Raw genomic sequence first — 57,048 nt, 5'->3', positions numbered from 1 at the left:
GAAGAAAAACGCCTGATCGAACGCCTGGAAAACCTGCAGAGCCTGAACGACCTCGAACACCTGCAACGGCGCATGCTCGAACAGTTGGGCATTCGCGTGGACATTGCTCCTGGCTTCAACGAAGTGCGCACCATGCGCGGCATCGGCATCCAGGTTGGCGAACTGCCGGGCCTGTGCCGCAAGACCCGCGCCAACATCCCCGCCGCCATACGCCGTGCCCTGGAAAAGCGCCCGGAGATCGCCTACGCGCTGCTCAACGCCAACGACCTGCTGCGCGACGCCTGAAACACAACTTTCTGACTAGTCATTACTGGATAAATCGTGATTCAAACCTACGCTCTTCGCGGGGGTGATGAAATTCAACGACGGTTGGGGGCTCGTCTCGATGTACTCACGCAGTACGCTGGAGCTCGAAATGAACCGCACAACCTTATCCGCGATCTTCGCTGCACCCCTTTTGCTGTCTGCAATGATGCTCCCCGGCCTGAGTCTGGCCGCCGACAAGGCCCCCAATATCCTGGTGATCATGGGTGACGATGTGGGCTGGTCGAATATCGGCGTCTATAACCAGGGCATGATGGCCGGCAAGACACCCAACCTGGACCAACTGGCGAACGAAGGCATGCGTTTCACCGATTACTACGCTGAAGCCAGCTGCACCGCCGGGCGCGCCAACTTCATCACCGGCGAGCTGCCGATTCGAACGGGCATGACCACCGTGGGCCAGGCCGGCTCGCCCGTGGGCATTCCTGACGAAGCCGTGACCATCGCCACCGCCCTCAAAGCCATGGGCTATGCCACTGGCCAGTTCGGCAAGAACCACTTGGGCGACCTTAACCAGTTCCTGCCCACCGTGCATGGCTTCGATGAATTCTTCGGCTACCTCTACCACCTTGATGCCATGGAAGACCCGTCGCACCCCAACTATCCGAAGGAACTGCTGGACAGCGTCGGCCCGCGCAACATGGTCCACAGCTGGGCCGCCGCCACCGATGACCCGACCGTGATGCCGCGCTGGGGCAAGGTCGGCAAGCAGAAAATCGAAGACGCCGGAACGCTCTACCCGGATCGGATGAAAACCGTCGACGACGAAATTCGCGACAAGGCCTTCTCGTTCATCGACAAGGCCAAGCAAGACAACAAACCGTTCTTCGTCTGGCTCAACCCGACGCGCATGCACATCGTCACGCACCTGTCCGACAAATATGAAGCCATGCGCAATGCGGAAAACGGCTGGTCGGAACAGGAAGCCGGCATGGCGCAACTCGATGACATCGTCGGTGAGGTCCTGACCAAGCTGAAGAAAGACGGCATGGACGACAACACCATCGTGATCTTCACTACCGACAACGGTGCGGAAAACTTCACCTGGCCCGATGGCGGTACCACGCCGTTTGCCATGGGCAAAGGCACGGTCATGGAAGGCGGCTTCCGGGTGCCGGCAATCATCCGCTGGCCTGGCAAGGTACCCGCCAACCACATCGCCAACGGCATCATGTCCGGCATGGACTGGTTCCCGACCCTGGTGGCGGCGGCGGGCAACCCGAATATCACGGCCGAACTGCTCAAAGGCAAACAATTGGGCGATACAACCTACAAAGTTCATCTGGACGGCTATGATCAAACACCAATGATTACTGGAAAAGGTCCGTCGAACCGGCATGAAATCTTCTACTTTGGAGAGAGCGCCCTGGGGGCGATCCGCATCGATGACTTCAAATATCGCTTCATTGACCAGCCTGGGGGCTGGCTGGGGGCCAAGGTCACGCTGGACATGCCGATCCTGACCAACCTGCGGCTTGATCCGTTCGAGCGTGCCGGATGGCCGGAAAACATGTCGGCCAGTGGTTCGCTGGAATACTTCGAATGGTTCAAGTTCCAGTTCTGGCGTTTTGTTTTTGTGCAACAACAAGTTGTAAAACTGGCCGAGTCAGCCGTTGAATTTCCGCCGATGCAAAAAGGCGCGAGCTTCAACCTGGAAGCGGTCAAGGCCAAGATCGAAGCCGCCCGGGCGGCCATGGCCAAGTAAACAGCCGAATCCAAGGGTGGCCCGCACCGGCCACCGGCGGATTTGAAATGGACATTTGCTGAGGTGGATACATGCCGACAAAAAAACTTGCCCTGCCCGCTTGCGCGCTACTGGCCCTGAGCTGTCAACAAGCCTGGGCCGGCGGCATCATGCTCTACGAAATCGGCACCGACAATGCCGGCCTGGCCAACGCCGGCGCCGCTGCCCGCGCCCAGGGCCCATCGACCATCGCCAGCAACCCGGCGGGCATGAGTTACTTGCCCGGCACGCAAATCACCGGTGGCCTGCAAGTGCTCTATGGCGACCTGACCTTCGATCGCGACTCCGGCACCAACGTTTCAGGCAGCGGCAGTGGCAATGCCCTCGACCCGATACCCGGCGCCAGCTTCTTCATCAGCCATGAACTGGACGATCACTGGAGCGTCGGTTTCGGCTCCTACGGTGACTTCGGCCTGGCAGTCAAATACGACAACGGCTGGTCCGGCCGCTACTTCTCACAAGACTCCAGCCTGCTCGGTCTGTCACTGGTGCCGAGCGTGGCGTATCGCTTCAACGAGCAATGGTCGGTGGGCCTGGGCATCAAGGCCATGTACGGCATGCTGCAAGCGCAAACGGCCATCGACCGCTCACCGTTCGGTCTCACCGACCGTTCGGATGGCCAGTACAAATACAAGGACAATGCCTGGGGTTACGGCGCCAACGTCGGCGTGATCTACGCCCCGCAACCCGGTACGCGCATCGGTCTTGCCTACACCAGCCAGGTCGACCTGGACTTCAAGGACCGACTCGACGTGAAGGGTGATGGTCCGGTGCTGCGAAATATCGACAACACCAAAACCGAAATCGACACCAAGGTGCCGCAAACCGTGACCCTGAGCCTGTTCCAGCAACTGGACCGGCAATGGGCGCTGCTGGCCTCGGCCAACTGGCAGGACTGGTCCGAGTTCGGCGATATCGGGCTTGAGGTCGACACCACGGCGTTTGGTTCGCAATCGAAAAACGTCGACGCCGGCTTCAAGGACACCTGGCACCTCTCGCTCGGCGCGCAGTACCAGGCCACCGAGCAGTTGTTGTGGAACGTCGGCGTGGCCTACGACAGCAGCGCCGTCTCGGACGGCAACCGCAGCGTGCTCGTCCCGATGAACGAATCCTGGCGCATTGCGACAGGAGCCACCTATGCTCTGAACAAAGACACCGATGTCAACGTCAGCTGGGCTATGGTCTGGCTCGGTGACATGCCGGTCGACCAGACCAAGTCCACCTCAGGTGGTCGAATTTCCGGTCAATTCGACAACGCCTGGATTCAAGCGCTGACCGGTAACATGACCTGGCGATTCTGATGTCTTGTAAACAAAAGAACGACGATTTCATCCAAGGAGTAAACACCACTATGAATCTATCCCGAAAACTGCTCGTCGGCGCCGCGCTGGCCAGTCTGATGCTGGGCGGTTGCACTTCGAAAGTGACTGAGAAGGAGCAGTACTCAGGCTACCTGTCCAACTACAACAACCTGCAGGAAGTCGAAACGCCGAGCGGCGGAACCGCGATGCGCTGGGTCAGCCCTTCGTGGAACCCGAATGCCTATGACACCGTGGTGTTTAACAAACTGGAGCTCTACCCTGCCCCCAAACCCAATGAGCGCGTCAACCAGCAAACGCTGGCCGACATTCAGAACTACATGACGTCCAAGGCCAAGGCCACACTGGGTCAGAAATACCGTGTAGTGGCCAACAGCTCTGCCGCACCGGCGGGTTCACGGCCCCTGATCATGCGCGCGGCGATTACCGGTGTTAACGCCGAAAACGAAGGCATGAAGTGGTATGAAGTGGTCCCCATCGCTGCGGTAGTGGGCGCAACCCAGGCCGCCACCGGTCACCGTGACCAGGAAACCACCCTGTTCATCGAAGCCGAGTTCATCGACGCCAAGACCAACCAGACCGTGGCCAAAGTGGTGCGCAAAGTGTTCGGCACCGCCCTGGATAACGAAAGCCAGAAGATCACCGCCAAAGACTTCAAGGCAGCAATCGACAAACTGGGCAGTGACTTCCAGGCCTTCCTGAAGTAACACCCACCCTCTGTGGCGAGCGAACTTGCCACAGAGGGTTACTTTGCGGACCCTCCCGATGACTGCTTCATGCCGATCCGCCGACGCATTTGGGCGGTGATCGCTTGCCGTGTCTTGGACATGTCCGCCCACGGTTCATCCCCCACCTCAGCCAGCCGCTCAAGTACGTTGTGCACGCTCCATTGATTGCCGCCCTTGAGTTCGGCAACCTCCTCGCGAAAGATCGGCACCGACACCGGCAACCCTTCGCGGGTACGCACGGCATACGCGCAAATGGTGGTCGCGCCGAGACCGTTGCGCAGGTAATCGATGAAGATCCGCCCGACCCGATTCTTCGGCCCCGACACCGCGGAAAATCGTTCCGGCAGCAGCTTGGCCATGTGGCTGACAATGGCATGGCTGAAGTCCTTGACCTCATCCCAACCGAGCTTGCGGGTCAACGGCACGACCACGTGAATACCCTTGCCGCCGCTGGTTTTCAGAAACGCCTTGAGCCCCAACTCATCGAGGACCGACAGCGTCAGTTGCGTGGCCTCGACCATGCGTTTCCACGGCAGCGCCGGGTCCGGGTCGAGGTCGAGGACAAAGCGGTCAGGCTTGTCGAGATTGTCCGAGGTGGCGTTCCAGGTGTGCAGTTCCACGGTGCTCATCTGCACCGCGCCAATCAGCGCTTCTGCGTTGTTGATGAGCATGACCGGCTGGCCGGTCAACTGCTTGTCCAGCGTGGTGATGCCGGGAATAGCCAGGTGCTCGGCGTTTTTCTGGAAGAACAGTTCGCCGCCGATACCGTCCGGCGCACGCACCAACGCCACCGGGCGGTCCTTGAGCTCGGGCAGGATCCACTCGGCGACGCTCGCGTAATACTGCGCCAATTGCAGTTTGGTGGTGCCGCTGGCGGGGTCGATGACCCGGTCCGGGTGAGTGATGCGCACCTTGCCGTTCTCAAGGCCGATCTGTGAGGGGGCCGGCGCGGTTTTCTTGGGCATGCTTTTCTTGGGTATGGTTTTCTTGGGTGTAGTTTTTTTCGCAGTGGAGGTCTTCACGGTTTTCGCGCGCTCCTCGGTGATGGCTTTTGCCGGTTTGTCGTTGCGCAGGCCATGGAACACGGCATGGCGTACTGAGCCGTCCTTGGTCATTTCGGCGAAGGCCACTTCGCCCAGCAATTGGGGTTTGAGCCAGTGCACATCCCGCACCTCGGAACCGCTGGGTGGGTTGACCACGGATGGTTTTTTCGTCTGCAACGGCTTGAGCTGTTCGTGAATGCTGCGCAGGGTCGCTTCGGTGAACCCGGTGCCGACCTTGCCGGCATAGCGCAACTCGCCGCTGTCACGATCATGCAGGCCCAGCAGCAATGCACCGAAGGCATGCCGCGAGCCTTTAGGATCGGTGAAGCCAACGATCACAAACTCTTGCCGATGCTGGCACTTGAGCTTGATCCAGTCGCTGCTGCGCCGGGAAACATAAGGTGACCCGAGGCGCTTGCCGATCAGGCCTTCCATACGCATCTGGCAAGCGCTGTTAAGCAAGGCGTGAGGCTCTTCGCCAAACGATTCGGAGAAGCGCAGCAGCGGCTGCTCGTGGGCCCTGAGCACGGTCGCCAACGCGGTCCGGCGCTCTTCGACCGGGACTTCGCGCAAGTCCACGCCGTTGAGGTACGGCAGGTCGAACAGGTAGTAGAGAATGCCCTCGCTGCGCTCCGCCTCGAAGGCGTTTTGCAGTGCCTGGAAGTCCGGCACGCCTTGTTCATCGGCCACCACCATTTCACCGTCCAGCCAAGCCGACTCAAGGCCCAGTGCGGCCAGGGCCTTGGCCTGGCCTGGCAACTTGTGGGTCCAGTCATGGCCGTTGCGTGTGATGAGCTTGACGTCGTCGTGGTCGATGCGGGCCATGATCCGGTAGCCGTCGAACTTGATTTCGTAGCTCCAGGGGCCGTCAGGGACTTTCTCCACCAGCGTCGCCAACTCGGGCTTGAGCACGTCCGGCAATTTGGCCTTGCGTGCGCCGGTCAGTGGTGAGGATTTTTGCTGGGCGCAGGGTTTCCTGACCGGTTTGGACTTGCGGGTCGATTTGGCAGGTTTGTCGAGAATGCTACGGTCGCTGAGGACGCTGTCGGGCTCGGCGCTGAGCACGTCGTAGTCGCTCTGCGCACGGGCGGCGCCGTCCTGGTGCTTGATCAAGAACCATTGTTCCTGCTTGCCCGGCATGTGCGTGCGCACCAGGTTCCACAGGCCACCGAGTTTCTCCCCTTGCAACTCGAACTTCAGCCGCCCTTTGGCATAGGCCTTGTGCGGGTCATCCTGGGGAATCCAGATGCCGCGATCCCAGACGATCACCTCGCCCGCACCATAGTGCCCCTCGGGAATGCTGCCTTCGAAGGTGGCGTAGGTCAGCGGGTGATCTTCGACATGCACGGCCAAGCGCTTGACGGTTGGGTCCAGCGAGGGGCCCTTGGGCACGGCCCAGCTCTTCAGCGCGCCGTCGAGTTCCAGGCGAAAGTCATAATGCAGGTGCGAGGCGTCATGCTTTTGAATGCAAAACTGCAGGGCATGGGCCTTGGCTGCTTTTTTGCGCGGGGACTTGTCGGCGGCGGGCTCGGAAGTCGCCGAGAAATCACGCATACGGTTGTAGTCATCGAGATTGCGGGTCATGGCTCACCTGCCTAGCGCCAGGACGTTGAATGCAAACGTCTCCTAACTCAGCAGAGCCGGCAAGCGGCGCAATAATTCAATTGGCCTTGAAAATGCCCGGACAGACGGGCTTGTGACGCGGGTTGATCCACACATCCAACATCGATGTCACCTGACGCGCCGCCTTCGCTGGCAAGCCAGCTCCTACAATGGGTTTTCCGTACATCAATTGCGCGTACACCCAAAACCCTGTAGGCGCTGGCTTGCCAGCGAAGGGGCCAGCAAACCCACCAGCAATACCGCCTGGCAACCCCTCAGGCAGTGCCCTTGGCCTGCTGTTCCAGGTGCACTTGCAACTGCGGGTCGATCTTCAATGCCGCGGCCAGCTCATCCAGATAATTACGCTCGGCGTCCTGCTGATCGTCCACCAGCATCACGCTCGCCAGGTACATCTCCGAGGCCATGGCCGGGTCGGTGGCCGACTGTGCCACGTCTTTAGCGTCCAAAGGCTTCGCGACTTCGTCGTCCAGCCATTGCTGCAATTGCGGATCATCGGTGTGACGGCCGATTTCCGTACTGATCATCTGCTGCTCGGCGGCATCGATCCGCCCATCGGCCTTGGCGGCGGCAATCAATGCCCGCAGGATCGCATGGCTGTGCTCTTCAGCTTCCGGGCCGGCCAGCAAATCGACGGTGCGCGGTGCCTGCTGTGGCGCCGACGCCTGATTGCGTTGCCACGCCTGGTACGCCTGGAAAGCCATCATGCCCAGTGACGCCAGCGCCGCATAATTGGTGCCGCCACCGGAACGACTCTGCGGCGCGCCACCCATCGGCGAACCACCGCCCAGCAACCCACCGAGCAAGCCGCCCAACCCGCCAGCACCACCGACACCGGCACTCGCGCCCGCACCGGCGCCACCGCCCAACAACCCGCCGAGCAATCCACCCAGGTCGCCGAGCCCGCCCTGGGGCGCCGCGCCACCACCACCCTGTTGCGCCATCGAGCCCTGGCCGGCGCGCAATAATTGTTCGAGCAGATCGCTGGTGTTCATGACGCTGTCCTCTTTGCAAGCGTTTATGCGGTCAGGCAACGATAGTCCTCGCAGATGAATGTGCCAGCACCGTTGGGCCGACACCTGCGCGCCGGGATGGATTTGTGCGGGGTATTTCTTGCTGGCGCAGCTAAGATTCAAGGGGTGGTGAACCTTATTCGCCGATACCCGGTCGATACCTGCAAACCGACCCGGTTTGCCACCGCCCCCCGTGCGCGGGGTGATAACTGGCTGGCTTCATTCACTGGAGAACGCCCCTGTGATCTCAACCCTACACATCGCCAGGCTCAAAGCGTGGGGCGCCCATGGTTTTACGGCCACTGGCGTGGTCACCGCGTTTCTCGCCACGCTGTCCCTGCTGGATAACCAGCCGACCCATTGCCTGCTATGGCTGGGTGTCGCGCTGATCGTCGACGGCCTCGACGGTGCGCTGGCACGCAAGGTCAACGTGCAGTCGGTACTGCCGAGTTTCGATGGGTCGATCCTCGACCTGGTGATCGATTACCTGACCTATGTATTCATCCCGGCGCTGTTCATCTATCGCTACATTCCGCTGCCGGACTACACCCTGCTGCTGAGCGTGTCGCTGATTCTGGTGTCGTCGCTGTTCTGCTTCTGCAACGTCAACATGAAGAGCAAGGACAACTACTTCCAGGGTTTTCCCGCGGCCTGGAACGTGGTTGCCCTGTGCCTGTACATCATCGCCCCGTCGCCGTGGATCACCTTCCTGACCCTCATCGGCCTGGCGCTGCTGACGGTGACCCGAATGAAATTCCTCCACCCGTTCCGCGTGCGCCGGTTCATGCCGGTCAACATTGCGGTGACGGCCATCTGGTTGCTGTGCAGCTTGTCGCTGGTGCTCAATCATCCGGTGATCAACCCCCTGGTGATGGGTTTGTGGCTGTTGATGTCGGCCTACTTCCTGGGCATTTGCTTGTGGCGCACGGCACTGGAGTGGTTCGACACGTCGAGGCCCAAGTAACCATGCCGGTGCATATCGTCCAGCTCGGCTCGCCCCGCCGCCCGCACGAAGGACTGCGCCTGGGCACGGTTCGCCGCCCTCCCCGTGGCGTGCCGAAAGCGGAGTTCGCCCGTCGGGATTTTTACGATGCCTGGGTGCCGCTGTTGTCACCCAGCACGCAGCTCGTGGCCGAGGCCAGGGCGGTGCAGGATGCCCCCGCCTGGGAGGCTTTTCGGCGCAAGTTCAAGGCCGAGATGAATCAGCCCGCCGCCAGCCAGATGCTCGACCTGCTGGCCGCACTGTCCCATCACACGTCGCTGGCCGTAGGTTGTTATTGCGAGGAGGAAGCGCATTGTCACCGGTCGGTGTTGCGCGAATTGCTGGAGGCGCGTGGGGCAGACGTCATCTGACCGACAACTCCTATCCCCTGTAGGGGCGAGCCTGCTCGCGAAAGCGGTGGATCAGACACATTCACTGCAACTGGAAGACCGCTATCGCGAGCAAGCTCGCGCCTACAGGGGCGATGCATTGTTATGGATCAACGCCGCGTGATAACCACCTCCAGGTATTCACTGGGCACCACCAGCGATGCCTCCCCCGCCCGATTCGTCCGGTTGATCAATGCAGTCAGGTCCGTCTCCAGGGCCTGGGCGCCATCGGCGGGCAAGGCGGCGAAGGCCTTGTGCATCGGCCCGTACCAGTCGCGGAAAGTGTCGATGAAATGCGCCGCCGAGCGATAACGGAAATTGAACGTGCGACGGGTCACCTGCAACAGAAATTGCCGCTCGTCGAAATGCTCATGCAGCCACGCTTCGGTGCCCCAACGTGAGGGCGGGCTCGCCCCCGGCGGCGGTGGCAGGTGCTGGCCGAGGGCCCTGAACATCTGGCCGACGAAACCTTCCGGCGTCCAGTTGGCCAGGCCGATCCGCCCACCGGGGCGACATACTCGCGCCAGTTCCGTGGCGGCTTTGGACTGATCCGGGGTGAACATCACGCCGAAGGTTGAAAGTACGGCATCAAAGCTGCCGTCGGCGAAGGGCAAGGCTTCAGCATCGGCGACCTGGAAGTTGATGTTCAGGCGTTCGGCGCGGGCCCGTTCTTCGCCGCGTTCGAGCAAGGCGCCGACGTAGTCGGTGGACGTCACCTGGCAGCCACGGCGCGCGGCGGCAAGGCTGGCGTTACCGTTGCCGGCGGCCACGTCGAGCACGCGTTCATCGCACAACAGGTCGCAGGCTTCGGCCAGTTGCTCTCCGACGATTTGCAGGGTGGTGCCGATCACGGCGTAGTCGCCGCTGGCCCACGTGGCCATTTGGCGGTTTTTCAAGGCAGTCAGATCAATGGGTGTACTCATGGAGACGGTCTCTGGGTTGAAACACGAATCGGGGCCGGCCGCGATTACTCCGCGGTCGTCGGATCGATGACATTCATCACCTGGGAAATGCGGTTGGCGGGAAAGCCACTGATCCTGGCGTGTTCCTCGATTTGCGCCGCGCTCGGCGCGATGTACACGCAGTACAGCTTGTCACCGGTGACATAGCTGTGCAGCCACTGCACTTCTGGCAATTCACGCAACGCTTGGCAGGATTTTAGCGAAGCGGCTTTCAAATCCCTTTCCGACAGAGCTCCGGCGCCCTGGATCTCACGTTCAATGACGAACTTTGGCATGGCAACCTCTCTTTCTTGTTCTGGTCAGCAGGGCCGGCATTGACCCTGAGGACCCACTATCGCGCCGACCAGGGATGGCGTCCTGTCCGATCGTCGCCCAACCCTGCCCGATCGTCCGGAGATTCCACGTGGCGCGCCAAGGCGCTCACAATCAGCAATCCTCCCACGGAACCTCCCTATGGACGCTCTGTCACAGACCCTGCGCGTGGTGCACCTGGTCGGCGCGATCTTCATCAATGCCCGGTTCAGCGCGCCTTGGTGCTATCAGTCGCCCGGGGCTGACACCGCCGCGCCGTTCCTGGAGCCGGGTGCGGAACGGATCGTGATTTTTCACCTGATCACCGAGGGCGAGTGCTACGTCGAATTGGGCGATGACCCACCGCTGCTGCTGAGCGCCGGCGACGTGGTGATCTTCGCCCAGGGCGACGCCCATCGCATGTGCTCGCGCCCAGGACTGCCACCGGTCACGGGGGCGCGACTGGACGCCGTGCTGGCGCGTCGGCCGCGACAACTGAGCCATGGCGGCGGTGGCGCGGTCACGCGCCTGGTGTGCGGTTACCTGGCCTGCGACACGCGGCTGGCCGGTATGTTGCTCAAAGGCTTGCCGCCTGTAGTGCGGGTCAATGTCCGCGGTTCAAGCGCCGGGATCTGGCTGGAATCCTCGGTGCGCTACGCTCTCGCCGAAGCCCGCTCGCCCCGCCCCGGCGGCGAAGGAGTCTTGGCCAAACTGGCCGAAGTGTTGTTCATCGAAGTGTTGCGCCTGTACATGAACGAACAGGACGAAGGCCGCACCGGCTGGCTCGCCGGCGTGCGCGACCGCATCGTCGGCGCTGCCCTCAACGCCTTGCACAGCAAACCCTGCCACGCCTGGACCCTGGAAGAACTGGCGCGCACTGCCAACACTTCACGGTCGGTATTGGCCGAACGCTTCCAACAACTGGTGGGCATCTCGCCCATGCAATACCTGACGCAATGGCGCATGTTGCTCGCCGCCAACCTGCTGCGCAGCAGCAACAGCTCCCTGACGCGGATCGCCGAAGAGGTCGGCTACCAGACCGATACCGCCTTCAGCCGCGCCTTTCGCCGCGAGTACGGCGCGCCGCCAGCGACATGGCGGCGCGGGCAGGAGAAAAAAAATAAGGCCCACGAGGCGAGACCTATGAGCCATTGATCGAAAGGATTACGCCGCTGGCGTACTGGCCTTCACCTCCCCTAACAACTGCTGAATCATCTTCTCCTGCGCCTCATAACTCCCCTCGCCAAAGTGCGTATACCGCACCTGCCCCTTGGCATCGATCAGGTAGTGCGCCGGCCAGTACTGGTTGTCGAAGTTGCGCCAGATCGCGTAGTTGTTATCGATCGCCACCGGGTAGGTGATGCCGTACTCCTTCACCTTGGCCCTGACGTTGTCGATGATGCGTTCGAAGCCGTATTCAGGCGTGTGCACGCCGATCACCACCAGCCCGTCCTTTTCGTATTTCTTTGCCCAGTCCTTCACATACGGCAAGGTGTGCTTGCAGTTGATGCAGTCGAATGTCCAGAAGTCAACCAGCACCACTTTGCCTTTCAAGGCTTCGTTGCTCAGCGCGGGCGAATTGAGCCATTCCACGGCCCCGGCCAGCGACGGCATGGCGCCTTGGGCGTTGTCCATGCGGCTGTCGGCCTTGACCTTGCTGACCAGGTAATCGACGACTTTCGGTACGGTTTGCAGCACGCCTTTCTCGACGTTGCTGACGCCTTGCGATGAGCTGTTGGCCAACAGCAGATCGTTGGCTCCGGTGGCGATCACCGCAGCACCGGCCAGCACTGCCACCCCGGCGCCGCGACGCAGCCAGGCAGTGACCGGGATCGATGGTTTCAGGCGATTGACCAGACCGCGACCAGCAAAGATCAAGGTGCCGAGGGACAACGCACTGCCCGCGCCATAGGCCACCAGCAACAGGCTAGTACCGGCGTTGGCGCCTTGCAGCATGGCGCTGGTAAGGATCACCCCGAGGATCGGCCCGGCGCACGGAGCCCAGAGCAGCCCGGTGGCGACGCCGATCATGATCGCCGCCAACGGCCCGGACATCTTGCGCGAACCGGGGTCGATGCGATTGCCCAGCAGCACAAAAGGATAGGCCAGCCAGTCGCCAACCCGGGCGCAGATCAGCGACAGGGCGAACAACACCATCACTCCCAGCGCGACGTGGCGGCCGGTGTTGCTGGCCTGGGTCACCCACTCGCTGCTGACCACGGCCAGGCTGGAGACCAGGGCAAAGGTCAGGACCATGCCAGCGAGGGTCAACAGGATCGAGGCGCGTGTGCGGTTCGCCCCGGCAAACAGGAAGGGCACGACCGGCAGGATGCACGGGCTGAGGACGGTCAAGAGGCCGCCCAGGAAGGCGATAAGTAACATGGGATCACCTGATACACATGTAGAGAGCGACGCAAGACCCTGTAGGAGCTGGCTTGCCAGCGAAGACGTCGGCACGTTCAACACAGATGTCACCTGTTGGACCGCCTTCGCTGGCAAGCCAGCTCCTACAATGGGTTGGGATGTTTTCAAGCAGTCTGTTCGTCCAGCAACTGGCCCTGCGGTGTATGGCTGGCGCCGTCTTGGGCGAGAAAACCCTGGGCGTCCTTTTCTGCCACTGGCGTCAGTTGGAAGCAGGTGTTGCTGGCGCAGGCGCTTTGCTCGACCGAGGCGTTGGCATGGGCGGCCGCACCGGCGACGGAAAAGGCGATGGCGGTCAAGTAGCGGGAAACGTTGTTCATGATGTTCTTCCTGTTTCAATGGATTGGACGATGGTTAATCGCAACACTCAGTTTTCCGAGTTGCAGTGGTCGGCGAATTTGCGGTAATCCAGCACCTGGGTTTTCGACTGCGAGTCGAGGTAGGTCAGCCGCGCATTCACCACGCCGCAGGAAGGCGCAGCGTCTTCGCTCAGCGACACCACCTGCTTGATGTCCAGGTGAGTGCCGTAGGTGTAGGTTTGAGGCGTAACATCGGCTTCGGCACGGGCCGACAGGGTGCAGATGTTCAGGGCGGCAAACAGGCAAGCGGCGTAGACGGCTTTGGTGTTCATGGCGAGTTCCTCATGGTTTCAACAGGCTGATCGTTGGTGGGTCCGAGGCGGTTGGGCTTGCCTCGATGGAACCTATTAAAAGCCTGCGAGGTATCTCGTCTGTGTCGGGAATCGGCGCGAATCAATCGCTGCGTATCAGAACAGGGTCTGGATACACAGCCATACAATTGCTCCTTAAAACCGGCTTTTTTTGCCTTCCTGTGTATCCGCAGGCAGGCCGGATACACTGCAATACAAAGGGCGGCAGGCGACCCCGCTCCGGCTCGATAGACTGTGTGGAAACTCCCCTTTCTCAGAGGTTTGGCCCAATGGATCACGTTGATCACATCCTCATCGTCGACGACGACCGCGAAATCCGCGAGCTGGTCGGCAACTACCTGAAGAAGAACGGCTTGCGCACCACCGTCGTGGCGGATGGACGGCAGATGCGCGCGTTCCTTGAAACCACCCCGGTGGACCTGATCGTGCTGGACATCATGATGCCGGGGGACGATGGCCTGCTGCTCTGCCGCGAATTGCGTGCAGGCAAACACAAGGCCACGCCGGTGTTGATGCTCACCGCCCGCAACGATGAAACCGACCGCATCCTCGGCTTGGAAATGGGCGCCGACGATTACCTGGTCAAGCCGTTCGCTGCCCGTGAACTGCTGGCGCGGATCAATGCCGTGCTGCGGCGCACCCGCATGCTGCCGCCGAACCTGGTGGTGACCGAAGCCGGCCGCCTGCTAGCCTTCGGGCGCTGGCGCCTGGACACCTCGGCCCGGCACCTGCTCGATCAGGATGGCACCATGGTCGCCCTGAGCGGTGCCGAGTACCGGTTGCTGCGGGTGTTTCTCGACCATCCGCAACGGGTGCTCAACCGCGATCAACTGCTCAACCTGACCCAAGGCCGCGACGCCGACCTGTTCGACCGCTCCATCGACCTGCTGGTCAGTCGCCTGCGCCAGCGCTTGCTCGATGACGCCCGCGAACCGGCCTACATCAAGACCGTGCGCAGCGAAGGTTATGTGTTCTCGCTACCGGTGGAAATCCTGGGCGATCCATCATGAGGCGGGCGTTGCATTGGCCGCGGACCCTGGCCTCGCGGCTGTCGCTGATTTTCCTGATTGGCCTGATCCTCGCCCAGGCATTGTCCTTCGGCGTGCAGTACTACGAACGCTACGAGTCGTCGAAAAACACCATGCTCGGCAACCTGGAAACCGACGTTTCCACCTCGATTGCCATCCTCGACCGCCTGCCCGCCGAGGAGCGGGCCAGTTGGCTGCAACAACTGGAGCGGCACAACTACAGCTACCTGCTCAACGAGGGTTCGCCGGGCACGCCGATCCGCACCGACATGCCCGATGCGCCCATCGCCATCGCCTCGATCAAGGACGCCATTGGTCACGATTACCCGATGACCTTCACCGACATCCCGGGGCCGAAAAAGCATTTTCAGGTGCACCTGAAACTGGCCGATGGCAGCCCGCTGACTATCGACGTCCGCCCGGCGATGGTGCCGTTGTCGCCATGGCTGCCCATCGTGTTGCTCGGGCAACTGGCGCTGATGCTCGTTTGCTGCTGGCTGGCGGTGCGAATCGCCATTCGCCCCCTCACCCGCCTCGCCGGTGCCGTCGAAACCCTGGACCCGAACGCCCACCCCGTACTCCTGGACGAAAAAGGCCCGACCGAAGTCGCCCACGCGGCCAAGGCCTTCAACGCGATGCAGGCGCGCATCGCGGCTTATCTGAAGGAGCGCATGCAATTGCTCGCGGCAATCTCCCATGACCTGCAAACGCCGATCACCCGCATGAAACTGCGCGCCGAGTTCATGGACGACTCCACCGAAAAAGACAAACTGTGGAACGACCTCGGTGAGATGGAGCACCTGGTCCGCGAAGGCGTGGCTTACGCCCGCAGCGTCCACGGTGCCACCGAAGAGAGCCGCCGCACCGATCTCGACTCCTTCCTCGACAGCCTGGTGTTCGACTATCAGGACATGGGCAAGGACGTACAACTGAGCGGCAAGAGTGCAGCCGTCATCGACACCCGTCCCCATGCCCTGCGCCGGGTACTGGTAAACCTCACGGACAACGCCTTGAAGTTTGCCGGCGCGGCCGAGTTGCAGGTGCTAAAGCGCACCGATGGCAACCTGTCGATCAAGATTCTCGATCGCGGCCCGGGGATTGCCGAGGACGAACTAAAGCAAGTGATGGAACCGTTCTACCGCGTGGAAAACTCCCGCAACCGCAGCACCGGCGGCACCGGGCTCGGGTTGGCAATCGCCCAGCAATTGGCAATCGCGATTGGCGGCTCGTTGACCTTGAGCAATCGTGAGGGTGGCGGATTGTGCGCGGAGTTGAAGCTACCAGGGCAGAAGGTTTCGGCCTAACCGCTAAACCGTAGGAGCTGGCTTGCCAGCTCCTACAGGGGTTTGTGGGTGTTCATGGAGCGTGAGGTTGACACCCGAAATTGTAGGAGCTGGCTTGCCAGCGAAGAGGCCGGCACATTCAACATCGCTGTCGCCTGCAAGGCCGCCTTCGCTGGCAAGCCAGCTCCTACAGGGGGTTGTGGGGTCAGATCACTCCGATAACGCCTTCCTCTTGCATTTGCCGCAATAGCGCCGAACCGCCCTCCAGAAACGCAGTAGATCCCACTGTCCCCGCCTCCGCCGCTAACCCTTGTAATTGCGCCAGCCCTGTCAGTTCGGGAAACTCTCCAATCCGCTGCAACAGCCGCCACGCCAACGGGCTCAGCTCGGAAAACTTCACACTCCAGTCTTGCGCACGTCGCACCAGTAACAATGTCGGTTGCGCCGCAGCCGCGTCAGGCTGGTAATCCGGCCCGAGCCTTTGCACTGGCCAGGCATACGCCAACGGCCAGGCCAGTGGCGACACGTGTAAGGGTCGATCCAGCAACGACCCGGCACCGCCGGCGGCCAAAGGCTCGGCGTCGGACTGTTGCAGCGCCATTTCTACCCACTCGTAATGCGCCAGTTCCACCATGAATGGCGGCCACGGTCCATCGCTCAACGGCTGTGGACCGCTCGCCAGAAACTCGACAAACTCCTGAGCGATCTCACCGAATTTCGGCGTTCGGGCGCGGTAGTCCCGCAGGAAGATGCGCACCAGCGAACGCCACTGCTCATCCCCCAAAATCCTGATCAATACCGGAAAAGTGCCGCTGAGCAGCGACGACAGATTGGCAAACACCAGATCGCGATACACCTGCGCCCGGGCAGGGTCCATTTCGGCCGGTGGCGCAAAGTGCTCAGGATCTCGCAGGTACTGGCCCAGGGTGCTTTGCTGTTGTTGCAACGACTGTGTACTCACAATTCAAACCTCCTGTTGCAGGCGGCGAATGGTCTGCAATTCCGCCACCAGTTCGGCGAATGCCGGAAAGTTGAAGTCGCGCTCCAGCAAGGTCGGTTGCGCACCGAATCGGGCGTAGGCCTGGGCCAGCAGCGACCACACCGCCGGTTTGACCGAGGCTCCGTGGGTGTCGATTTTCAAAGTATCGGACTCGTCGAAATGCCCGGCGATGTGCATGGCCACCACACGGTTCGGGTCGATAGCGGCGAGAAACGCCTGCGGATCGAAGCCGTGGTTGATCGAGTTGACGTACACGTTATTGACGTCCAGCAACAGATCGCAATCGGCCTCGCGCAACACCGCATTGGTGAAGGTGACCTCGTCCATGTCCTGCTGCGGCGCGGCGTAGTAGGAGACGTTTTCCACGGCCAGGCGCCGGCCAAGAATGTCCTGGGCCTGCCGGATACGCGCGGCGACGTGGTACACCGCCTCTTCGGTAAACGGCAACGGCAACAGGTCGTACAGGTGACCGTCATCGCTGCAATAGCTCAAGTGCTCGCTGTACAGCGGCACGTTGTAGTGGTCGAGAAAAACCCGGACTTCCTGCAAGAACCCGACATCCAGCGGCGACGGCCCGCCGAGGGACAGGGACAAGCCGTGACAAGACAACGGATAGCGCTCGGCCAATGCCCGCAGCGCCGCTCCGTGGGCACCGCCAATGCCGATCCAGTTTTCCGGCGCAACTTCCAGAAAGTCGAAATTACCAATTGGGGCTGCCTGCAAGTCTTTGAGTAAACCGCGACGCAGGCCAAGCCCTGCGCTGGCCCTGGTGACGGGAGGAATGGATGTCTGCATGATGTCGATCTCACCAATGTTCAAGGACGCGAGCTGGTGCCCGCCTTGAGACACAGTTAATCGAAAGGGTGTATCAGGACTGTGTGCGTCAGGGGTCAGCAATGGATGCCTGTGTATCGACATAGGGGCCAGACACATTGGCATACACAACACCCCTGTTGCCCGCACGGCCGTCTTCGCTGGCAAGCCAGCTCCTACAGTTATGCGACAAGCCGTGACTTTGCCTTCGACGGCGATCCTGTGTCCATCAGGAATCGGTAGCTTTCGTCGCGTCAGGCCGCACTACACAGCCCCCGGACTAAACTTAATGGACGCAGGACCGGCTCAGCGTCCTGCCCATTCCCACGACCACCGCCCAGCGGCGCATGCCTTGCCAGACAATGCCTCTGGACCGTGATCCTTATCGAAGGAGCACACGTGATGGACGAGGCCAGACTCAACGATTTCATGGGCAAACTGGTGAATGACATGGGCGGCGCGGCGATGCTCGCCAACGTCATCCTCGGCGAAGAGCTTGGCCTGTACCGGGCCATGGCCGACAGCCAGCCGATTACCCCCGAAACCCTCGCCGAAAAAACCGGCTGCAACACCCGCCTGCTGCGCGAATGGCTCAGCGCCCACGCCGCCTCTGGCTACATGGAGCACCGCGACGGCCAGTTCCGCCTGCCCGAAGAGCAAGCGCTGGCCCTGGCCATTGAGGACTCGCCGGTGTACATCGCCGGGGGCATCGGCGTGGTAGCGTCGTTTTTCCACGACAAGGACAAACTGGTCAACGCCATGCGCGGCGACGGTGCCCTGCCCTGGGGTGATCACCATCCGTGCATGTTCAGCGGCACCGAACGTTTCTTCCGCCCTGGCTATAAAGCCCATCTGATTGCCGAATGGCTGCCGGCCCTCGACGGCGTGGTGGCCAAACTGCAAGCCGGGGCCAACGTGGCGGACATCGGCTGCGGCCATGGTGCCTCGACGGTAATCATGGCCCAGGCATTCCCGGATTCGCGCTTCGTCGGCTTCGACTACCACGCCCCCTCCATCACCGTCGCCACCCAACGCGCCGAAGAAGGCGGTGTGTCCGGTCGGGCGCGGTTCTTCCAGGGCACGGCGAAAAGCTACCCCGGCGACGACTACGACCTGGTCTGCTATTTCGACTGCCTGCACGACATGGGCGACCCGGTGGGCGCAGCCAAACATGCCTATCAATCGCTGAAAGACGACGGCACGGTGCTGCTGGTCGAGCCTTATGCCAACGACCAACTCGACGACAACATCAACCCGGTCGGGCGCCTGTTCTACGCCGCCTCGACCTTCATCTGCACACCGAACTCGCTGTCCCAGGAAGTGGGCCTGGGCCTCGGCGCCCAGGCCGGTGAAGCGCGCCTTCGCAAAGTGTTCAGCGAAGCCGGATTCAGCCACTTCCGCCGGGCCACGCAAACGCCGTTCAATCTGATCCTGGAGGCCCGCAAATAAACCCCCGAATTGGTGTTGGGCAACTGCTACGCTGCAAGCATTGAAGTGCCCTGCGGAGTGTTGGACATGCTCGACTGGCAGACCCGTAACCAACTCGAGCGCCTCCATGGGTTCATGGCCGATGCGCCGTTTGCCGTGCTGACCGGCGCCGGCATCAGCACCCCCTCCGGCATCCCCGATTATCGCGACAGCCAGGGCGTGCGACGGGGCCGGCAGCCGATGATGTATCAGGAATTTCTCTCGGCCCCGCAATCCCGGCGTCGCTATTGGGCGCGGGCGATGCTCGGCTGGCCGCGGGTGCGCCTGGCGCAGCCGAATGTCGCCCATGACACCCTGGCGCATCTGCAAGGCATGCGGCAGATCAGCGGGCTGATCACGCAAAACGTCGACACCCTGCACGATCAGGCCGGCAGCCGCGATGTGATCGAACTCCACGGCAGTTTGCACCGGGTGCTGTGCCTGGATTGCGGCCAGCGCAGCGAACGCGATTCGATCCAACACCTGATGGAAGCCCAGAACCCGTACCTGGCCGGCGTCGACGCGGTGCAGGCGCCGGACGGCGACACCCTGCTCGACCCGGCCTTCGAGGCACGCTTCCAGGTCCCGCACTGCCCGCATTGCGCCGGGGAACGGATGAAACCGGATGTGGTGTTTTTTGGTGAAAACGTCGCGCAGGCTACGGCGGCCAAAGCCATGGCCGCCGTCGAGCAGGCGGCCGGGCTGCTGGTGGTCGGTTCGTCGTTGATGGCCTATTCGGCGTTTCGCTTGTGCCGCGCGGTGGTGGATCAGGGCAAGCCATTGATCGCAATCAATTTGGGCAAGACGCGGGCCGATGACATGCTTGATTTGAAAATTGAAGGGTCGTGCGAGCGGATACTGCCACTTCTGGCCGAACGTCTGTCCTCCTGACCCAATGTCTTGCAGGAGCCGGCTTAGAGGCCAGCATCACCACCTGACCCCATGCCTTCGCGAGCAAGCTCGCTCCTACACACTCACCGCATGCCACAGGTCAGCTCCCCGACACCGGGCACGGTCCGCCCGCATCGGCCCAGCGCTTGAACTGGGTGACGAAGATATCGTGCGGCACCGGCACCGGCGCGCGGCTGCCGCCCGGGTTCCAGCCCCACAACACCAGCTTGTCGTCGCTGACGTGCTTGATCAGCGCGGTAAAATCCCGATCGCCATTGCTGGAGCGATCCTTGATCATCGCGCAGAGCCGGTCGGCGGGCAGGCCGATCCAGGCCATGCGGTGCGCGGCCGGCGGCAGGCTCCAGTGCGGCGCACCCGGTGGCGCGTGCGGGCCGTAACTGTCCGGCGGATTGTTGTCGGCGTGACAAGTGGCGCACGGCAATCCGGCCGAGCCCTTGCCGTCCATGCCGCGCACGACATTCATCGCATGGGGCACGCCCGCATCGAATTGCAGCGGCGAATCACCGGGAATGTGGCAGTTCTGGCAACGAGGACTCTGGAACACCTTCTGTACCGTGCCGAACGCCTCCAACGCTTCGCGGTCATCGGCGAACAGGTGCGATGCATACGCGACCAGGCACACCAGGACCACCGTCCCCAGCAACCAATGATGGCGTTTCATTTCATACCCCCGACAACTGCAAGGGCAACTCGCGCAGGCGCTGCCCGGTCAGGGCAAACACCGCGTTGGCCACCGCCGGCGCCGTGGGCGGCACGCCGGCTTCGCCGATGCCGCCGGGTTTTTCGCTGCTGGGCACGATATGCACCTCGACCACCGGCATCTCGTTAAGCCGCAACACCTGGTAGTCGTGGTAATTGGACTGCACCACTTGCCCGTCCTTGATCGTCAGCTTGCTGTGCAAGGCAAAGCCCAGGCCAAAAGTGATGCACGACTCCATCTGTGCGGCGACGCTCTGCGGGTTGACCGCTATACCGCAGTCCACCGCACACACCACGCGGTGCACGCGGATCACGAGGTTGTCCTGGGACACCTCGGCCACCTGCGCCACATAGCTGCCGAAGGATTCATGCACTGCTACGCCCAGGGCATGGCCATCCGGCAGCGGCGCCGTCCAGTTGGCCTTCTCCACCGCAAGGTTGAGCACGCCAAGATGACGCGGATGATCCTTGAGCAACGTGCGCCGGTATTCCACCGGGTCCTTGCCCGCCGCCGTGGCCATCTCGTCGATCAGCGATTCCATGACGAACGCGGTGTGGCTGTGCCCGACCGAGCGTAGCCACAACACATTGATCCCGGTTTTCGGTGAGTGCAGTTCGATCTGGTGATTGGCCAGCCCTTCGAGATAGGGACTGTCCGCCACGCCTTCGACGGAGGTTTTGTCGATGCCGTCCTTGACCATGCTTGCCTCGAGGGACGTCCCGGCCATGATCGACTGCCCGACCAACACGTGCTTCCAGGCCAGCGGCAAGCCGTCGGCGCCCAGCCCGATCCGCGCATGGTGCAGGAACGCCGAGCGGTAATAGCCGCCACGGATGTCATCCTCCCGCGCCCACACGGTTTTTACCGGCGCACCGGCTGCCTTGGCGACATACACCGCTTCGCTGACGAAATCCGAGGTCGGATTGGCCCGACGCCCGAAGCCGCCGCCGAGAAACTCGGTATGGATCTCGACCTGTTCCGGCTTGAGCCCGGTGATTTTCCCCGCGACCATTTGGTCCAGGGTCTGGAATTGGGTGCCGGTCCAGATTTCACACTTGTCCTTGCTGATGCTCACCGTGCAATTGAGCGGCTCCATCGGCGCATGGGCCAGGTACGGCACGCTGTACTCGACATCAATGGTCTTGGCCGCTTTTGCCAGTGCAGCCTGGGTATCACCCGCCTGGCCGGCGTTCATCCCGGGCGTGGCGGCGAGTTTGCGGAAACTCTCCAGCAGTGCGTGGCTTTCAAGCCCGGCGTTCGGCCCCTGATCCCAATCGATTTTCAGCGCATCACGCCCCAGCTTCGCCGCCCAGTAGTGGTCGGCAATCACCGCAATACCCGTGGGCACTTGCACCACTTTGTGCACGCCCGGAATCGCCAATGCTTCTGCCCCTTCGAAGGATTTGACACTGCCGCCAAAGGTCGGTGAACGGGCGACCATCGCGGTCATCAACCCGTCAAACTGCACGTCCATACCGTATTTCGCCCGGCCGGTGATCTTCTCCGGGGTGTCGAGGCGCTGGGTGGGTTTACCGATCAGCCGCCAGTCTTTCGCGTCCTTGAGCTTGATCGAGGCCGGATCCGGCCGTGGCAATTGCCCGGCGTCATCGGCCAGTTCGCCGTAGGTGGCGCGATGCTCGCCTGCGATCACCACGCCCGATTCGGTATGAATTTCGGACGGTGCGACGTTGAAACGCTTGGCCGCCGCATCGATCAACATCAAGCGCGCCGCTGCCCCGGCCTGGCGATAGCGGTCGAACTCCATCCAGGTCGAGGTCGAACCGCCGGTAATCTGCATCCCGCCAAACCCGGGCATGCCGTAATCGGCGGCCGACGCCGGGGAATGCTCGACGCGAATTTTCGTCCAGTCGGCGTCCAGCTCTTCGGCGACCAGCATCGTCAGGCCGGTCCAGATGCCTTGGCCCATTTCCGAATGGCCGAGCAACACCGTGACGCTGTTGTCGTTGCCGATGCGCAGGAAGGCATTCGGCGCGAACACGTTGCCCGGGTTTTGCGCGCCCATCGCGAAACGGTGGGCGCCGGGGATGACAAAGGCCACCAGCAAACCGCCGCCCAACGCAGCACTGCCCTTGAGAAAACCCCGGCGCGATAACCTATTGATGTTGTTCATGGCCACCTCAACCCAGCTCGGCGGCGCGTTTGACCGCCGCACGAATCCGCGGGTAAGTGCCGCAGCGGCAGATGTTGCCGGACAACGCCTGATCGATGTCGCTGTCGGTCGGTTTGGGAATCTTCGCGAGCAACGCCGCGGCGGACATGATCTGCCCGGACTGGCAGTAACCGCACTGGACCACGTCGAGTTCTGCCCAGGCCTGTTGCACAGGGTGCGAACCGTCGGCCGAAAGGCCTTCGATGGTGAGGATTTTTTGCCCGTGGGCCACCAGCGTGGCCGGCGTGATACAGGAGCGCAACGGTGCGCCATCGACGTGCACGGTGCAGGCCCCGCATTGGGCCATGCCGCAGCCGAACTTGGTACCGGTTAGGTGGGCGACATCGCGCAAGACCCAGAGCAGCGGCATGTCAGCGGGGACATCGAGCTCCTGATCCTGGCCATTGATGTTCAGGGTCAGCATGGCGCAGTTCCTCAGACTCACGGTGATCTGAAGGGGCGTCGCTGCAGCCTTGTTCGACCTGCGCGCGCCTCGGTTATCCCTACAGCTAAGCGCAATTTTCCGAGCAGACCGTGATGCATCGACCACCGGTCATCATTAAGACTACCTCCACGCGCTTCACGAAATTTTTTATCGATCTACGGTACGGCCAACCTGGCAGACGCTGACTACGCTGAAAGTCCGGAACATTCGCATTTTGCAGAGGAGCTGGCACCATGCAACGCGTACAAAAACTCACGCCCTGCCTGTGGTTCGACGACCAGGCCGAAGAGGCGGCGAAATTCTATTGTTCGATCTTTGATCATTCGAAAATCACTGCCATTACCCACTACGGCCACGCCGGTTTCGAGTTCCATGGCCGGGCTGAAGGCTCGGTCATGACCGTCAGTTTCGAGCTCGACGGGCAAAGCTTCACCGGGCTCAATGGCGGGCCGATGTTCAAGTTCAGCGAAGCGGTTTCGTTTCAGGTCAATTGCGACACCCAGGAAGAGGTCGACTATTTCTGGGGCGAGCTGTCGGTTGGGGGCGTGCCGGAGGCCCAGCAATGTGGCTGGCTCAAGGACAAGTTCGGGCTGTCGTGGCAAATCGTCCCCATCGCGATGATGAACATGCTCAAGGACCCCGACACGAAAAAATCCCAGCGCGCCATGCAGGCGATGATGCAGATGAAAAAGCTCGATATCGCCGCACTGCAACGAGCCTTTGACGGCGAGAGATAATACACTCCGGTACTGAACTGCCCAGGAGTGAGCATGAAGCACGCCGTTGCCAAGAACGCCGACCAGGCCCCGCGCTTCTGGCGCGATGACGCCCTGCCCTTCATCGAGGCCCGCGCCATCGCCGACGGGCGCGAGGTCTGTTACACCCGGCATGCCCACGAACACTTTTCCATCGGCGCGATCACGTCCGGGCGCAGCACCTACCTCCATGAGCAATCGGCGTTCGAGGTCGACGTCGGCACCGTCGTGTTGATGAACCCCGGCGACGTGCACGCCTGCAACCCCATCGAAGACCAGCCCTGGTCGTACCTGATGCTGTACATCGATGCGCCTTGGCTGACCGATTTGCAGCATCAGCTCGGGTTCAGCGACGACGCGGCGTTTCGCCGTTTCTCGCTGACCCACACGCGGGACCCCGAGCTGTTTGCCGGCCTTGCTCAGTTGTATGAGGTGTTGGTCGACCCGCAGCAGGCTGTCCTGCGCAAGCACAGCGTGGCAGTGGAGTTCTTTACCGACGTCCAACTGCGGCTCAACCCGGCCGAGCAACCGCTGCGCGAGCCCAATTTCAAGCTGGAACGTGCGGCCGATTACATCCGCGAGCATTGCACGCAACTGCTCAAGCTCGAGGACATTTGCGAGGCGGCGCAACTCTCGCCGTCCTACCTGATTCGCGCCTTCAAACAGCATTACGGCATGACGCCCCACGCGTTCCTGGTGAACCGGCGCATCCAGTTCGCCCAGGATCAATTGCGCAGCGGCAAGCTGATTGCCGATGTGGCACTGGAAGCGGGATTTGCTGACCAGGCGCATTTTCAACGGGCGTTCAAGCAGCATCTGGCGGCGACGCCGGGGCAGTATCGGGGGTGAGGGTTTGGCTGAACTCGTAATCTTGACGCGATACCTGTGGCCAGGGTGCTTGCCCCCTCGCCACAAAACCTCGTTCGTCCACAACTAAGGCAACAACAGATACACCGCACTCACAACCAGCAATAACGCCATGGCGCGATTGAACAAGCGCATGCCCGCCGGATTGTTCAGGAAACCGCGCAAAAACGTCCCGGCGTAGGCCCAGCAACCCACCGACGCATAACAAATCACCAGATAAATCGCCGCGAACTGCCAGACCAGGCGCGCCTCACCATCGGCGACGAACGCCCCCATGCCGGCCACGCAGGCCAGCCAAGCCTTGGGATTGAGCCATTGCATGATGGCGCCATACAGCATCGATGGGGCCTGCGCCGCCTCATTGGCCTGCACCTGCCCGTTGTCGGCCGCCAGCTTAAAAGCCATATACAGCAGAAACGCCACCCCCGCCCATTGCACCCATTCGGTCAACGCCGGCCACTGCTGCAACAACTCATGCAGGCCCAAGCCCATCAGCACCAACAACAGGACAAAACCCAGGGTGGCTCCGGCAACATGGCGCTGGCTGGCCCGAAAGCCAAATCGCGCACCGGAACTCAAAGCCACGATATTCACCGGCCCGGGGGTGATGGAAGCGACCAGCGCAAACGCCGTCATGGACATCATCAGACTCATTGCACACCTACTTCCTTCGAGTTGAACAGGCCCTCACGATAAGGAGACTAGCGGTGTGCGTATTGAACAAAACTGCCCTATGAATACAGGGTCACGATGCGCTTCACTTTCACCAGCGCCACGCGCAGCGACTCCATGTCCACCGAACCCAGCGCCAGGCGCAGCGCATGGGGCACATGCGCCGAAACCGCAAAGGGCTCGGCCACCGACACTGACACCTGCTCGCGCCTCAGCGCCATGGCGATCTGGTCGGCCCGAGCGTCTTGCGTCAACGGTAACCAGATAAAATACGAATTCGGGTGGCTGACGGTCCGCAACCCTGCCAGCACCTCCCGCGCCAAGGCTTGCCGGGCCTGTGCGTCGGCGCGCTTTTGCGCTTCCAGTTTGAGGACGGTGCCGTCGTCGAGCCAGGCGGTGGCCAGGGCTGTCATGACACCGGGGGTATTCCAAGTCGTCGCCATCATGGTGCGCTCGAATGCGGCGATCCACGGCACAGGCGCGGCGATGAAACCCACGCGCAGTCCCGTGGCGATATTCTTCGACAGGCCGGACACGTACACCGTCCTTTCTGGCGCCATCTCTGCCAACGGTGGTGGTGGGTTTTCGGCGAGGAACGCGTAGGCGGCATCCTCGATGAGGGTCAGGCCGTGTTCACGCGCAATCGTCACCAACCGTTCGCGCTGAGCGCTGTCCATTACCCAGCCCAAAGGGTTGTGCAATGTCGGCATCGCGTACACCGCCCGCACCGAACGGCTGCGACAGAGCCCTTCCAGGGCAGGCAGGTCAGGCCCGGTATCGGTGACTGGAATCGGCAAGACTTCCAGGTGCAACGTCTCGGCCAAGGTCTTGAATCCGGGATAGGTCAACGCGTCCGCGGCGATCACATCGCCGGGCTTGAGCAACGTCATCAGCGCCACGGCCAACCCATGCTGGGCGCCGCTGACAATCAATACTTGCTCGGCCGCGACATTCAACCCGCGCTCGACCAGGTGCCGCGCGACCGAGGCCCGCTCATGCAGGCGCCCCGCGTGGGGCTGATAACGCAGGAGGGATTCCAGGTCGCCGGACAAGGCCAATTGACGCAATGCAGCGCGCAACAGGTCGGCCTGGCCGGGCAATGACGGGTAGTTGAAATTCAGGTCGAGCATGCCCGCCGCCACCACGTGCTGCGAGATGCCCTGCCCCGGCGGTAGCGAGGTTTCCCGCACGAAGGTCCCGCGTCCGGTTTCGCCGCTGACCAGGCCCATGACTTCCAGTTCGGCGTACACCCGGCTGGCGGTGACCAGTGCCAGACCGTGTTCCGCGGCCAGTTGCCGATGGGTAGGCAGGCGGGTACCGGGTGACAAACGCCCCGAGCGAATGTCGGCTGCAAAGGCATCCACCAGCGTCTTGTATCGGGATCGAGGCATGTCCGGATGTATCCATGACAATTTATTGATTGTATCGATCCTCACTCATAGGATGGGTCACGTGCAACCCAACAATGAGCGTGAGCCAAATGGAACGGACTTCGAACCTGCAACAAGGGACACTCGACCATACCACCCGCGGCTGGATCAACGGACTGATCGGCGTGGTGATTTTCAGCGGTTCGCTGCCGGCGACACGGGTGGCAGTGCTGGAATTTGACCCGGTGTTCTTGACCGTGGCCCGCGCCACCATCGCGGCCGTGCTAGCGCTGTGTTTGCTTTGGCTGTTCAAGGAAAAACGCCCGGCGCGCCATCAACTGCTGTCATTGGTCATCGTCGCCCTGGGCGTGGTGATCGGCTTCCCGTTGCTGACGGCGCTGGCCTTGCAATACGTGACCTCTGCGCACTCCATCGTGTTCGTTGGCTTGTTGCCGTTGGCAACGGCGGCGTTTGGCGTATTGCGCGGTGGCGAACGACCCAAAGCGGCGTTCTGGGTTTTCTCGGTGCTGGGCAGCCTGCTGGTGGTCGGCTTTGCCTTTTCCAGGGGCCTGACTGCTTCACCGCAAGGCGACATCCTGATGTTGCTGGCGATCCTCGCCTGCGGCCTCGGTTATGCAGAAGGCGCACAGTTGTCGCGCACCCTCGGCGGGTGGCAGGTGATTTGCTGGGCCTTGGTGCTGTCGTTGCCGGTGGTTGCCGCGCTGACCTGGATGCGTCTGCCAGCGTCATTGAGCGGCATCAGCCTGCCGGCGTGGTTCAGCCTGGGCTACGTCTCGCTGTTCAGCATGCTGATCGGTTTCGTGTTCTGGTATCGCGGGTTGGCCCAAGGGGGGATCGCGGCAGTTGGGCAGTTGCAGTTGCTCCAGCCATTTTTCGGGCTGACCCTGGCCGCCACACTGCTGCATGAACAAGTGAGTATCGGCATGCTGGGCGTGACCGTCGCCGTGATCGTGTGTGTAGCCGGGGCGAAAAAATTCGCTAAATAGCGCTATGGCTACCGCACTGCGTGCGTAGCCGGCATCGGCCGGTTGCTGGCGTTCGCCGGGATGATCGCCCTCGCGTCAGCCGGGTTGGCGTGGTGTTGCAGACGTCTGAACTGTTGTCCTATGCGATCAAGATCCTTGGCGCGGCCTACCTGTTCTACCTTGCCTGGCAATTGTGGCGCGCCGACCCCGGCGTCGAAACCGTGGTCAGCACCGCACCGGTGGGCACCCTGGCACTGGCCCGACAGGAATTCCTGGTGGCGGCCGGATAGCCTAATGATGGGCAATATGAATCCGAACGATAGACCACTTTCGGACGATTCTGTTGAAAAAGTCGGATTTTCCAGACTGGTCCCCTGCTGACCGCTGGAAACGCCTTTTATGCACGTCGCTACGCGAAATCTGAGCCCCGACTCCTCTGCTCAAAGTAAAAATTTCAATCTCACGCGCGTACTTTTCTGCCGAAAAAACCATAGCCGACTTTTTCAACAGAATCGGCCCATAGCGGACGGACCGTCGAAGCTATTGGCCGATTAATTAATAAAACGTCCTAAATTAATTGACCTTGTTCAGCTGGGGCAATTGCCACTTGCCCGAGAGGACATCTTCTGAAGGTTGATACAGACGTAACATCACGTAGAAACCGCCCTCGGGTGCCGGTAGCCAGTTGGCGGCATTCTCACCCTGCGGCTTTGTGTGGGAAATGGGAATGGTGATCGAACCGTCCGCCGCGATCTTCAACCCCTTCGTATCTGGGCCGACCTTGTAGCGACCAATCTCGTTATCGACCAACATTTTGTCGCTGGCGTCATACATGGTCAGCGACCAGAAAGCATTCACCGGCGGTGCCGAAGTCAGTTTGATTTCGTATTGATTGGCGCCAGTGAGTGGCTGGTTTTTGCTGTCGGTGAAGCGCAGCGGATACATCGCTTCATGCTCACCTTGACCGCCCAAATAGGGTCCGGCCACCATGGCGCGCAACGGGTAGTTATAACCAAAACTGTCGAGACCGGTCACCCAATTCCAGCCATTGCGCACTTCCGAGGTGCTGGCCAGCGACGCGATCGCGACGTAGGGCGCATCTTTCAAACCTGCTTCAAGGCCTTTGCGAGTGGCCGGATTGAGTTTATCGGGTGAAAAGCCCTTTTCCGTCAGGCCGATGCGAGCGAACTGGGCAAACAAGGCAGCGTCGGCAGGCTTGACCGGATTGTCCTTGAGCGCCGAAGCCAGTTCGGTGAAGAACCCCAGTGGGTCGTCGCCGGTCTGCGGCAACGCAGGCAAGGTTTCATCATTATGGGTTTTGCCGCTCAACGGCTCGACACTGAACTGTTTCTGCAAGGCGAGGATCGGTGCCACATCTTCACCCTGCTTGACGTGAATGCGCCCCCATAGCCAGATTTTTTTGGTCGAGACATCGAGGCGCTTCGCGTCCTTTGGCAACTCGCCCTTCCAGCCTGGCGGCACCAATACATATTTTCCGGCCTTGGTGCCTGTCGTACGCCGCCCGACATAGTGCTCAAGTTCTTGCCACATGTTGAACACATCGACCACGTAGTAACGGTCATGGGTATCCGGCACGGTCAACACGTAGGGCTCGGTCAGATCCAGCACCGCGCTCATGTAGTAGGTGTCATTGTTGGCGGTAGGCATGTCCTTAGCTGACGGTGACGCCAGCGAAGTCGCCCAGCCGATCCGGTTCAGACCTGCGCGATAGCTCGTGTCGGGCTTGGGTGAGGGAACGCTGATGTATTCACGTGCCACTCTTTCCATGCGCACCAGCGGATAACCCCAGTTGTAAGCCGAGATCGCCAGACTGTAGCCATCAGCCTGCATCCCTTTTTCTACGGCATCGGGTGTAGCAGGTGTGGTTAGCAGTAAATCCGGCGTACTGGCTTGCACAGGCATTATGCTGCCGAGTGCAATACACAAGGGCAGAACACATAACAAAAAACTACGTGGTGAAGTCATAACGAGCGTCCCTTCATGAGTATCGACGGGCGCAAGCTGTCTGAAGCGCGCCTGTCCAACGAAATGAATGTCTGCAAGAACCCTAGGCCCAGGGTTCCGCCTCGTCAAACGGACGCGGACAATTTTGAGTTTCATACTGATTGATAGTGTTTCGCGTACGTCCGTTTTGAGTCGAAATCGGCCCTTCCTTATGTGCGCTGCGACTGCCAAATCACGTTCGTCTTCCGCAATCCCAAGGCGATCCTGATTTTCACCGCGTTCCTGCCGCAATTCGTCGACTCGACCCACGCGATTGCGCCGCAATTCGCGGTGTTGGGCGTGCTGTTCCTGGGGCTGGAGTGGATCGCCATCGGCGCCTATGCCTACATGGGCCTGCACCTGCGTCGCTGGATCGCAAAACCGTCGGGCAAGCGGATATTCAATCGATGCTGCGCCGGATTGTTGTCAGCGGCGGCTTCGGTATTGCTGATGGCTCATCGAACGTGAAGGACCTGCTTTTAACGTAGGCGCTGGCTTGCGAGCGAAAGCGCCGGGTCAGCGACGTGGAGACTGGCTGATCGGCCGCCTTCGCTGGCAAGCCAGCGACTGCACGTGATCGAGCATGCGCTTTACGGCTGTTGGGCCCGGCAAAGCGCTGACTTAACTGGCGCCCATACCCGATACAGGGCTTTTCAACGATGAACCAGGAAATACTGGCCAACGCGAGGGATGCGGCAATCGTAACCGCCTGGTTACCATGAATGCCAAACTGCGGGAATTCGGTGGCCATCACCTGTTGTATGGGCCATCCGAAGACATACACACCATACGAAAAGTCGCCTGGAAGTCGCAATGCCTTGATCGGCTCGGTGGTCATCAGCCAAAGCGCCGTCATCAGGAATGCCGGATAAAACGCAAACTGGAACGCCGGCCCATGCCGACAAATCCAGGCAAACAGGATCAAGCCGCAAACCACCCGGAAATCGATATAGGTCTGGTCTTTGTAAAGCGCAAGAAGCGCCCCGAAGGCAAAGAAGGCCGGGAGGCGACCACCAATATCCACGTTCATCAGGCCAATCAGCTCGATCGATTGCGGAAAAAACAATGAAGTGACCAGTACGGCAATGAGCGCCACCGTGGCGAGGAGTCGATGACGGAATACCCCACAGAGCCCTGCTGCCAGCAACATGGCGTACATGATGAGTTCGTATCGGATCGTCCAGATCGATCCATTGGTCAGCGGGTAGCTGCTGTGTTCAAACACGCCGGGGAGCGAGTACTCGACATAGGGGTGGCGCAATATCGATACAAATGTGCTGCCATAGGCGAAATAACTATTGAGCGGCAGTGTGGTGAGCATCGGCCCAAGTATCAGCATGCAAGCAATTGCGCTCACGAGGATGGCCGGGAACACCCGAAAAAACCGGGCCAGGATGAAATGAAGGGGTGAACTGTTATTGATCCAGCTATGGGTGACGAGAATGCCGCTCAAGAAAAAAAAGAACTCAACGGCCAGCGATCCCGAATAGTCAAATCCCAGCAATTCCCTGATTGGCTCTGTTGTCACAGACCCTGGAACAAGCGCATAGGCATGCCCCCAAATGACCGCGCAGGCCGCGACGAGGCGCAGCAGATCTGCATTGTTATTGTCCTTGTGCAGAGCGAGATCCAATTTCATTGAATGGCTCCCGGAATTTGCCCACGATGGAAGGTGCGCCCGATACCGTCTTAGCGTAGGCACCGCCGCGACTGCCCAACATGAAGATAAAGACATGTTGCATTTTCGCCATTTTGGTGTACCCCGCCCAATGCCGTCACATACGGCGTTGGCATGCCAGCAAAAGCGGTGTGTCCGCCACGTGGATATTGGCTGACCCGGCGCCTTCGCGGTCAAGTCCGTTCCTAGAGAGAGCTGTGCGGGAGTTCTCTGTCGATTTTCCGGTGGAGACTAATCTTGACGCGATCTAAGCTGCGCCCATGAACCTACAAAAAACGCTGCTGCCGCCCCGTGCCGAGATGCTTCGCGCCATGCTCGAGCGAGACACGTCCTACGAGGGTGTGTTCTTCACGGCGGTCAAGACCACACACATTTTCTGCCGCCCCGGATGCACTGCACGCAGCCCGAAGCCTGAGAATGTCGAGTTCTTTGCCAACGCCGAACAATGCCTGGCCGCGGGCTATCGCGCCTGCCTGCGCTGCAAACCGCTGGACACGGCTGCCAGCGCACCCGACTGGGTGCAGCGACTGTTCAAGTCGGTAGACGCCAATCCAGAGCAACGCTGGACCGACGCCCAGCTACTGGCCGAAGGCATCGAACCGCTGAAACTACGCCGCTGGTTCAAGCAGCATTTCGGCATGACCTTTCACGCCTGGCTGCGCGCTCGGCGCCTGGGCATGGCGTTGGGCGGGATCAGACAGGGCGACTCCATCGATGACGCCGCATTCGATTCGGGCTACGAATCCTTGAGCGGTTTTCGTGACGCTTTCCAGAAGTCGTTTCACATCACCCCGGGCCGCGCCGCCAACAGCGAACCCCTGTTGTTCACGCGCCTGACCACGCCATTGGGGCCGATGATTGCCATGGCCGAACGGCGTGGGCTGGTGCTGCTGGAGTTTCTCGATCAGCCATCGTTGAGCCCGCAGGTCGAAACGCTGCACAACCGTTTCGGTTATGCGGTGGCACCGGGGCACAACGCACATTTGCAGCAGATCGAAACGCAATTGTCTGCGTACTTTGCCGGCACGCTGACTGCGTTCAGCGTGCCGCTGCACATGCCCGGCAGTGAGTTTTCGCGCCGGGTCTGGGCCGAACTGGCGAAAATCCCCTACGGCCAGACCACCACCTACAGCGCCATCGCGAGGGTCCTGGGCAAACCCGGTGCGAGCCGCGCGGTAGGCCTGGCCAACGGGCATAACCGCTTATCGATTGTGGTGCCGTGCCATCGGGTGATCGGCGCCGACGGCTCGCTGACCGGCTACGCTGGAGGCCAGCCGCGCAAGGCGTTTCTGCTCAGGCTGGAGAACGCCGCGGTGCAACTCACCGAGCCATTGGCGTTCTGATCTCTACTGTTTTTTTAAAGGAAGGACGCTCGATGGACAGGCTCGACACTCAACTGCACCAACTGCATCAGCAGGGTTTGCTGATCCTCACCAACGTCGCCGATGCTGCCGGGGCGCGACTGGTGGAGCAACTGGGTAATAAGGCGGTGGCCACCAGCAGCGCGGCGGTGGCCTGGGTGCATGGCTACCCGGACGGCAACACCCTGCCCCTCGAACGCCTGGTGTCGACGGTCGAGTCGATTGCCCGGCTTATTTCGGCGCCACTGACCGTCGACATCGAGGCCGGTTATTCCGATGACCTGGAGCGGGTGGCGCAGGTGGTTGACGCAGTGATTGCCGCGGGTGCGGTCGGGATCAACATCGAGGACGGTTCCTCGCCACCGGAGTTGCTGGTGCGCAAGATCGAAATCGCCCGTGAGGCAGCCGAGCGGCGCAACGTCAACCTGTTCATCAATGCACGCACCGATGTCTACTTGCGGGGCCTGGTGCCTGCCGAAGACCGCGTCGCCGAGACCCTCAAGCGCGCCGCGCTGTATCAGGCCGCCGGGGCCAATGGCCTGTTTGCCGCCGGTGTTAGCGCCGAGTACGAAATCAAGGCGCTGTGCCAGGGCACTTCGCTGCCGCTGAATGTGCTCGGGCGTGCGGGCCTGCCGTCGCCCGAAGCGCTTGAAGCGCTGGGCGTACGGCGCCTGAGCGCAGGTTCCGGCATCGCCGAATTCCTCTACGGCGCCATGGCCGGTATCGCCAAGAGCTTTCTGCAAACCGGCATGCTCGATAGCCACGACCTGAAAGCCTTGACCTATGGTGAGGTGAACGCCCTGTTGAAACCATCCGGGAACGCCTGAGCCATGTCCGACGGCTATCGGGCGTCCAGTGAATTCCTGGCCGCCCTCGATGACGACTGGCGCCGCCACATCGAGGCCATCGGCCCGTGCCTGCATCAGCCGCACCCGGCGCGTGACCCCTACGAGTCGCTGGTGCGGGCGATTGCCTATCAGCAGCTGCATGCCAAGGCTGGCGATGCGATTGTCGGACGGCTGTTGGCGTTGTTTGGTTCGGGTTCGTTCCCGAGGCCAGAACAAATCGTCGCCACCGATTTCGAGCAGTTGCGCAGTTGTGGATTTTCCGCAAGCAAGATCGCGACCATCCAGGGCATCGCCCAGGCGACGCTGGACGGCGTGGTACCGGATTACGCCACGGCGCTGGCGATGGACGATGAAGCGCTGATCGAGCGTTTGATCACGTTGCGCGGTGTCGGTCGCTGGACCGTGGAGATGCTGCTGATCTACAGCCTGGAGCGGCCGGATATCTTGCCCGCCGACGATTTTGGTGTGCGTGAGGGTTATCGTCGGCTCAAAGGCCTGGAGGTGCAGCCGACGCGCAAGCAGATGATCGAGATCGGGTTGGCGTGGAGCCCTTTTCGCACGGTCGCCTGCTGGTATTTGTGGCGCGTGCCCAACCGGTAGACCGCGTTATCGTTGTTCGCTGGCAAGCCAGCTCCTACCCGTTTAGCGCCGGACACCAATGCCGAAAACACCGGAGAACCTTGTAGGAGCTGGCTTGCCAGCTCCTACCCGTTTCGTATCTCAGTGTGTACAACCCCGCCCTCGACACACCGCTCAAGCAATTCCCCGCCACAACGACACACCGCAGATACACCCCATTGATGAAATACGCCTGTCGATTGATCCAGCCGATCCAGGCGCTCAACTCATTCAATGCAAGGAACACCACCATGACCCACTCAATGGCTTCGGCCGTCAAAAGCCTTCACCTGAACCTCGACCGTGCCGGCGACTGGATTGCGCCCTTGGCGCTGAGGGTGTTACTGGCCTGGGAATTCTTCGAGTCCGGACTGGAGAAATTCAACGGCCAAAACTGGTTTGCCGATATCCAGAACCGCTTTCCGTTTCCGTTCAACCACGTTTCGGCGACGCTGAACTGGGAACTGTCGATGTGGGCCGAACTGGTCTTTGCCATCACCTTATTGATCGGCCTGGGCACACGCTTTTCAGCCTTCAGCCTGATCGTGGTCACCGTCGTCGCCACCGCCGCCGTGCACTGGCCCGCCGACTGGCACACCTTGAGTGAACTCGCCCAAGGTTACGCCATCAGCAACAAGGGCTACGGCAACTTCAAGTTGCCGTTGATCTACCTGGTCGCCTTCACACCGCTGTTGTTGTCGGGTGGCGGCAAGCTCAGCCTCGATGCACTACTGGCTCGGTTTTTCTGGCGGCACTGAAACACACAGGGCATACCACAAACCCTGTAGGAGCTGGCTTGCCAGCGAAGAGGCCGTCAACTCCATCATCAATGGCGCCTGACACACCGCTTTCGCTGGCAAGCCAGCTCCTACAAGTTAAGGGTCAGAGCTGGTTCGCCGCCGCCATGCTCACGAAACGGCTGTCGAAGCGCAGCTTGATGTTGTTCTTGTCGCCCAGGGTCGAGCCATCGGCGAATTGCATGCCTACCGCATCGGCGCTGGTGGCCGCCTGGCCGAGCAGGCCCTTGGCGAAGGAGAAGGTGCGCACCTTGTCCATGGTGTGGCGGATGGCCTCGGAGTTGGCGAAGTCAAATGCCGTGCGCGGGGTGTAGAACAACATGGTCTGCGTCAGTTGTTCTTCGTAGCCCTTGAGGTCTGTGCCGGAGCGTTCGGCCATCGAGTTGCGGGCGGCGATCGCCTGTCCGTTGTCGCCGCTCATCAGTTGCAAGGTTTCGAACCACGCACCGACCAAGGCCTTGCCCAATTCCGGATTGGCATTCAACGTCTGGGTATTCACCGCCATCATGTCGATGATCTCCCCAGGGATTTCCCGGGAGGTGAACACTTGCACCGCCGTCGGTGATTGCTTCATCACCATGCTCAACTGCGGATTCCACAGTGCCGCCGCCGTCACGCCAGGGGTAGAGAACGAGGCCACCGCATCGGCATCCGACGTGTTCATGATCTTGATGTCGCGCTGGCTCAAACCATGGATGTCAAGGGCCCGCGACATCAGGTAATCGGAGACCGACAGTTCCACCAGGTTCACTTGCTGGCCCTTGATGTCGGCAAAGGTCTTGCCGTTCTTCAGGACGATGGCGTCATTGCCGTTGGAGTAATCGCCGAGGATCAGCCCCGTGGTATCGATACCATTGGCGCTCGGAATGGTCAGCGCGTCCATGTTGGTCATGCCGCAGGCATCGAACGCGCCGGCTGCGTACTGGTTGATCGACTCGATGTAGTCATTGAGTTGCACCAGTTCAATCTGGATGCCGTACTTCTTCGCCCACTTGTCGATGATCCCGTGCTCACTGGCGTACCCCCAGGGCATCCAGCCGGAATAGATCGACCAGGCAACCTTGAACGAATGTTTTTTTTCGGCGGCAGACGCCCCAAAAGCCAGGCAGGACAGCGCCAGCAACACGACTGCACAGCGATAAAACACGCACGAAAATGCCTTCATGGAAACCTCACCGGTTATGAAATGGAGTGACGCGTGGGATTAAGGGAGTGGCCGGGTGTAGCGGCTCAACGTCGTGGATTCACGGGCGTACCATTGCGCCGCGCTGTCGGTGAACCCGGTGGTCTGGACGTAGCTGACCTCGGGTTCCAGCGTGTCGATGACATAGATCCGCTCACGAAGCACGCCATCGACCTGCAACAGCTGACTGACATGCCTGCCGTCCGCTTGAAGCTCGAAGCCCTCGAGCGAAATCAGCGGCTGGCCAATCCGTGCCGCACAGGTCGACAAGGTCACGCTGAACCCCCCGTCGAGCGAGCCTTGGGCGACCGAGGTTTCAAAGTTGAATGCACGATGCAACCACTCAGGATCATCCGCATTGCGCTCGACTTGCTCGCGCAATGGCAGACCGTGCGCGTCGTATTCCAGCGGCTGGGCACGCCCCAGCACCATCGCCGCATGATCGCCACAAACGATCAGACCGCCACCGCGGTGGTGCACCACGCCGCTATCGAGTTGTGTTTCGTGCAACAGTCGCAGGCCGATCAATACGCCCGGTCTTGAAGGTTGCAGGCGCCAGTCTTCGACATAGGCGCCACTGGGGGCGAATTCGATCATGCAGTTGCCAATACGCTTGAGCACGGCCGGCTCCGGCCAGCGGTTATGCACCTGCAAGGACGTGTCGCTGTGCCAGCTCAAGGTCTCGCCTTCCCAGGTGCACAAGGCTTCCCAGCCTTCGTAATTGGCCAGGCGTTGCAGTTCTTCGGCGCTGCACGCCGACAGCGCTTTGGCAGCCACCTGCTGGTGTTCCAGCGGCAGGCGCAGGTCGATGGTGAAGTTGCGGCTCTGGAACCAGCACACGTGGGTGTCGGTATCGGTCAGGCCATTGGCAAAGCTGATTGCCCGGCGCTTGTAGAAACCCAGCATCCAGTCGGGAACGCCAGTGGCCGGTTGCTGCGGATAGTGTGCGACGAGTTGTTGAAGGTGCATGTCAAGCCTCCTCGCCGATGGCGGCATAGCCGAACGACGACAGGGCCTTCGCCCCGACCGGCAGGCTGAGTTCGCCACGGGCCAGGCGCTGCTTGAGGTAGCGGAAGGTTTGCAGGGTTTGCGCGTACAGGTGGTCGCCGCACACCACCGGGCCGTAGCGGCTCGGCGTGGCCGGATCGAGCAATTGCGCGAGGGGTTCGATCACGGTGTCGTAGTCACAGGCGCAAAACATCGCAAAGGCATAACGCTCCTGCGTGACCTTGCGCACCCGATGGGCCGTGGCGACGTAAGTGCCATTGCTCAGCACTTCCATCATGTCGCCGATGTTGATGACAAATGCACCGTCCACCAGCGGCACGTCGATCCACTGCCCTGCCCCGTTCATTACCTCCAGCCCCGGCGCCGTCGGCAGCAGGATGGTGAAGCATTCATAGTCGGTATGGGCGCCGATGCCCGGACGGTCGACCGGCACATCCGCCGAGTACGGATAATGAATCAGCCGCAGTTGGCTGGGCGGTTGCGTAACCTTCTGGCTGATCGCGTTTTCCGGCAGGCCCAGGGCCAGGGCAAAACCACGAAACAACGTGAGGCTGAGGCTAAACACCGCGTCGTAGTAAGCCTTGATGTCCTGCTTGAACCCCGGCAACGACGACCAGCGGTTGGCCCCCAGCATTGGCCGCTGCCCGTGCGGCAGCACGTAGTCGAAACCGACATCGAAGGCTTCCTTGTGGTCGATGCTGCCGGTGGCGAACTGCTCTTCGCCTTCAGGCACATAGCCGCTGTGATTGCTCGACAGCCCGATGTAATCCTGAATCTTGCGCTCCAGCGGCTGGGCGAAATACTCCGCCGTGCGCTGCTTGAGTCGCTCGATGATGCCCGAGTCGACGCCGTGGCCGGTGACATACAGAAAACCCGCTTGCGCAGCGGCATTGCCGAGTGCGGTGGCAGCCTCCACACGTTCGGTTTCAAGGGTGGAAAACAGCCCTCGAATGTCCACCAGAGGCAGGCGTTCGAATGCTGAATGAGGGGTGATCCGGGGCATGGGCGCCATGCGTAACCTCCTGATGATTAGTCAAAATGTCACCTGGTCGTCCAGATATCGCAGGGCCGCAAGGCCTCCGGGTCGTCCCGGATCAAGTGCACCGTCATGGGTGCAGCAGGGAAATAGCAATGTGCGTGCCACGTTGGTCTCGGTGTCGCGGCTCTGGCGTTATCTTGTTGATTTGCAAAGCACCACGCCCTCGACTCCGTGTCCCATCACCCTCGCACTCAGGCCCCCTGACAAGCACCACAATGAAGCAACTCGCGCCTGAGCACAGGGCAGCCATAATGAACAGGTTTCCATTTCGCCAAGGAAAACGGACATGCCACTGACTCTCTATTTCCACCCGCTCTCCTCGTACTGTCACAAAGTGCTGATCGCCCTCTACGAACTGGATATCGAGTTTGAAAAAAGGTTGATCAACCTGGGCAACGAAGCCGACCACGCAGAACTTCAGGCGCTATGGCCTCTGTGCAAATTCCCGGTGATTCGCGATCACGACCAACAACGCAACGTCGCCGAGTCGAGTGTGATCATCGAGTACCTTGACCACCGGCAGGCCGGCTACCCGCGGCTGATTACCGAGGATTGGAAGGCAGCGCTGGAAGTGCGATTGTGGGATCGTTTTTTCGACCTGCACGTGCAAGGGCCGATGCAGAAAATCGTCGGCGACCGCATCAGCGCCGCCAACGGCGATCTGTCCCGGGAACGTGCCGCGCTGACGACAGCGTACGGCATGCTCGAGCAGCAACTGGCCGCCGACTCCTGGGCCGCCGGCACGACGTTCAGCATGGCCGACTGCGCCGCCGCCCCGGCGCTGTTCTACGCCAGCACCCTCGTGCCGTTTGCCGACGAACATCGCCACTTGAGTGCTTATTTTGAACGGTTGATCCAGCGGCCGTCGGTCAAGCGGGTGATCGAAGAGGCGAAGCCTTACTTTTCGATGTACCCGTTCGTCGAGGCCATTGCATCGCGGTTTCGGTAAAGAAGATGGGGCGCCAGAAACGAAAAATCCCCGTGATCCATCAAACAATGGATCACGGGGATTAGTGCGGCGTGCGGCGTATTATCAGGCCGGAGCGCCCAGGTTCTTGATGCTTTCCATAGTGACGACGGCAACCAGTTGCTCACCGCAAGCCAGGTTCAGCACAAAATGCTATGACGATAGTTGAACTAACCGATTGAACTCTGTTTGCCAAGGAATATCAGCAATAGGATGACGCAAGCAATAAACCACCAAAGCGACGAATAATAATCGTCGACGGGGTGTTACTGGAATACTTGAGAAGATAATGGCAGGGGCGGCTGGATTCGAACCAACGCATGGCAGGATCAAAACCTGCTGCCTTACCGCTTGGCGACGCCCCTGTATCTGTTGCGGCGAGTGACTCGCACTCGTTTTACTGAATGGCAACAGGACCTGTTGCCTACTTGCCTGACAGGTTCAGTTAGGGCCTGTGCAAGAGTGGCCGGCAATTTACCAAGTTTTGTTTCGCCTGGGAAGCCCCAGGCTAATATTTTGTTTTTTAAAACAGATGCTTAGTGTTAAACACTGGCCAGACAGATTACCGGCGTGCTTGCAACGGGACCGCGTCTGCTACGCTTTTGTATCTTGAAACCGGATTGGGAATCGATTGCTAGCACCCTTCCCCTTGCCATCTGAGGGCGCCGAATGTGAAAGGCGGACTGATTGCCGCCACCGCCACCATCCTGATGGCCGGTGTTGCGATTTACGGGTTGAACACTTGGGAACGCGCCCAGAACAAGCGGCAAGAAGCCGTTTGCAGCGTGGCCCAACAACACCTCAAAGGCCTGGAAACCCAGGCGAGAGCCATGGCCGCCGGATTGACGGTCGAAGCCTATGGCGAGGCCGAAAAAGCCGACGCCGGCCAATTGGTCAGGGCACTCGACACGGCGAAAAATGCAGCCGAGGTCGATGCTGTCATTGACGAGCGTTCCGCCGTCATCGAAGCGCAGATCACCGCCGAAGACGCCGAGGTTCACTCGCGCAGCGATCAACCGTTCCTCGGCCAGGAACTCAAAAAGCAGCGCATCCCCACTGACGTAAAACAGGAATTCAAGCGTGCTGAAAAGGCTGTGGCCGAGGCCTGCCAAAAATAGCGACCGCCCACTCCCGGGTTGACGATTGCGACTAGACTCCAGCCAAGGCAGGTGCAGCAAACTCCGCGTTTATAACAAAAAGCCTAAGAAGAACGAGGATGTGTCAACTTTGAATCAATCCACTTTCTGCGCCATGGCCAGCCTGCTGGTGTCTGTCGCGGTATCGGCCAACGGCGTCATTCCGGTCCTCGAACTGGACTACACGCGCTCGGCAACCGAAACCCTGAAGAAAATCGGTATCCATGACGCCTGCATCGTTGGCGCCAAGACCCCCGTTGCGTTCACTTACTGCCGGGAAGGCTCGTCGACACTGTGGAAGTATCAGGCACTGGACCTGGAACAATTGGCGGCCATGCAAAGTGACGCCAAACGCCCCTCGATGATCTACCAGCCGGTGAGCGTCGTTGAGTTCGACAGTGCCGCCTGCGATGACGAAACCGGCATGGCCGCCGAGGAAAAACCGACAGCGACCCGTTGGCTCTTCCTCGGCCTGCTGGCCTTTTCCCTGCTGATCGCCCTGCGCTACAGCTACCGGGCGATCCAGCAACGACATGACGATCCTGCAACGTATTCGCCGTATTCGCCACCCGTCCCGCAGGCACGGGCTCAGTCCCTGCCATCCTTCCAGGCGACAGCCCGCACCAAGGCCTTGGCAGCGTTCGGTTTCGCCGCTGCCGTGGCCTTCATGTACTTCAAATTTTCAGGGTTTTGAACCATCCGTGAGCGCGCCATTGCGGCGCGCTCGTCGGTCAACACTCAGTGCGGCGCACGGGTGATCGTCTTGAGCAGGTCATCGGGGCTGATGTATCCCACCACGCTGCCCGGTTGCGGCTGGTTGAGGATGTGGCCCTTCATCTTGCCGATGATGTGCATTTCGCACGGTTTGCAGTCGAACTTCAACGTCAACACTTCATCGCCGTGGATCAGTTGCATCGGCGCCACCTTGGTGCGCACGCCCGTCACGCCCTTGGCCTGTTTCGGGCACAGGTTGAAGGAGAAACGCAGGCAGTGCTTGGTGATCATCACCGGTACTTCGCCAGTTTCTTCGTGAGCCTCGTAGGCCGCGTCGATCAGCTTGACGCCATGACGGTGATAGAAGTCGCGGGCCTTCTGGTTGTAGACGTTGGCCAGGAACGACAGGTGCGACTCCGGGTACACCGGTGGCGGCGTGGTCTCGGCCTTGCGGCTGCCACGCGGGTGGGCGGCGATGCGCGCTTCGGTCAAGGCCTCGATCACTTCCCGGCGCAAGGCCTTGAGCTGCGAGTTCGGGATGAAGTACGCCTGCGGCGCGTCCAGCTTGATATCGGTGGCGTGGTACTGGGTGGTGCCCAGTTGGCCGAGCAGATCCTGCAACTGCTCCAGCGCCTGTTCCGGTTTGTTGGCGACGCCGAACGGGCCGTTCAGCGTCACGTTGGCGCTGATGCCCTCTTCACTGGTCGCCGTCACTTGCAGCTGTTCTTCACGCAGTTTGGCGACCCAGCGCAACGCCACGCGACGTTCGGCCGAGGTCTTTTGCAGCGCCTGTTGCCAGTTGTGATCAAGGTTGCGATTCAGCGGATGGTTAGGGCGCAGCTTGTACATCCCTTCCGGCATCTCGTTGGGCTCGACGCGATAGCGATAACGCTTCTCGCCATCCTCCTCGAATTCGCCCTTGGGTTCGGCGATGTTGGCGCGGAACCCCACCACCTCGCGCTTGACCAGCACGTTGAGGCCGTCGCCGTTGGACAGCGGTTCGTGGGTCACCACCTGCATGTCGCGCTTGGCGACTTTCTCGACCACGCCCACCGGCAGACCGGTGAAGGTCGGTGAGTCAAAGGCGCCGATATCGATCTTGCGGTCGGTGACAAAGTAATCGGTGCTGCCGCGGTGGAAGGTTTTTTCCGGGTCGGGCAGGAAGAAGTGCGCGGTACGTCCGCTGGAGGCGCGGGCCAGGTCCGGGCGGTCTTCGAGGACGTCGTCGAGGCGCTGGCGGTAGTAGGCGGTGATGTTCTTCACATAGCCCATGTCCTTGTAGCGGCCTTCGATCTTGAACGAGCGCACGCCAGCCTCGACCAGGGCGCGGATGTTGGCGCTCTGGTTGTTGTCCTTCATCGACAGCAGATGCTTTTCGTAGGCGATCACGCCGCCCTTTTCGTCCTTGAGGGTGTACGGCAGACGGCAAGCCTGCGAGCAGTCACCACGGTTGGCGCTACGCCCGGTCTGCGCGTGGGAAATGTTGCACTGGCCGGAAAATGCCACGCACAACGCGCCATGGATAAAGAACTCGACGGCCGCATCGGTTTCGTCGGCGATGGCGCGGATTTCCTGGAGGTTCAGCTCGCGGGCCAGCACCAGTTGCGAGAAACCGGCCTGATCGAGGAACTTCGCCCGCTCCAGGGTGCGGATGTCGGTCTGGGTGCTGGCGTGCAGTTCGATCGGCGGGATGTCCAGCTCCATCACACCCAGGTCCTGGACAATCAGCGCATCGACGCCGGCATCGTACAACTGGTGGATCAGCTTGCGTGCCGGCTCCAGTTCGTTGTCATGCAGGATCGTGTTGATGGTGGTGAACACCCGGGCGTGGTAACGACGGGCGAACTCCACCAGATCGGCGATATCGCTCACTTCGTTGCAGGCATTGTGGCGGGCGCCGAAGCTCGGGCCACCGATGTAGATGGCATCGGCGCCATGCAGGATAGCCTCGCGGGCGATGGCGACATCGCGTGCAGGGCTGAGCAATTCCAGGTGATGTTTAGGCAAGGACATAATTTTTTTAGTCAGGCTTGTCACGGTCGAGGCGTGCATTGTAGCGGCGAAACGCCTGGGCGGCACCTTGTGCTGCCCGGTGGTGTCTCGGGTGGGCCTGCCCTGCCTGAAACCCTGTAGGCGCGAGCTTGCTCGCGAAGGACGTTAACGATGACGCGAGCATCCTGAATGCACGCGTCGCCCTTATGTTCATCGCGAGCAAGCTCGCTCCTACAAAGGGCGCGGTGTTTTTTAAGGTTGTCTGTCGCCGGATCAACCGTTTTCTGAAGGCAAATGCTTCAGGACAAGTAGGGCAATTCTGATTTTCCTGCACCCCGGTCAGGCCCCGTTATCGCTCATGCAGAATCGACCGCCATCGTTCTGCAGAGACCCACCGGATGTTCGCGCTTGCCAACTCGCCACGCTTCACCCTGAGCCTTGAAGGCGAGCCGGACTACGACTTCAAGGTCTTTGAGTTCAAAGGCCAGGAGGCCATCAGCCAACCTTACCGATTTGAGCTGGAACTGGTCAGCGAGCGCGCCGGTATCCCGCTCGAAAGCCTCCTGCATCGTCAGGCCTTTCTGGGGTTCGATGGGCAGGGACGCGGCATTCACGGGCAGATTATTCGCGTCGGCCAAGGGGCGACCACACGGCGCCTGACGCACTATCAAATCAGCCTGGTACCGCGCCTGAGCTACCTTGATCGGCGCATCAACCAGCGAATCTTCCAGCACAAGACGGTGCCGCAGATCATCGCCCTGGTCCTCAAGGACCACCACATTCTCGAATACGCCCATTGCGAATTCCAGTTCGGCAGCCAATACCCCGAACGCGACTACTGCGTGCAATACGCTGAAAGCGATCTGGCGTTCATCCAGCGTCTGTGTGGCGAAACCGGCATTCATTTTCACTTCCGGCACAGCCCCGACGGGCACCGCCTGATGTTTGGCGACGACCAGACCTTTTTCCCCCGCTTGAGCCAGTCAACGCCGTTCCTGCCGGGCAGCGGCATGGCCGGCGAAACCCCGGTGATCAACCGCTTCGACGTACGCCTGGAAACCTGCACCAGCGCCATCACGCTCGCTGACTACGACTTCCACAAGCCTGGCCAGCCACTCCAGAGCAGCCTCGACAACCAGCAGCGACCGAGGCTGGAGCACTATCAGTTCCCCGGTCAGTTCACTGATCTTCGGCGCGCTGACCTACTGGCGAAGCGCTCACTTGAGCGACACAACGCCGATGTCTGTCAGGCTGAGGGCACCAGTGATGATTGGTCGTTGGTCAGCGGCCATTTTCTGCGGCTCGCCGAGCATGCGAACCAGGCCTGGAATGAGCTGTGGCTGGTCACCCACATCGAGCACCACGGACGTCAACCGCAGGTGCTGGAGGAGTCGGCTCCCGATGATGCGGACGCTTTCCAGGGCTATCGCAATACCTTTCTGGCCACACCGCGGGACGTGCCCTACCGCCCGCCCTTGATCGAAAAGCCCAACGTCGCGGGTTATCACTGCGCCGTGGTCACCGGCCCCAAGGGCAGTGAAATTCATTGCGACGAGTACGGTCGGGTCAAGGTCCAGATGAAGTGGGACCGGCACGGCGAGCTGAATGAGTTCTCCAGCTGCTGGCTGCGGGTCGCCACGGGCTGGGCTCACGACCGCTATGGCAGCGTGCTGATCCCGCGAGTGGGCATGGAAGTGCTGGTGGGGTTTGTCCATGGCGATGCCGATAAACCATTGGTCATGGGCTGTGCGCCCAACGCCTCGACGCCGCTGCCGCTGGACCTGCCCGCCGACAAGACCCGCAGCATTTTCCGCAGCCAAAGCAGCCCTGGGGGCGGTGGCTACAACGAACTGCGCATCGAGGATCGCAAGGGCGCCGAGGAAATCTACCTGCGCGCCCAGCGCGACTGGAGTCAGGACGTGTTGCAGGACATGCATGTCCAGGTCGGCCATCAGCGCAATGTGGTCATCGGCAGTACCGAAGGGCCGGCATCAAGCGACAGCCTGCAGGTCCATGGCGACCTGAAAATCCGCGTCATCAACCAGGCCCTGAACGCCAGCGAGCAAGCACATTTCAGTGCGGGTCAGCAGGTGGTGATCGAAAGTGGCCTGAACATTTCGATTCAATCGGGCGGCCATTGGATCAATGTCGGCCCGGCGGGGATTTTCAGCAGTGTGCCGATTCAGGTCGGCGGCGCGCCGATGCCGATCATGGGTGGCATCGGCAAAACGGGGCCAGCCCCCGTGCCGCTGAGCGAGGCGCAAATCCAGAGCCTCAAAAGCAACGCACCTTTCTGTGAAGAATGTCTACGGTGCGCTGACGGACTGTGCCCTGCCCCTGCCAGCCTGAACGGCGGCGCCAAGGCATCCGTTACGCCGGCCTCCTCCGGCGTTGAACCGGGCTTCCACATCGTTGAGTACCCCTTGCGCCGTACCGAGCTGGAGTCATTGTTGTTTCCCGAATCGCATCCGACGGTACTGGCCAAATTCCGCAGCCTCAACCCGCAACTCAATGGTTATGCCAAACCCGGCCAACTGATCGTACTCAGCGACCCGCGCAACACCCAATGCACCCGCGAAGAAGCCTTGTTGATGGAGGCTGCGCAAAAAGTCGACGCGGCCCTCGCCCCCCTGAGCGACGCCGAAGCCGAGTTCATGGCACTTCATCACGATGAGATCGAATCCTTCCTGGCACAAGGCTCAACGGCTGTGGGCATTGGCGCAGCGATGTTTGGCCAGCACTTGGGCAACTTGAAAATCACCTTGGGAGAACTGGAATCCCTGCACAAAAGCACCTTTGACAAACACGGGAAACTCTCGGGCGCCGAGTTCTTTTCCAAACGCGAAAAGCTGATGAAACAACTCGACAGCAGCCTCGGCCCATTGGTGCGTAAAGGTGTGGGTATTCCCAATCATCCGAAACTTAAAAACGCACTGGGTATTTCCAGCCGTAGCCTGGTGCACCACTGGAGCAAGGCCGGCACGGCGGGCGGAATTGCGGGGTATGCCATGCATATCGAGGGGGTGAGCAAGGCCAGTAAGGTCATAAAAGCAGGTGGCTGGATTGGCGTTGGCTTGGGGGCTGGGGCTTCGGGGTTGAAGGTGAAAGAGACTTGTCGGGTGGGGACGGATGAGGCTTGTAGGAAGGTGAAGTTTACGGAGGTTGGGAAGTTCGGTGGTGGGCTTGCAGGAAGTACCTTTGGAGGCATCGCGGGGGCTCTGACTTGTGCGGGAATTGGTCTTGTAACGGCGGGAACTGGCACAGTTGTTTGTTCACTCGTGTTAGTGGCTGCGGGAACTTTTGTTGGAGGGATGGGCGGCGAGGTGGCGGGAGAGAAAGTTGGGGAAGTGATTTATGAAGGAGTTTATCAGTGACGAATAATGACGAAGCATGGTTTGTTTTGACTTTTGGCGGTTTGTTTTTTGGGCTAGGTTTTATATCTATTTTTGGTCAACTTTATCTGTATTTTTTTAAGATCCCAGAAATTCTATGTGTGCTCAAAAACTCCCAAGGGGTTTTGGCTCGTAAATTTTTTTTAAGTGGAGGAATGCCGGGAGCTTACTTTTTTTTCGCATGCGTAGGTGCTTACTTGATATTGCCATCTAAGTCGATTAAGGGAGGCGCCTTGGATGAAGATGACTATCTAAATTTTCCTCGTGGACTGCTGCATCTGATTCGCTTTATTTATATATCAGCACTTGGAGGAGGGATTGCAATGCTTGTACTACTGATTGGCTGTAAATACCTGGGGTGGATTGAGTGAGTCGACAATTTCATAAGGACTTAGGTTGAGACAGTTTTTACTTGAAGAAGTTGGACGCTCTGCATACGTGCATCAACCTGCAAGGCAAACTCTCGGGCGCCGAGTTCTTTTCAAAACGCGAAAAACTAATGAAACAACTCGACAGCAGCCTCGGCCCATTGGTGCGTAAAGGTGTGAGTATTCCCAATCATCCGAAACTTAAAAACGCACTGGGTATTTCCAGCCGTAGCCTGGTGCATCACTGGAGCAAGGCCGGGACGGCGGGCGGAATTGCGGGGTATGCCACGCATATCGAGTGGGTGAGCAAGGCCAGCAAGGTCATAAAAGCAGGTGGCTGGATTGGCGTTGGCTTGGGGGCTGGGGCTTCGGGGTTGAAGGTGAAAGAGACTTGTCGGGTGGGGACGGATGAGGCTTGTAGAAAGGTGAAGTTTACTGAGTTTGGGAAGTTAGGCGTTGGAGTTGTGGGAGGTGCATTAGGCGGTCTGGTTGGAGTAGGCGTTTGCTTGGGGCTTGGTGTCGTAACAGCTGACGTTGGTGGTGTGGCCTGCAGCCTAATTTTAGTTGGGGCAGGAACGATCGTTGGTACCTCATTAGGTGAAGGTGCTGGCGAAATTTTTGGTGAAATAGTTCATGACAGGTTAAGTGATGAGAGGTGAATTTGAAATTAATTTTTTCTTGTTTAGTGGAATTGCTTTACTGATTTTCGGAATTGCATTTATTTTCGGACAAATCTATCTTGGATACTTTCGGATGGGTGAAATACTGCTCGCGCTAAGTCGATCGAAGGGTATAAAGCAGAGGCGATCAATAATGGGGAACGACCCATTTACCAGGCTATTCATGATGATAAGCGTGTCAACTTATTTCACATTTCCTATGATGGCTGTAAAAACTGGCGAACTAGACAAATGCGATTTAATCGATTTTCCAATAAATTTACTTCGATTGATTAGAGGACTCTATATCTCAGGATTGTTTGGAGCAACGTTACTAGTTGGCATTACTATAGTTGGAAAATTTAACGGTTGGTTGAAGTAAAAGGATGGAGGTGAAGCAAATAGTCAACGCTACCCTCAAATCCTTGGAGCGACGCCGAAGCCGAGTTCATGGCACTTCATCACGATGAGATCGAGTCCTTTCTGGCGCAAGGCTCAACGGCTGTGGGCATTGGCGCAGCGATGTTTGGCCAGCACTTGGGCAACTTGAAAACCACCTTGGGAGAACTTGAATCCCTGCACAAAAGCACCTTTGACAAACACGGGAAACTCTCGGGCGCCGAGTTCTTCTCCAAACGCGAAAAGCTGATGAAACAACTCGACAGCAGCCTCGGCCCATTGGTGCGTAAAGGTGTGGGTATTCCCAATCATCCGAAACTTAAAAACGCACTGGGTATTTCCAGTCGTAGCCTGGTGCACCACTGGAGCAAGGCCGGCACGGCGGGTGGAATTGCGGGGTATGCCACGCATATCGAGGGGGTGAGTAAGGCCAGTAAGGTCATAAAAGCAGGTGGCTGGATTGGTGTTGGCTTGGGGGCTGGGGCTTCGGGGTTGAAAGTGAGCGAAGTTTGTCGGACGGGCCGAGAACAGGAGTGCAAAAAAGTTAAGCTCACTGAGAGCGGAAAATTTGTTGGTGGATTTGTTGGTAGTTCGGCCGGTCCCTCAATCGCTGGGCCAGTTTGCGCGGCAATTAGTATTACTGGATATGGAAAAATCGCATGTGGGCTCATTGTCGCGGGAGCTGGAGCTATTGGTGGCGGGCTGGTTGGTGAAACAGTTGGAGAGGGTGCGGGTGAGAAAATTTATGGCTGGAGTGAGTAATGATTGGAGCGGAAGATATTTTTTTTATCTTCGTAATTGCCAACATGGCATTCGGTTTAATGCTGTTTTTTATTCAGTGGTATTTCTCAAAATTCAAGCTGGAGGAAGTTTTCAAGGCGCTACCAAACTCTTACGGAATTGAAATTCGCAAACCGTTTTTAAAGGGGGGAGCATTCAGCAGGATGTTTGTTGCGAACAACGTGGGGATGATGCTTGTTTTTTACAAAAAATCAATACGCGGAGGTGACCTGAGCCAGCAGGATTATGACGATTTTCCTCGTCACTTGAAAACCCGTATTTGTGGTATTAGTTTAGCCTCATTTTTTACAGCCTTAATGATGTTCGCTTTATTCGCAATCGGAAAATATATGAATTGGTTAAGATGAACGAGTAACATAGCCCCTCATTCCTTTTTATTAATGCAGGCACCTTAACGAATGGAGTCATAGGTGGCTATGGGTATCCCAATATGCGTTGCAATTGGCGTTGGCACGGTAGGTTTGGGAGGCATTGCATGTGGACTTGTATTGACTGGCTTAGGATCTGCCGTTGTAGGCGATGGAGGCTTGACCGCGATGGCGGTGTCTCTGGCCAATGATAGTGTTGGATCAGATGGCCTCTTCGCGGGCAAGCCCGTTCCCACAGGATTTTGCGGTGCTGCGATCAGGCCTTGGCAGCCATGGCGGTGACTTCGACGCGCATGCCTTCGACGGCCAATGCAGCCACACCGACCGCGGCGCGTACCGGCCACGGTTTGGCGAAGAAGCGTTGGTAGACTTCGTTGAACGCGGCGCGGTCGGCCATGTCGGTGAGGTAGATGGTGAGGTGCATCACGCGGTCCATCGAACTGCCGGCGCGTTCCAGTGCGACTTTCAGCGCTTGCAGGGTGCATTCGCTTTGCAGGGTGATGTCGCCCAGTTCCAGGCTGCCGTCGGCGCGGGTCGGGATCTGGGTGGAGACCAGCACACCGGCGAAACCGACGACGTCGGAGGAAATCGAATCGGCATCGAGGTCAGGGGTGAAGCTCAGGTCGTGATTGGCCATGGGGGTTCTCTTGCTGGAAAAGGTAAGGCGAGTGCCGTTTGCGCGGGCAGTTTACCGCGCCCTGCCCGACGCGTCGCTAATCCACTCGCCTGGGAATCACGCCTGAACGCCCTCACCGAAAACCTTCTGATCAAGGTGCTACCGCAGCTCAGTCAAAACGTCCCGCAAGCACCAGGCATTTATCAAGTGCCTGAACGAGTAGCTGGACGAACAGGCGCTGCACTGAGCAAGCACCGGCAAACCCGTGGCGAGGGAGCTTGCTCCCGCTGGGCCGCGCAGCGGCCCCAAAAGGACCACTGCACCACCATTGTCCTACTCCGGCGGATCAATCTGATCCAACACCCGGTTCGCCGTAATCTCCGCCAGCATCACACTGTTGGAAATCCCCAACAGGGCATTGCGCGACCCACCGTCCAGGTGATCCACCAGTTGATGCACCATCACATCGACCGACGCCAGCGTCTCCACCAAATACACCATCAGCGTTTCGGTCGACGCTTGTGGGTCAACGGTAAACAGGTGGCTGGGCGTGCGCGGCGTGGCTTTGATGTCAGCGCTGGAGGGGAAGTGAAAGGCCAGCGCGCGCTCGGCGGCTTCGTGAAGTTTGTTTGAAACAGGGCTTTCGTAGGGCGATGTCGGATCGGCGTCCGGCGGATTGGGGGTTACCTTGAACATAGATGGAACTCCAGGTTTGGAAAGTGGAGCCATCACCCGCGCTACCAAACGAGGGTGGCGACCATACGGAGGTTGGTAGACCGGAAACCTGGAAACCCGGCGCACCCGAGGGTGCCCTACGCATGGCCACCATTAATACAGAAGACGAGAAGCGTCACTGCATCAGGTTGCACAACGTATCAGGTAACCGGGCTACCAAACCCGACCGCTGTTTTTCAGCGATGCGGAAACGATAAAACCCACACCCAATACGCACAAGCCGGCGGATTCTGGCGTAACCGTAGGCAACGGCGCAAGGTCTTGTAGCTTTCATGAAGTAACCCTGACGTCCATTAGACACGCACCCTGTGGCGACGGAGTTGCTCCCGCTGGGCCGCGCAGCGGCCCCTCCGTCAAACATCTAAAAACCCAGAAGTCAGCCTACAAACATATGAATTTTTTCCAATGTTTGGCTGTTTTAAGCTTGCCCCCACTCCTCCCCGCAGGAGCCCGTTTCGTCGGTAAGCCTGATTAAAAAGGCGATCCTAAAAACAATGTGTCTGCCGACCCAAGGAATCCCCCATGTCATTTACGTTCGCACGCCTGTGTGCCGGTCGTTGCGCTTGTGTTGGAGGTGAACAATGACCTCCTCCCTCTCTCGGCAAAATGCCGATGAAAACCTGCTGCACAGCCAGGGCTACGCCCAGGAACTGCATCGCGGCTTGTCCCTCTGGTCGTCGTTTTCGGTCGGTTTCGCCACGGTGTCGCCGGTTGTCGGCATCTATTCGGTGATGTCCCTGGGCGCGATGAGCGCCGGGCCGTCCTGGGTGTGGATCGTGCCGTTGTGCCTGGCCCTGCAATTGCTCGTCGCGCTGGTCTACGCCGAGCTGGCCTCGCAATACCCGCTCGCCGGGGGCTGCTACCAATGGGTCAAACGCCTGGCCGGCGACCGCTGGGCCTGGTTCACCGGGTTCATGTACCTGGCCTCGGCGCTGGCTTCGCTGACCACCGTGGCTTATCTCGGCGGTTTCTGGCTGTGGCTGTTCTTCACCGGTGAGCCACCGTCGGCCAATGCCCAGGTGTTCTGCGGCGCGGTGCTGTTGCTGGTGGGGTTGGGCGTGAACCTGTTCGGGATCAACCCGCTCAAGTATTTCGTCAACGCCGGCATTGTCGCCGAGGCGATTGCCTCGATCGGGATTGGCCTGCTGTTGCTGCTGTTCTTCCGCAACCATTCGTTGTCGTTGCTGTTTGAAGGCTTGCCGGCCACCGGCGATGCTGACGGTTCGTATTTTTCCGGTTTCCTGACGGCGATGGCGGTCGGTGGCTGGGCGTTCCTCGGGTTTGATGCTTGCTCGCAGGTGTCGGAAGAAACCGCCGACGCCCGTACCTCAACGCCGCGTGCGATTCTGCGTTCGATGATCCTGGTCGGCCTGACCGTAATGCTAACCGCGTTTGCCGTCACGTTGTCCTACACCAACACCGCCGGCATGGTCTCTGGGCAAATCATCGACCCGGTCACCCCGGCCGTCGTCGACGCCTTCGGTGCGTGGTCGGAGCGTCCGTTCGTGGGCATCGTGCTGGTGGCGTTCATCGCCTGCGTGGTGTCGGTGCAGACCTACATCGGTCGCGCCGTGTTCGGCATGGCCCGTGACTCGATCCTGCCGGCCTCAGCGCTGTTGCGTCGGGTCGACAAGCGCAAGGTGCCCTTCGCGGCCATGGTCTTCAGCACCCTGTTCGCCAGTTTCGGCCTGGCGCTGGGCTTGAATGCGACCGCTGTCGGCACCTTGATTGCGTTCGGCAGCGGCGGCTTCTTCGTGGTGTTTTTGATCGTCGTGTCCTGCGCCCTGCTCGCTCGCCTGAGCGGTCGCTGGAAACCCGAGCCTGGCGTCTTCAGCCTCGGGCGCTGGGGGCTGCTGGTCAACGTTGCCGCGTTCGTGTGGCTGGTGTTCGAAGCCATCAACGTCGCCTGGCCGCGCGAATCGCTGGCACCGCCCGGCGCGCCGTGGTTCCAGGTGTGGGCGGTGATTCTGGTGTTCTCGGTGCTGGCGGTACTGGGTCTGATCTACATGGTTTGGGCCAAACCGTATCTGCGCACCGCTACGCCACAACTGCTTACCGAATAACACCCCTGTCTTGTTGTGCGAGGCCCACGTTTGTCGGGCCTCGCCGATCCGGAGTTTCAAATGTCTGTTCATTATTGGAATTACCCTACGGAAATTTTCTGTGGGCCGGGCGCGCTCGACCTGCTGGCCGAGCGTTGCAACCTGCTGGGCATGCGCAACCCGCTGCTGGTCACCGACCCTGGCATGCTGGCGCTGGAACCGTTGGCGTTGCTTAGCGCCCGTCTGACCGAGGCACAGATTCCGTTCGCGGTTTTCAGCGACCTCGCCAGCAACCCGAGCATGGACGACGTGGCCCGTGGCGTTGCCGCGTACCACGCCGGGCAACACGACTCGTTGATCACCCTCGGTGGCGGCAGCGCGATGGATGCTGCCAAAGGCATCAGCCTGGCGGCCGTCGACCCTGAAGGCTTGATGCGTTTCGAGTGGTCGCAAGTGCTGGCGAACTACCCAAGCCTGGCGGATTTCCCACGCCTGAACCTGCCGCGCCTGATCGCCCTGCCGACCACGGCCGGCACCGGTTCGGAACTGGGTCGCGAAGCCGTACTGACCATGAGCGAACTGAACATCAAGCGCGTGATCAGCCACCCGGAAATGCTCCCGGCCACGGTGATTCTCGACCCCGTGCTGACCCGCGGCCTGCCAGCAGCGCTGACCGCCGCGACGGGCATGGACGCACTGACCCATCACATCGAAGCCTTCTGTTCACCGCTGTATCACCCGATGTCCTCCGGCGTGGCCGTCGAGGGTGTGCGCCTGATCCAGCAACATCTGCTCGATGCCTACACCGATGGCCAGGACCTGGTCGCCCGCGAAGGCATGCTGGTGACTTCGGCCATGGCCGCGGTGGCGTTCCAGAAAGGCCTGGGCGGTGTGCATGCCCTCGCCCATCCGCTGGGTGCGCGTTATCACAAGCACCACGGTTTGCTCAACGCAATCCTCTTGCCCTACGTGTTGATCGCCAACCGCGACACCATCAGCCCGGACATCGCACGACTGGCGCGCTACCTGGAACTGCCGCAGGCGGATTTCCAAGGCTTCCTCGACTGGGTGCTGGAACTGCGTCAACGCCTCGGGATTCCGCACACCCTGAGCGAGATCGGCCTCGACGCCGAGGCGGCAGACTGGGTCGGTGAACAAGCGCTCGCCGACATTTCTTCTTCCGACACCAACGCCTGCGTGCTCAGCGCTGCCGACTACAGCCAGATCTTTCGCAACGCCGTCACCGGCGTCCTGCCAGGAGCACTCGCATGACCGACGCACATTACATCGACGGACACTGGGTAGCAGGCGAAGGTGCCGAGCTGATCACCGTGTTCGACCCATCCCTCGGCCAGCCTTTTGCTGAGCTCAGGGCCACCAGCGCTGCACAAGTGGACCAAGCCATCGCCGCCGCACGACAGGCATTGCCAGCATGGCGCAACACCAGCGCGAGCCAACGCGCCGCCTACTTGCGTGGCTTCGCTGAGCAGATTCAACAGCGCCGTGACAGCCTGATCGCGCTGCAAATGCAGAACAACGGCAAACCCCATCACGAGGCGGTCGTCGATATTGATGACGCCGTGGCCACCTTCAACTACTACGCCAGCCTCGCCGAACAGCTGGATGCCCGACAGGACCGCGATGTTGCCCTGCCCGTGCCCGGCTTCACCTCCCACACACGCCTGGAATCGGTAGGTGTGGTCGGCTTGATCGTGCCGTGGAATTTCCCGCTGGTGACCAGCGCCTGGAAGCTCGCACCGGCCCTGGCCGCCGGTTGCACCGTGGTGCTCAAGCCTTCGGAAATCACCCCGCTGATCGAACAAACCTACGGCCACATCGCCGACGCACTGGGTTTACCGGCAGGCGTGCTGAACATCGTCGGTGGTAAAGCCGAAACCGGCGCCGCCCTGAGCAATCACCCAGGCATCGACAAGCTCTCGTTCACCGGCAGCAATGCCGTGGGCAGCCAGGTGATGCGCAGCAGCGCCGCCCATTGCCGCCCGGTCACCCTGGAGTTGGGCGGCAAGTCGGCGATCGTGGTGTTCGACGATTGCGACCTCGACCAGGCGGTGGAATGGATCGTCTCCGGCATCTGCTGGAACGCCGGCCAGATGTGCTCGGCCACCTCGCGCCTGCTGGTGCAGGACAGCATTGCCGATGCGCTGAATGAACGCTTGAAGCTGGCCCTGGAAAAACTGCGGGTGGGCAACCCGCTCACTGGCGAAATCGATATCGGCCCGCTGACCAGTCAGGCGCAGTGGAACAAGGTCAACGAGTACTTCGCCATCGCCCGCGCCGAAGGCTTGCACTGTGCGGCCGGGGGCGACGTGCTGCCTGATCTGGGCTGGTTCGTCTGCCCGACCCTGTACACCGACGTGCCGTTGACCAGCCGTTTGTGGAGCGAAGAAATCTTTGGCCCGGTGCTGTGCAGCCATCGCTTCAGCACCGAAGAACAAGCCTTGGCCCTGGCCAACGACAGCCGTTTTGGCTTGGTCGCCACGGTGATCAGTGCCGATCTTGAGCGCGCCGAACGGGTCGCCAATGCGCTGGAAGTTGGCCATGTGTGGATCAACTCGATCCAGGCCGTGTTCGTCGAAACGTCGTGGGGCGGCACCAAGGGCAGCGGCATCGGCCGCGAACTCGGGCCGTGGGGTTTGTCAGCCTACCAATCGGTGAAGCACGTCACCCGCTGCCTGGGCTGATCGGCTAAACGCCATGCTCAGCCAGCAAGTCCGCAATGAAGGCGCGAACCGCTTCGCTCTGCGGATGGCCGACATGGGTGATCATGCTGTGCTGCACCTCGTAGCGCAGCGTTGCCGGGTGCAACGCCCGCATCTGCCCGCTCTGCAACCACGGCCGGGCGTAATGCGCCGGGAGATAACCTAAATGGGTCCCGGCCAGCACGCCATGGGCCACCGCTTCCATGTGGTAGGCGGTGGCTGAAGCGCGGTCCGGTGCAATCGGCAGCACCTGATCGACCGGCAGGAAACCGTGACGAATCCAGTCACTGGCCTGGAGCTGTTCCAGGCTCGGCGACGCCACGTCAAACAACGGATGCGCCTGCCCGCAGAACACCCCGATTTCTTCCGAATACAGCGGCTGGTAGCTCAAGCTCGGCAACGGCCGGCTGAAGTACGAAATGGCCAGGTCCAGTTGCCCGTCGATCACCGCCAGTTCCAGTTCCGTGGGCGAGTTGACGAAGATGTGCAGGTGCATGTCGTGCTCACGCTGATAAAACCGCGCAATGGCGGCATCGATGCGTGCCGTCGGCAAGGTCGCGATGTTGTCGGCCAGGCCCACATGAAGATCGCCGACCAAGCGTCCTGCCAGGTCCTGCGCCTCGTCGCGAAAGGCGTCCACCGCACTGAACATCACCGACGACGCCTTGAGAATGCGCTGGCCCTTTTCGGTCAGGCGAAAACCGCCTTTGCCGCGCTCGCAGATGCGATAGCCCAGGCGCTTTTCCAGCCCGGAAATGTGCGTGCTGATGTTCGACTGGCTCATGTTCAACTCAGCCTGGGCCGCGGTGAACCCACCGCATTTCACGACGATGGAAAAAATGCGCAGCAAGCGCAGATCCATGTCCGTCACGTTTCTGAGCACTGTGTTGTCTCGACGTCTTGGGGAGCGCTATTCAACCATCTTGAATTCACCCCTGGCTAGTAGAGCCTCGCCCCCGTCATTGCAAGGGCGAAAACGTCGCGGGCAGGTAGATCGTCGAACGCATGCCGCGCAGTTGCGGGCCGGAGTTTTCCGGCGGCCAGGCACCGGGGTGCGCACCTGCAAGCGCTGTTCGAGGGTGGTCCACGGCCAGATATTCAGGTGACGCGGCAGTGCACCGTCGGTGGCATAAAACGCCGCGTACACCGACGAATACTGTTCGGCGGCACGGGCGACGTGGCGATCCTCTCGGCGTCGAACCGCATGTCACTGATGCCGTTTGCACAGATTTCCACGCGTATTGGCGGTGCGTCGACGGTAATCCTGGCGACGATCCTGCTGCGCATGCTTGCCTAAAAACTCAAGCAACGCACAAACCCTGTAGGAGCTGGCTTGCCAGCGAAGGCGGCCTGTCAGGCGACATCGATACTGGATGTGCCGGCCTCTTCGCGGGCAAGCCCGCTCCTACAGTGATTTGGGGTGCTCACAAATGTTGCGTATACCCACTGAAACTGTAGGAGCTGGCTTGCCAGCGAAGGCGGCCTGTCAGGCGACATCGATACTGGATGTGCCGGCCTCTTCGCGGGCAAGCCCGCTCCTACAGTGATTTGGGGTGCTCACAAATGTTGCGTATACCCACTGAAACTGTAGGAGCTGGCTTGCCAGCGAAGGCGGCCTGTCAGGCGACA

The 57,048-nt window shown here is 60.3% G+C and carries 51 protein-coding genes, 1 tRNA gene and 5 pseudogenes (1 of these 57 only partly in view); 32 read left to right on the top strand and 25 right to left on the bottom strand.

The annotated features are described in order from the left end of the window. The 4 genes from J1D76_RS23320 to J1D76_RS23305 all read left to right on the top strand — a co-directional run. Positions 1-285: the 3' portion of a hypothetical protein gene (locus J1D76_RS23320; protein ID WP_421140686.1), read on the top strand. It extends 117 nt beyond the left edge of the window; 285 of the gene's 402 nt are visible here — the last part of the coding sequence; its start codon lies off the left edge, out of view; it ends in the stop codon at positions 283-285. A gap of 130 nt (positions 286-415) precedes the next feature. Further along, positions 416-2,029: an arylsulfatase gene (locus J1D76_RS23315; protein ID WP_421140685.1), complete on the top strand. Its 1,614-nt coding sequence runs from the start codon at positions 416-418 to the stop codon at positions 2,027-2,029. 71 nt (positions 2,030-2,100) lie between these two features. Continuing rightward, entirely contained in the window at positions 2,101-3,369 is a 1,269-nt protein-coding gene (locus tag J1D76_RS23310) for an OmpP1/FadL family transporter (RefSeq protein WP_421140684.1), read from the top strand. A 50-nt stretch (positions 3,370-3,419) separates the two neighbouring features. Then, the gene (locus tag J1D76_RS23305; RefSeq protein WP_421140683.1) at positions 3,420-4,094 is read left to right on the top strand and encodes a DUF3313 domain-containing protein; all 675 of its coding nucleotides are present in this window, start codon (positions 3,420-3,422) and stop codon (positions 4,092-4,094) included. Positions 4,095-4,132: 38 nt separating this feature from the next. Here J1D76_RS23305 and ligD read toward each other — a convergent pair whose 3' ends face one another. Next, positions 4,133-6,742, bottom strand: coding sequence for a DNA ligase D (gene ligD / locus J1D76_RS23300; protein ID WP_421140682.1), 2,610 nt, complete (start codon positions 6,740-6,742; stop codon positions 4,133-4,135). Between the two features lie 293 nt (positions 6,743-7,035). Continuing rightward, on the bottom strand, positions 7,036-7,773 hold the full coding sequence (locus J1D76_RS23295; RefSeq protein WP_421140681.1) for a tellurite resistance TerB family protein: 738 nt from the start codon (positions 7,771-7,773) through the stop codon (positions 7,036-7,038). Positions 7,774-8,032: 259 nt separating this feature from the next. Between J1D76_RS23295 and pcsA the strand changes: the two genes are divergently transcribed. Further along, on the top strand, positions 8,033-8,755 hold the full coding sequence (pcsA, locus tag J1D76_RS23290) for a phosphatidylcholine synthase (protein WP_421140680.1): 723 nt from the start codon (positions 8,033-8,035) through the stop codon (positions 8,753-8,755). 2 nt (positions 8,756-8,757) lie between these two features. Then, complete coding sequence (locus J1D76_RS23285; protein ID WP_421140679.1) at positions 8,758-9,144, top strand: DUF488 domain-containing protein; 387 nt, start codon at positions 8,758-8,760, stop codon at positions 9,142-9,144. 128 nt (positions 9,145-9,272) lie between these two features. Here J1D76_RS23285 and J1D76_RS23280 read toward each other — a convergent pair whose 3' ends face one another. Both J1D76_RS23280 and J1D76_RS23275 read right to left on the bottom strand, forming a co-directional pair. Continuing rightward, positions 9,273-10,085 carry a class I SAM-dependent methyltransferase gene (locus J1D76_RS23280; RefSeq protein WP_421140678.1) on the bottom strand — a complete coding sequence of 271 codons (813 nt, stop codon included), beginning with the start codon at positions 10,083-10,085 and terminating at the stop codon, positions 9,273-9,275. Positions 10,086-10,129: 44 nt separating this feature from the next. Then, positions 10,130-10,399 carry a DUF4242 domain-containing protein gene (locus tag J1D76_RS23275; RefSeq protein WP_421140677.1) on the bottom strand — a complete coding sequence of 90 codons (270 nt, stop codon included), beginning with the start codon at positions 10,397-10,399 and terminating at the stop codon, positions 10,130-10,132. Positions 10,400-10,577: 178 nt separating this feature from the next. Between J1D76_RS23275 and J1D76_RS23270 the strand changes: the two genes are divergently transcribed. Then, positions 10,578-11,570 carry an AraC family transcriptional regulator gene (locus J1D76_RS23270; protein WP_421140676.1) on the top strand — a complete coding sequence of 331 codons (993 nt, stop codon included), beginning with the start codon at positions 10,578-10,580 and terminating at the stop codon, positions 11,568-11,570. Positions 11,571-11,579: 9 nt separating this feature from the next. Here the strand turns inward: J1D76_RS23270 and J1D76_RS23265 are convergent, their stop codons facing one another. The 3 genes from J1D76_RS23265 to J1D76_RS23255 form a co-directional block, all read right to left on the bottom strand. Continuing rightward, positions 11,580-12,797, bottom strand: coding sequence for a cytochrome c biogenesis protein DipZ (locus tag J1D76_RS23265; RefSeq protein WP_421140675.1), 1,218 nt, complete (start codon positions 12,795-12,797; stop codon positions 11,580-11,582). Between the two features lie 146 nt (positions 12,798-12,943). Beyond that, positions 12,944-13,156 (bottom strand): hypothetical protein, encoded by a 213-nt coding sequence (locus tag J1D76_RS23260; protein ID WP_421140674.1) that lies wholly within the window; start codon positions 13,154-13,156, stop codon positions 12,944-12,946. A 47-nt stretch (positions 13,157-13,203) separates the two neighbouring features. Then, the gene (locus tag J1D76_RS23255) at positions 13,204-13,467 is read right to left on the bottom strand and encodes a DUF2790 domain-containing protein (protein WP_421140673.1); all 264 of its coding nucleotides are present in this window, start codon (positions 13,465-13,467) and stop codon (positions 13,204-13,206) included. Between the two features lie 308 nt (positions 13,468-13,775). Here J1D76_RS23255 and J1D76_RS23250 point away from each other — a divergent pair, with 308 nt between their 5' ends. Further along, positions 13,776-14,516: a response regulator gene (locus J1D76_RS23250; protein ID WP_421140672.1), complete on the top strand. Its 741-nt coding sequence runs from the start codon at positions 13,776-13,778 to the stop codon at positions 14,514-14,516. Next, complete coding sequence (locus J1D76_RS23245; protein WP_421140671.1) at positions 14,513-15,838, top strand: ATP-binding protein; 1,326 nt, start codon at positions 14,513-14,515, stop codon at positions 15,836-15,838. Before J1D76_RS23250 ends, J1D76_RS23245 begins: the two co-directional genes overlap by 4 nt. Positions 15,839-16,022: 184 nt before the next feature. Here J1D76_RS23245 and J1D76_RS23240 read toward each other — a convergent pair whose 3' ends face one another. Together J1D76_RS23240 and J1D76_RS23235 are read right to left on the bottom strand one after the other, a co-directional pair. Continuing rightward, positions 16,023-16,778, bottom strand: a complete 756-nt coding sequence (locus J1D76_RS23240) for a DNA-binding domain-containing protein (RefSeq protein ID WP_421140670.1) — start codon at positions 16,776-16,778, stop codon at positions 16,023-16,025. Between the two features lie 3 nt (positions 16,779-16,781). Next, a complete protein-coding gene (locus tag J1D76_RS23235) occupies positions 16,782-17,612 on the bottom strand; it encodes a DUF692 domain-containing protein (RefSeq protein WP_421140669.1) in 831 nt (276 codons plus the stop codon). A gap of 420 nt (positions 17,613-18,032) precedes the next feature. Between J1D76_RS23235 and J1D76_RS23230 the strand changes: the two genes are divergently transcribed. Together J1D76_RS23230 and J1D76_RS23225 are read left to right on the top strand one after the other, a co-directional pair. After that, positions 18,033-19,079 (top strand): class I SAM-dependent methyltransferase, encoded by a 1,047-nt coding sequence (locus J1D76_RS23230; RefSeq protein WP_421140668.1) that lies wholly within the window; start codon positions 18,033-18,035, stop codon positions 19,077-19,079. A 66-nt stretch (positions 19,080-19,145) separates the two neighbouring features. Then, positions 19,146-19,988, top strand: coding sequence for an NAD-dependent protein deacetylase (locus J1D76_RS23225; protein WP_421140667.1), 843 nt, complete (start codon positions 19,146-19,148; stop codon positions 19,986-19,988). A 100-nt stretch (positions 19,989-20,088) separates the two neighbouring features. On the opposite strand, the gene J1D76_RS23220 is transcribed toward J1D76_RS23225, so the two are convergent. The 3 genes from J1D76_RS23220 to J1D76_RS23210 are packed head-to-tail and all read right to left on the bottom strand — an operon-like array spanning position 20,089 to position 23,303. Then, positions 20,089-20,670, bottom strand: a complete 582-nt coding sequence (locus tag J1D76_RS23220) for a hypothetical protein (protein WP_421140666.1) — start codon at positions 20,668-20,670, stop codon at positions 20,089-20,091. A gap of 1 nt (position 20,671) precedes the next feature. Then, on the bottom strand, positions 20,672-22,840 hold the full coding sequence (locus J1D76_RS23215) for a molybdopterin cofactor-binding domain-containing protein (protein WP_421140665.1): 2,169 nt from the start codon (positions 22,838-22,840) through the stop codon (positions 20,672-20,674). Between the two features lie 7 nt (positions 22,841-22,847). Then, positions 22,848-23,303 (bottom strand): (2Fe-2S)-binding protein, encoded by a 456-nt coding sequence (locus J1D76_RS23210; RefSeq protein WP_421140664.1) that lies wholly within the window; start codon positions 23,301-23,303, stop codon positions 22,848-22,850. Positions 23,304-23,557: 254 nt separating this feature from the next. Here J1D76_RS23210 and J1D76_RS23205 point away from each other — a divergent pair, with 254 nt between their 5' ends. Continuing rightward, positions 23,558-24,061: a VOC family protein gene (locus J1D76_RS23205; RefSeq protein WP_421140663.1), complete on the top strand. Its 504-nt coding sequence runs from the start codon at positions 23,558-23,560 to the stop codon at positions 24,059-24,061. A gap of 33 nt (positions 24,062-24,094) precedes the next feature. Beyond that, entirely contained in the window at positions 24,095-24,928 is an 834-nt protein-coding gene (locus J1D76_RS23200; RefSeq protein ID WP_421140662.1) for a helix-turn-helix domain-containing protein, read from the top strand. Between the two features lie 84 nt (positions 24,929-25,012). Here the strand turns inward: J1D76_RS23200 and J1D76_RS23195 are convergent, their stop codons facing one another. Both J1D76_RS23195 and J1D76_RS23190 read right to left on the bottom strand, forming a co-directional pair. Continuing rightward, positions 25,013-25,600 (bottom strand): LysE family translocator, encoded by a 588-nt coding sequence (locus tag J1D76_RS23195; protein WP_421140661.1) that lies wholly within the window; start codon positions 25,598-25,600, stop codon positions 25,013-25,015. Between the two features lie 77 nt (positions 25,601-25,677). After that, complete coding sequence (locus tag J1D76_RS23190; RefSeq protein ID WP_421140660.1) at positions 25,678-27,009, bottom strand: PLP-dependent aminotransferase family protein; 1,332 nt, start codon at positions 27,007-27,009, stop codon at positions 25,678-25,680. Positions 27,010-27,098: 89 nt separating this feature from the next. On the opposite strand from J1D76_RS23190, the gene J1D76_RS23185 reads away from it, so the two are divergent. Together J1D76_RS23185 and J1D76_RS23180 are read left to right on the top strand one after the other, a co-directional pair. Beyond that, positions 27,099-27,995: a DMT family transporter gene (locus tag J1D76_RS23185; protein ID WP_421140659.1), complete on the top strand. Its 897-nt coding sequence runs from the start codon at positions 27,099-27,101 to the stop codon at positions 27,993-27,995. After that, positions 27,996-28,261 (top strand): annotated as a pseudogene (locus J1D76_RS23180) (LysE family translocator); the annotation flags it as partial. A gap of 286 nt (positions 28,262-28,547) precedes the next feature. Here J1D76_RS23180 and J1D76_RS23175 read toward each other — a convergent pair. After that, a complete protein-coding gene (locus J1D76_RS23175; RefSeq protein WP_421140658.1) occupies positions 28,548-29,960 on the bottom strand; it encodes a DUF1254 domain-containing protein in 1,413 nt (470 codons plus the stop codon). Positions 29,961-30,188: 228 nt separating this feature from the next. Between J1D76_RS23175 and J1D76_RS23170 the strand changes: the two are divergent. Beyond that, positions 30,189-30,446, top strand: a pseudogene (locus J1D76_RS23170) (LysE family translocator); the annotation flags it as partial. Here J1D76_RS23170 and J1D76_RS23165 read toward each other — a convergent pair. Then, entirely contained in the window at positions 30,379-31,617 is a 1,239-nt protein-coding gene (locus J1D76_RS23165) for an acyltransferase family protein (RefSeq protein ID WP_421140657.1), read from the bottom strand. The pseudogene J1D76_RS23170 and the gene J1D76_RS23165 overlap by 68 nt on opposite strands. Before the next feature lie 299 nt (positions 31,618-31,916). On the opposite strand from J1D76_RS23165, the gene J1D76_RS23160 reads away from it, so the two are divergent. The 4 genes from J1D76_RS23160 (at position 31,917) to J1D76_RS23145 (ending at position 35,241) form a co-directional block, all read left to right on the top strand. After that, positions 31,917-32,999: a bifunctional transcriptional activator/DNA repair enzyme AdaA gene (locus tag J1D76_RS23160; protein ID WP_421140656.1), complete on the top strand. Its 1,083-nt coding sequence runs from the start codon at positions 31,917-31,919 to the stop codon at positions 32,997-32,999. A gap of 32 nt (positions 33,000-33,031) precedes the next feature. Beyond that, positions 33,032-33,844, top strand: coding sequence for an isocitrate lyase/PEP mutase family protein (locus J1D76_RS23155; protein WP_421140655.1), 813 nt, complete (start codon positions 33,032-33,034; stop codon positions 33,842-33,844). Positions 33,845-33,847: 3 nt separating this feature from the next. Further along, the gene (locus tag J1D76_RS23150) at positions 33,848-34,465 is read left to right on the top strand and encodes a DNA-3-methyladenine glycosylase family protein (protein WP_421140654.1); all 618 of its coding nucleotides are present in this window, start codon (positions 33,848-33,850) and stop codon (positions 34,463-34,465) included. Positions 34,466-34,734: 269 nt separating this feature from the next. After that, positions 34,735-35,241 (top strand): DoxX family protein, encoded by a 507-nt coding sequence (locus J1D76_RS23145; protein ID WP_421140653.1) that lies wholly within the window; start codon positions 34,735-34,737, stop codon positions 35,239-35,241. 124 nt (positions 35,242-35,365) lie between these two features. Here J1D76_RS23145 and J1D76_RS23140 read toward each other — a convergent pair whose 3' ends face one another. The 3 genes from J1D76_RS23140 to J1D76_RS23130 are packed head-to-tail and all read right to left on the bottom strand — an operon-like array spanning position 35,366 to position 38,483. Further along, positions 35,366-36,445 carry a putative urea ABC transporter substrate-binding protein gene (locus J1D76_RS23140; protein WP_421140652.1) on the bottom strand — a complete coding sequence of 360 codons (1,080 nt, stop codon included), beginning with the start codon at positions 36,443-36,445 and terminating at the stop codon, positions 35,366-35,368. Positions 36,446-36,484: 39 nt separating this feature from the next. Beyond that, the gene (locus tag J1D76_RS23135; protein ID WP_421140651.1) at positions 36,485-37,432 is read right to left on the bottom strand and encodes a hypothetical protein; all 948 of its coding nucleotides are present in this window, start codon (positions 37,430-37,432) and stop codon (positions 36,485-36,487) included. Between the two features lies 1 nt (position 37,433). After that, entirely contained in the window at positions 37,434-38,483 is a 1,050-nt protein-coding gene (locus J1D76_RS23130) for an isopenicillin N synthase family dioxygenase (RefSeq protein ID WP_421140650.1), read from the bottom strand. Positions 38,484-38,796: 313 nt separating this feature from the next. Between J1D76_RS23130 and J1D76_RS23125 the strand changes: the two genes are divergently transcribed. Beyond that, entirely contained in the window at positions 38,797-39,459 is a 663-nt protein-coding gene (locus J1D76_RS23125) for a glutathione S-transferase family protein (RefSeq protein WP_421140649.1), read from the top strand. Between the two features lie 308 nt (positions 39,460-39,767). Here the strand turns inward: J1D76_RS23125 and J1D76_RS23120 are convergent. Then, a tRNA-Gln gene (locus J1D76_RS23120) sits at positions 39,768-39,842 on the bottom strand. 321 nt (positions 39,843-40,163) lie between these two features. Between J1D76_RS23120 and J1D76_RS23115 the strand changes: the two genes are divergently transcribed. Further along, positions 40,164-40,595, top strand: coding sequence for a hypothetical protein (locus tag J1D76_RS23115; protein WP_421140699.1), 432 nt, complete (start codon positions 40,164-40,166; stop codon positions 40,593-40,595). A 100-nt stretch (positions 40,596-40,695) separates the two neighbouring features. After that, complete coding sequence (locus tag J1D76_RS23110) at positions 40,696-41,307, top strand: hypothetical protein (RefSeq protein ID WP_421140648.1); 612 nt, start codon at positions 40,696-40,698, stop codon at positions 41,305-41,307. 44 nt (positions 41,308-41,351) lie between these two features. Here the strand turns inward: J1D76_RS23110 and J1D76_RS23105 are convergent, their stop codons facing one another. Next, entirely contained in the window at positions 41,352-43,340 is a 1,989-nt protein-coding gene (locus J1D76_RS23105) for a peptidase U32 family protein (protein ID WP_421140647.1), read from the bottom strand. 377 nt (positions 43,341-43,717) lie between these two features. On the opposite strand from J1D76_RS23105, the pseudogene J1D76_RS23100 reads away from it, so the two are divergent. From J1D76_RS23100 to J1D76_RS23080, 5 genes and pseudogenes are all read left to right on the top strand, one after another. Further along, positions 43,718-45,655, top strand: a pseudogene (locus J1D76_RS23100) (type VI secretion system tip protein VgrG); the annotation flags it as partial. Positions 45,656-46,689: 1,034 nt separating this feature from the next. Further along, complete coding sequence (locus J1D76_RS23095; RefSeq protein WP_421140646.1) at positions 46,690-47,082, top strand: hypothetical protein; 393 nt, start codon at positions 46,690-46,692, stop codon at positions 47,080-47,082. 41 nt (positions 47,083-47,123) lie between these two features. Then, positions 47,124-47,738, top strand: coding sequence for a hypothetical protein (locus J1D76_RS23090; protein ID WP_421140645.1), 615 nt, complete (start codon positions 47,124-47,126; stop codon positions 47,736-47,738). Positions 47,739-48,188: 450 nt separating this feature from the next. After that, entirely contained in the window at positions 48,189-48,899 is a 711-nt protein-coding gene (locus J1D76_RS23085; protein WP_421140644.1) for a hypothetical protein, read from the top strand. Beyond that, positions 48,899-49,285, top strand: coding sequence for a hypothetical protein (locus tag J1D76_RS23080; RefSeq protein ID WP_421140643.1), 387 nt, complete (start codon positions 48,899-48,901; stop codon positions 49,283-49,285). Before J1D76_RS23085 ends, J1D76_RS23080 begins: the two co-directional genes overlap by 1 nt. 277 nt (positions 49,286-49,562) lie before the next feature. On the opposite strand, the gene J1D76_RS23075 is transcribed toward J1D76_RS23080, so the two are convergent. Next, a complete protein-coding gene (locus J1D76_RS23075; RefSeq protein ID WP_421140642.1) occupies positions 49,563-49,943 on the bottom strand; it encodes a RidA family protein in 381 nt (126 codons plus the stop codon). Positions 49,944-50,255: 312 nt separating this feature from the next. Further along, positions 50,256-50,618 (bottom strand): DUF6124 family protein, encoded by a 363-nt coding sequence (locus tag J1D76_RS23070; protein WP_421140641.1) that lies wholly within the window; start codon positions 50,616-50,618, stop codon positions 50,256-50,258. Between the two features lie 620 nt (positions 50,619-51,238). Here J1D76_RS23070 and J1D76_RS23065 point away from each other — a divergent pair. Genes J1D76_RS23065 through J1D76_RS23055 form a run of 3 tightly spaced genes read left to right on the top strand, consistent with a single transcriptional unit; the run spans position 51,239 to position 55,401 of the window. Further along, positions 51,239-52,720: an APC family permease gene (locus J1D76_RS23065; RefSeq protein WP_421140640.1), complete on the top strand. Its 1,482-nt coding sequence runs from the start codon at positions 51,239-51,241 to the stop codon at positions 52,718-52,720. 60 nt (positions 52,721-52,780) lie between these two features. Continuing rightward, on the top strand, positions 52,781-53,971 hold the full coding sequence (locus tag J1D76_RS23060) for an iron-containing alcohol dehydrogenase (RefSeq protein ID WP_421140639.1): 1,191 nt from the start codon (positions 52,781-52,783) through the stop codon (positions 53,969-53,971). Beyond that, a complete protein-coding gene (locus J1D76_RS23055; RefSeq protein ID WP_421140638.1) occupies positions 53,968-55,401 on the top strand; it encodes an aldehyde dehydrogenase family protein in 1,434 nt (477 codons plus the stop codon). The genes J1D76_RS23060 and J1D76_RS23055 overlap by 4 nt, the downstream gene beginning before the upstream one ends. Before the next feature lie 4 nt (positions 55,402-55,405). Here J1D76_RS23055 and J1D76_RS23050 read toward each other — a convergent pair whose 3' ends face one another. Continuing rightward, complete coding sequence (locus J1D76_RS23050) at positions 55,406-56,302, bottom strand: LysR family transcriptional regulator (RefSeq protein WP_421140637.1); 897 nt, start codon at positions 56,300-56,302, stop codon at positions 55,406-55,408. Between the two features lie 76 nt (positions 56,303-56,378). Further along, positions 56,379-56,593: pseudogene (locus J1D76_RS23045) on the bottom strand (NIPSNAP family protein); the annotation flags it as partial. Between J1D76_RS23045 and J1D76_RS23040 the strand changes: the two are divergent. Further along, positions 56,582-56,716: pseudogene (locus tag J1D76_RS23040) on the top strand (2-hydroxycarboxylate transporter family protein); the annotation flags it as partial. The pseudogenes J1D76_RS23045 and J1D76_RS23040 sit on opposite strands and share 12 nt — an antisense overlap. Positions 56,717-57,048 lie beyond the last annotated feature (332 nt).

This window comes from Pseudomonas sp. NFX15, assembly GCF_049132105.1.
Lineage (GTDB): Bacteria > Pseudomonadota > Gammaproteobacteria > Pseudomonadales > Pseudomonadaceae > Aquipseudomonas.
The sequence above is the reverse complement of the archived record's forward strand: the minus strand, read 5'-3'. Positions and strand labels throughout refer to the sequence as shown.

Coding starts and splice junctions, on each gene's coding strand:
- J1D76_RS23315 (WP_421140685.1), top strand. CDS start 416: ATGAACCGCACAACCTTATCCGCGATCTTCGCTGCACCCCTTTTGCTG.
- J1D76_RS23310 (WP_421140684.1), top strand. CDS start 2,101: ATGCCGACAAAAAAACTTGCCCTGCCCGCTTGCGCGCTACTGGCCCTG.
- J1D76_RS23305 (WP_421140683.1), top strand. CDS start 3,420: ATGAATCTATCCCGAAAACTGCTCGTCGGCGCCGCGCTGGCCAGTCTG.
- ligD (WP_421140682.1), bottom strand. CDS start 6,742: ATGACCCGCAATCTCGATGACTACAACCGTATGCGTGATTTCTCGGCG.
- J1D76_RS23295 (WP_421140681.1), bottom strand. CDS start 7,773: ATGAACACCAGCGATCTGCTCGAACAATTATTGCGCGCCGGCCAGGGC.
- J1D76_RS23285 (WP_421140679.1), top strand. CDS start 8,758: ATGCCGGTGCATATCGTCCAGCTCGGCTCGCCCCGCCGCCCGCACGAA.
- J1D76_RS23280 (WP_421140678.1), bottom strand. CDS start 10,085: ATGAGTACACCCATTGATCTGACTGCCTTGAAAAACCGCCAAATGGCC.
- J1D76_RS23275 (WP_421140677.1), bottom strand. CDS start 10,399: ATGCCAAAGTTCGTCATTGAACGTGAGATCCAGGGCGCCGGAGCTCTG.
- J1D76_RS23270 (WP_421140676.1), top strand. CDS start 10,578: ATGGACGCTCTGTCACAGACCCTGCGCGTGGTGCACCTGGTCGGCGCG.
- J1D76_RS23265 (WP_421140675.1), bottom strand. CDS start 12,797: ATGTTACTTATCGCCTTCCTGGGCGGCCTCTTGACCGTCCTCAGCCCG.
- J1D76_RS23260 (WP_421140674.1), bottom strand. CDS start 13,156: ATGAACAACGTTTCCCGCTACTTGACCGCCATCGCCTTTTCCGTCGCC.
- J1D76_RS23255 (WP_421140673.1), bottom strand. CDS start 13,467: ATGAACACCAAAGCCGTCTACGCCGCTTGCCTGTTTGCCGCCCTGAAC.
- J1D76_RS23250 (WP_421140672.1), top strand. CDS start 13,776: ATGGATCACGTTGATCACATCCTCATCGTCGACGACGACCGCGAAATC.
- J1D76_RS23245 (WP_421140671.1), top strand. CDS start 14,513: ATGAGGCGGGCGTTGCATTGGCCGCGGACCCTGGCCTCGCGGCTGTCG.
- J1D76_RS23235 (WP_421140669.1), bottom strand. CDS start 17,612: ATGCAGACATCCATTCCTCCCGTCACCAGGGCCAGCGCAGGGCTTGGC.
- J1D76_RS23230 (WP_421140668.1), top strand. CDS start 18,033: ATGGACGAGGCCAGACTCAACGATTTCATGGGCAAACTGGTGAATGAC.
- J1D76_RS23225 (WP_421140667.1), top strand. CDS start 19,146: ATGCTCGACTGGCAGACCCGTAACCAACTCGAGCGCCTCCATGGGTTC.
- J1D76_RS23220 (WP_421140666.1), bottom strand. CDS start 20,670: ATGAAACGCCATCATTGGTTGCTGGGGACGGTGGTCCTGGTGTGCCTG.
- J1D76_RS23215 (WP_421140665.1), bottom strand. CDS start 22,840: ATGAACAACATCAATAGGTTATCGCGCCGGGGTTTTCTCAAGGGCAGT.
- J1D76_RS23210 (WP_421140664.1), bottom strand. CDS start 23,303: ATGCTGACCCTGAACATCAATGGCCAGGATCAGGAGCTCGATGTCCCC.
- J1D76_RS23205 (WP_421140663.1), top strand. CDS start 23,558: ATGCAACGCGTACAAAAACTCACGCCCTGCCTGTGGTTCGACGACCAG.
- J1D76_RS23200 (WP_421140662.1), top strand. CDS start 24,095: ATGAAGCACGCCGTTGCCAAGAACGCCGACCAGGCCCCGCGCTTCTGG.
- J1D76_RS23195 (WP_421140661.1), bottom strand. CDS start 25,600: ATGAGTCTGATGATGTCCATGACGGCGTTTGCGCTGGTCGCTTCCATC.
- J1D76_RS23190 (WP_421140660.1), bottom strand. CDS start 27,009: ATGCCTCGATCCCGATACAAGACGCTGGTGGATGCCTTTGCAGCCGAC.
- J1D76_RS23185 (WP_421140659.1), top strand. CDS start 27,099: ATGGAACGGACTTCGAACCTGCAACAAGGGACACTCGACCATACCACC.
- J1D76_RS23175 (WP_421140658.1), bottom strand. CDS start 29,960: ATGACTTCACCACGTAGTTTTTTGTTATGTGTTCTGCCCTTGTGTATT.
- J1D76_RS23165 (WP_421140657.1), bottom strand. CDS start 31,617: ATGAAATTGGATCTCGCTCTGCACAAGGACAATAACAATGCAGATCTG.
- J1D76_RS23160 (WP_421140656.1), top strand. CDS start 31,917: ATGAACCTACAAAAAACGCTGCTGCCGCCCCGTGCCGAGATGCTTCGC.
- J1D76_RS23155 (WP_421140655.1), top strand. CDS start 33,032: ATGGACAGGCTCGACACTCAACTGCACCAACTGCATCAGCAGGGTTTG.
- J1D76_RS23150 (WP_421140654.1), top strand. CDS start 33,848: ATGTCCGACGGCTATCGGGCGTCCAGTGAATTCCTGGCCGCCCTCGAT.
- J1D76_RS23145 (WP_421140653.1), top strand. CDS start 34,735: ATGACCCACTCAATGGCTTCGGCCGTCAAAAGCCTTCACCTGAACCTC.
- J1D76_RS23140 (WP_421140652.1), bottom strand. CDS start 36,445: ATGAAGGCATTTTCGTGCGTGTTTTATCGCTGTGCAGTCGTGTTGCTG.
- J1D76_RS23135 (WP_421140651.1), bottom strand. CDS start 37,432: ATGCACCTTCAACAACTCGTCGCACACTATCCGCAGCAACCGGCCACT.
- J1D76_RS23130 (WP_421140650.1), bottom strand. CDS start 38,483: ATGGCGCCCATGCCCCGGATCACCCCTCATTCAGCATTCGAACGCCTG.
- J1D76_RS23125 (WP_421140649.1), top strand. CDS start 38,797: ATGCCACTGACTCTCTATTTCCACCCGCTCTCCTCGTACTGTCACAAA.
- J1D76_RS23105 (WP_421140647.1), bottom strand. CDS start 43,340: ATGTCCTTGCCTAAACATCACCTGGAATTGCTCAGCCCTGCACGCGAT.
- J1D76_RS23085 (WP_421140644.1), top strand. CDS start 48,189: ATGGCACTTCATCACGATGAGATCGAGTCCTTTCTGGCGCAAGGCTCA.
- J1D76_RS23080 (WP_421140643.1), top strand. CDS start 48,899: ATGATTGGAGCGGAAGATATTTTTTTTATCTTCGTAATTGCCAACATG.
- J1D76_RS23075 (WP_421140642.1), bottom strand. CDS start 49,943: ATGGCCAATCACGACCTGAGCTTCACCCCTGACCTCGATGCCGATTCG.
- J1D76_RS23070 (WP_421140641.1), bottom strand. CDS start 50,618: ATGTTCAAGGTAACCCCCAATCCGCCGGACGCCGATCCGACATCGCCC.
- J1D76_RS23065 (WP_421140640.1), top strand. CDS start 51,239: ATGACCTCCTCCCTCTCTCGGCAAAATGCCGATGAAAACCTGCTGCAC.
- J1D76_RS23060 (WP_421140639.1), top strand. CDS start 52,781: ATGTCTGTTCATTATTGGAATTACCCTACGGAAATTTTCTGTGGGCCG.
- J1D76_RS23055 (WP_421140638.1), top strand. CDS start 53,968: ATGACCGACGCACATTACATCGACGGACACTGGGTAGCAGGCGAAGGT.